Annotated in this window: 56 protein-coding genes (1 of these 56 running past the window's edge); 33 read left to right on the forward strand and 23 right to left on the reverse strand. The window is 40.9% G+C overall.

The annotated features are described in order from the left end of the window. Positions 1 to 192 precede the first annotated feature (192 nt). From prpB to CWB60_RS11130, 5 genes are all read left to right on the forward strand, one after another. On the forward strand, positions 193 to 1,071 hold the full coding sequence (gene prpB / locus CWB60_RS11110) for a methylisocitrate lyase (RefSeq protein ID WP_138578270.1): 879 nt from the start codon (positions 193 to 195) through the stop codon (positions 1,069 to 1,071). Positions 1,072 to 1,118: 47 nt separating this feature from the next. Beyond that, positions 1,119 to 2,246, forward strand: coding sequence for a bifunctional 2-methylcitrate synthase/citrate synthase (prpC, locus tag CWB60_RS11115; protein ID WP_138578268.1), 1,128 nt, complete (start codon positions 1,119 to 1,121; stop codon positions 2,244 to 2,246). A gap of 116 nt (positions 2,247 to 2,362) precedes the next feature. Beyond that, complete coding sequence (gene acnD, locus CWB60_RS11120; RefSeq protein WP_138578266.1) at positions 2,363 to 4,972, forward strand: Fe/S-dependent 2-methylisocitrate dehydratase AcnD; 2,610 nt, start codon at positions 2,363 to 2,365, stop codon at positions 4,970 to 4,972. A 12-nt stretch (positions 4,973 to 4,984) separates the two neighbouring features. Continuing rightward, complete coding sequence (gene prpF, locus CWB60_RS11125; RefSeq protein ID WP_138578264.1) at positions 4,985 to 6,151, forward strand: 2-methylaconitate cis-trans isomerase PrpF; 1,167 nt, start codon at positions 4,985 to 4,987, stop codon at positions 6,149 to 6,151. Between the two features lie 278 nt (positions 6,152 to 6,429). Continuing rightward, positions 6,430 to 6,882: a lysozyme inhibitor LprI family protein gene (locus tag CWB60_RS11130; protein ID WP_138578262.1), complete on the forward strand. Its 453-nt coding sequence runs from the start codon at positions 6,430 to 6,432 to the stop codon at positions 6,880 to 6,882. 54 nt (positions 6,883 to 6,936) lie between these two features. Here the strand turns inward: CWB60_RS11130 and moeA are convergent, their stop codons facing one another. Then, positions 6,937 to 8,151, reverse strand: coding sequence for a molybdopterin molybdotransferase MoeA (gene moeA / locus CWB60_RS11135; RefSeq protein WP_138578260.1), 1,215 nt, complete (start codon positions 8,149 to 8,151; stop codon positions 6,937 to 6,939). 47 nt (positions 8,152 to 8,198) lie between these two features. Between moeA and modA the strand changes: the two genes are divergently transcribed. From modA to CWB60_RS11150, 3 genes are read left to right on the forward strand one after another with little or no spacing between them, the layout of a single operon-like run. Then, positions 8,199 to 8,951 (forward strand): molybdate ABC transporter substrate-binding protein, encoded by a 753-nt coding sequence (gene modA, locus CWB60_RS11140; protein ID WP_138578258.1) that lies wholly within the window; start codon positions 8,199 to 8,201, stop codon positions 8,949 to 8,951. Continuing rightward, positions 8,938 to 9,624 carry a molybdate ABC transporter permease subunit gene (gene modB / locus CWB60_RS11145; protein ID WP_004587743.1) on the forward strand — a complete coding sequence of 229 codons (687 nt, stop codon included), beginning with the start codon at positions 8,938 to 8,940 and terminating at the stop codon, positions 9,622 to 9,624. The genes modA and modB overlap by 14 nt, the downstream gene beginning before the upstream one ends. Next, on the forward strand, positions 9,617 to 10,654 hold the full coding sequence (locus CWB60_RS11150; RefSeq protein WP_138578256.1) for an ATP-binding cassette domain-containing protein: 1,038 nt from the start codon (positions 9,617 to 9,619) through the stop codon (positions 10,652 to 10,654). The genes modB and CWB60_RS11150 overlap by 8 nt, the downstream gene beginning before the upstream one ends. 37 nt (positions 10,655 to 10,691) lie before the next feature. Here CWB60_RS11150 and CWB60_RS11155 read toward each other — a convergent pair whose 3' ends face one another. Further along, positions 10,692 to 11,450, reverse strand: coding sequence for a HesA/MoeB/ThiF family protein (locus CWB60_RS11155; RefSeq protein WP_054982671.1), 759 nt, complete (start codon positions 11,448 to 11,450; stop codon positions 10,692 to 10,694). A 286-nt stretch (positions 11,451 to 11,736) separates the two neighbouring features. On the opposite strand from CWB60_RS11155, the gene CWB60_RS11160 reads away from it, so the two are divergent. From CWB60_RS11160 to CWB60_RS11215, 12 genes are all read left to right on the forward strand, one after another. Further along, positions 11,737 to 13,206 (forward strand): NarK family nitrate/nitrite MFS transporter, encoded by a 1,470-nt coding sequence (locus tag CWB60_RS11160; RefSeq protein ID WP_004587746.1) that lies wholly within the window; start codon positions 11,737 to 11,739, stop codon positions 13,204 to 13,206. A 13-nt stretch (positions 13,207 to 13,219) separates the two neighbouring features. Further along, positions 13,220 to 14,959, forward strand: a complete 1,740-nt coding sequence (locus CWB60_RS11165; protein WP_138578254.1) for a bifunctional protein-serine/threonine kinase/phosphatase — start codon at positions 13,220 to 13,222, stop codon at positions 14,957 to 14,959. Positions 14,960 to 14,968: 9 nt separating this feature from the next. After that, complete coding sequence (locus tag CWB60_RS11170; protein ID WP_138578252.1) at positions 14,969 to 16,162, forward strand: alginate export family protein; 1,194 nt, start codon at positions 14,969 to 14,971, stop codon at positions 16,160 to 16,162. A 228-nt stretch (positions 16,163 to 16,390) separates the two neighbouring features. Then, positions 16,391 to 17,917, forward strand: coding sequence for an FAD-dependent oxidoreductase (locus CWB60_RS11175; protein ID WP_138578250.1), 1,527 nt, complete (start codon positions 16,391 to 16,393; stop codon positions 17,915 to 17,917). Between the two features lie 21 nt (positions 17,918 to 17,938). Continuing rightward, the gene (locus CWB60_RS11180; RefSeq protein ID WP_138578248.1) at positions 17,939 to 20,629 is read left to right on the forward strand and encodes a nitrate reductase; all 2,691 of its coding nucleotides are present in this window, start codon (positions 17,939 to 17,941) and stop codon (positions 20,627 to 20,629) included. A 16-nt stretch (positions 20,630 to 20,645) separates the two neighbouring features. Further along, complete coding sequence (gene moaA / locus CWB60_RS11185; RefSeq protein WP_138578246.1) at positions 20,646 to 21,617, forward strand: GTP 3',8-cyclase MoaA; 972 nt, start codon at positions 20,646 to 20,648, stop codon at positions 21,615 to 21,617. Position 21,618: 1 nt separating this feature from the next. Further along, entirely contained in the window at positions 21,619 to 22,245 is a 627-nt protein-coding gene (locus tag CWB60_RS11190) for a molybdenum cofactor guanylyltransferase (RefSeq protein WP_138578244.1), read from the forward strand. Continuing rightward, positions 22,242 to 22,781 (forward strand): molybdenum cofactor biosynthesis protein B, encoded by a 540-nt coding sequence (moaB, locus tag CWB60_RS11195; RefSeq protein WP_004587753.1) that lies wholly within the window; start codon positions 22,242 to 22,244, stop codon positions 22,779 to 22,781. The genes CWB60_RS11190 and moaB overlap by 4 nt, the downstream gene beginning before the upstream one ends. 1 nt (position 22,782) lies before the next feature. Next, a complete protein-coding gene (moaC, locus tag CWB60_RS11200) occupies positions 22,783 to 23,253 on the forward strand; it encodes a cyclic pyranopterin monophosphate synthase MoaC (protein WP_004587754.1) in 471 nt (156 codons plus the stop codon). Continuing rightward, positions 23,231 to 23,530: a MoaD/ThiS family protein gene (locus tag CWB60_RS11205; protein WP_138578242.1), complete on the forward strand. Its 300-nt coding sequence runs from the start codon at positions 23,231 to 23,233 to the stop codon at positions 23,528 to 23,530. Before moaC ends, CWB60_RS11205 begins: the two co-directional genes overlap by 23 nt. Next, the gene (gene moaE / locus CWB60_RS11210) at positions 23,530 to 24,009 is read left to right on the forward strand and encodes a molybdopterin synthase catalytic subunit MoaE (protein WP_138578240.1); all 480 of its coding nucleotides are present in this window, start codon (positions 23,530 to 23,532) and stop codon (positions 24,007 to 24,009) included. Before CWB60_RS11205 ends, moaE begins: the two co-directional genes overlap by 1 nt. Next, complete coding sequence (locus CWB60_RS11215; RefSeq protein WP_138578238.1) at positions 24,010 to 24,654, forward strand: MOSC domain-containing protein; 645 nt, start codon at positions 24,010 to 24,012, stop codon at positions 24,652 to 24,654. It begins immediately after the preceding gene. Between the two features lie 57 nt (positions 24,655 to 24,711). Here the strand turns inward: CWB60_RS11215 and CWB60_RS11220 are convergent, their stop codons facing one another. Both CWB60_RS11220 and metG read right to left on the reverse strand, forming a co-directional pair. Next, a complete protein-coding gene (locus tag CWB60_RS11220) occupies positions 24,712 to 25,368 on the reverse strand; it encodes a bifunctional 4-hydroxy-2-oxoglutarate aldolase/2-dehydro-3-deoxy-phosphogluconate aldolase (protein ID WP_138578236.1) in 657 nt (218 codons plus the stop codon). A gap of 258 nt (positions 25,369 to 25,626) precedes the next feature. Continuing rightward, positions 25,627 to 27,648, reverse strand: coding sequence for a methionine--tRNA ligase (gene metG, locus CWB60_RS11225; protein ID WP_064385641.1), 2,022 nt, complete (start codon positions 27,646 to 27,648; stop codon positions 25,627 to 25,629). A 187-nt stretch (positions 27,649 to 27,835) separates the two neighbouring features. Here metG and apbC point away from each other — a divergent pair, with 187 nt between their 5' ends. Further along, entirely contained in the window at positions 27,836 to 28,912 is a 1,077-nt protein-coding gene (gene apbC, locus CWB60_RS11230) for an iron-sulfur cluster carrier protein ApbC (protein ID WP_138578234.1), read from the forward strand. A 6-nt stretch (positions 28,913 to 28,918) separates the two neighbouring features. Further along, the gene (dcd, locus tag CWB60_RS11235) at positions 28,919 to 29,506 is read left to right on the forward strand and encodes a dCTP deaminase (protein WP_004587761.1); all 588 of its coding nucleotides are present in this window, start codon (positions 28,919 to 28,921) and stop codon (positions 29,504 to 29,506) included. Positions 29,507 to 29,598: 92 nt separating this feature from the next. On the opposite strand, the gene CWB60_RS11240 is transcribed toward dcd, so the two are convergent. From CWB60_RS11240 to CWB60_RS11250, 3 genes are all read right to left on the reverse strand, one after another. Beyond that, positions 29,599 to 30,258, reverse strand: a complete 660-nt coding sequence (locus CWB60_RS11240) for a type IV pili methyl-accepting chemotaxis transducer N-terminal domain-containing protein (RefSeq protein ID WP_138578232.1) — start codon at positions 30,256 to 30,258, stop codon at positions 29,599 to 29,601. A gap of 98 nt (positions 30,259 to 30,356) precedes the next feature. Next, the gene (locus tag CWB60_RS11245) at positions 30,357 to 31,139 is read right to left on the reverse strand and encodes a CLCA_X family protein (protein ID WP_138578230.1); all 783 of its coding nucleotides are present in this window, start codon (positions 31,137 to 31,139) and stop codon (positions 30,357 to 30,359) included. A gap of 16 nt (positions 31,140 to 31,155) precedes the next feature. Further along, a complete protein-coding gene (locus tag CWB60_RS11250) occupies positions 31,156 to 31,752 on the reverse strand; it encodes a tRNA-uridine aminocarboxypropyltransferase (protein ID WP_138578228.1) in 597 nt (198 codons plus the stop codon). A gap of 137 nt (positions 31,753 to 31,889) precedes the next feature. Between CWB60_RS11250 and CWB60_RS11255 the strand changes: the two genes are divergently transcribed. After that, complete coding sequence (locus CWB60_RS11255; protein WP_029772072.1) at positions 31,890 to 32,234, forward strand: Hpt domain-containing protein; 345 nt, start codon at positions 31,890 to 31,892, stop codon at positions 32,232 to 32,234. Positions 32,235 to 32,497: 263 nt separating this feature from the next. Further along, positions 32,498 to 33,715, forward strand: a complete 1,218-nt coding sequence (locus CWB60_RS11260; RefSeq protein ID WP_004587766.1) for a pyridoxal phosphate-dependent aminotransferase — start codon at positions 32,498 to 32,500, stop codon at positions 33,713 to 33,715. A gap of 84 nt (positions 33,716 to 33,799) precedes the next feature. Here the strand turns inward: CWB60_RS11260 and CWB60_RS11265 are convergent, their stop codons facing one another. From CWB60_RS11265 to CWB60_RS11280, 4 genes are all read right to left on the reverse strand, one after another. Beyond that, positions 33,800 to 34,267, reverse strand: a complete 468-nt coding sequence (locus CWB60_RS11265; protein WP_004587767.1) for an outer membrane lipoprotein — start codon at positions 34,265 to 34,267, stop codon at positions 33,800 to 33,802. A gap of 217 nt (positions 34,268 to 34,484) precedes the next feature. Then, the gene (gene lpoB / locus CWB60_RS11270; RefSeq protein ID WP_024032666.1) at positions 34,485 to 35,102 is read right to left on the reverse strand and encodes a penicillin-binding protein activator LpoB; all 618 of its coding nucleotides are present in this window, start codon (positions 35,100 to 35,102) and stop codon (positions 34,485 to 34,487) included. A gap of 11 nt (positions 35,103 to 35,113) precedes the next feature. Continuing rightward, on the reverse strand, positions 35,114 to 35,539 hold the full coding sequence (locus tag CWB60_RS11275) for a YcfL family putative periplasmic lipoprotein (RefSeq protein ID WP_024032667.1): 426 nt from the start codon (positions 35,537 to 35,539) through the stop codon (positions 35,114 to 35,116). Positions 35,540 to 35,547: 8 nt separating this feature from the next. Further along, positions 35,548 to 36,912: a COG3014 family protein gene (locus tag CWB60_RS11280; RefSeq protein WP_138578226.1), complete on the reverse strand. Its 1,365-nt coding sequence runs from the start codon at positions 36,910 to 36,912 to the stop codon at positions 35,548 to 35,550. 383 nt (positions 36,913 to 37,295) lie between these two features. Between CWB60_RS11280 and CWB60_RS11285 the strand changes: the two genes are divergently transcribed. Continuing rightward, the gene (locus CWB60_RS11285; protein ID WP_054982394.1) at positions 37,296 to 38,168 is read left to right on the forward strand and encodes a DMT family transporter; all 873 of its coding nucleotides are present in this window, start codon (positions 37,296 to 37,298) and stop codon (positions 38,166 to 38,168) included. 19 nt (positions 38,169 to 38,187) lie between these two features. On the opposite strand, the gene CWB60_RS11290 is transcribed toward CWB60_RS11285, so the two are convergent. The 7 genes from CWB60_RS11290 to CWB60_RS11320 all read right to left on the reverse strand — a co-directional run bounded on the left by CWB60_RS11290 (position 38,188) and on the right by CWB60_RS11320 (position 44,843). Next, on the reverse strand, positions 38,188 to 38,874 hold the full coding sequence (locus CWB60_RS11290; RefSeq protein ID WP_138578224.1) for a M15 family metallopeptidase: 687 nt from the start codon (positions 38,872 to 38,874) through the stop codon (positions 38,188 to 38,190). Beyond that, positions 38,874 to 40,004: a succinyl-diaminopimelate desuccinylase gene (dapE, locus tag CWB60_RS11295; protein ID WP_138578222.1), complete on the reverse strand. Its 1,131-nt coding sequence runs from the start codon at positions 40,002 to 40,004 to the stop codon at positions 38,874 to 38,876. The genes CWB60_RS11290 and dapE overlap by 1 nt, the downstream gene beginning before the upstream one ends. Continuing rightward, complete coding sequence (locus CWB60_RS11300) at positions 40,004 to 40,348, reverse strand: ArsC family reductase (protein WP_054982397.1); 345 nt, start codon at positions 40,346 to 40,348, stop codon at positions 40,004 to 40,006. The genes dapE and CWB60_RS11300 overlap by 1 nt, the downstream gene beginning before the upstream one ends. A gap of 4 nt (positions 40,349 to 40,352) precedes the next feature. Continuing rightward, positions 40,353 to 40,850, reverse strand: a complete 498-nt coding sequence (locus CWB60_RS11305; protein WP_138578220.1) for a PTS glucose transporter subunit IIA — start codon at positions 40,848 to 40,850, stop codon at positions 40,353 to 40,355. Then, positions 40,851 to 41,240, reverse strand: coding sequence for an ACT domain-containing protein (locus CWB60_RS11310; RefSeq protein WP_029772079.1), 390 nt, complete (start codon positions 41,238 to 41,240; stop codon positions 40,851 to 40,853). It abuts the gene before it with no gap. Positions 41,241 to 41,466: 226 nt separating this feature from the next. Continuing rightward, positions 41,467 to 43,626, reverse strand: coding sequence for a phosphate acetyltransferase (gene pta / locus CWB60_RS11315; protein ID WP_138578218.1), 2,160 nt, complete (start codon positions 43,624 to 43,626; stop codon positions 41,467 to 41,469). Positions 43,627 to 43,628: 2 nt separating this feature from the next. Further along, positions 43,629 to 44,843: an acetate kinase gene (locus CWB60_RS11320; RefSeq protein ID WP_138578278.1), complete on the reverse strand. Its 1,215-nt coding sequence runs from the start codon at positions 44,841 to 44,843 to the stop codon at positions 43,629 to 43,631. A 300-nt stretch (positions 44,844 to 45,143) separates the two neighbouring features. Between CWB60_RS11320 and yfbV the strand changes: the two genes are divergently transcribed. Further along, entirely contained in the window at positions 45,144 to 45,590 is a 447-nt protein-coding gene (gene yfbV, locus CWB60_RS11325; protein ID WP_054982400.1) for a terminus macrodomain insulation protein YfbV, read from the forward strand. Positions 45,591 to 45,722: 132 nt separating this feature from the next. Here the strand turns inward: yfbV and CWB60_RS11330 are convergent, their stop codons facing one another. The 3 genes from CWB60_RS11330 to xthA are packed head-to-tail and all read right to left on the reverse strand — an operon-like array spanning position 45,723 to position 47,979. Next, positions 45,723 to 46,523 (reverse strand): putative RNA methyltransferase, encoded by an 801-nt coding sequence (locus CWB60_RS11330; RefSeq protein ID WP_029772082.1) that lies wholly within the window; start codon positions 46,521 to 46,523, stop codon positions 45,723 to 45,725. Next, the gene (locus CWB60_RS11335; protein WP_138578216.1) at positions 46,520 to 47,167 is read right to left on the reverse strand and encodes an energy-coupling factor ABC transporter permease; all 648 of its coding nucleotides are present in this window, start codon (positions 47,165 to 47,167) and stop codon (positions 46,520 to 46,522) included. Before CWB60_RS11335 ends, CWB60_RS11330 begins: the two co-directional genes overlap by 4 nt. Before the next feature lie 5 nt (positions 47,168 to 47,172). Further along, on the reverse strand, positions 47,173 to 47,979 hold the full coding sequence (gene xthA, locus CWB60_RS11340; RefSeq protein WP_096041844.1) for an exodeoxyribonuclease III: 807 nt from the start codon (positions 47,977 to 47,979) through the stop codon (positions 47,173 to 47,175). Positions 47,980 to 48,220: 241 nt separating this feature from the next. Between xthA and CWB60_RS11345 the strand changes: the two genes are divergently transcribed. The 4 genes from CWB60_RS11345 (at position 48,221) to rluB (ending at position 51,003) form a co-directional block, all read left to right on the forward strand. Then, positions 48,221 to 48,652, forward strand: a complete 432-nt coding sequence (locus CWB60_RS11345; protein ID WP_004587783.1) for a hypothetical protein — start codon at positions 48,221 to 48,223, stop codon at positions 48,650 to 48,652. A 221-nt stretch (positions 48,653 to 48,873) separates the two neighbouring features. Further along, a complete protein-coding gene (locus CWB60_RS11350; protein ID WP_138578214.1) occupies positions 48,874 to 49,395 on the forward strand; it encodes an EF-hand domain-containing protein in 522 nt (173 codons plus the stop codon). 151 nt (positions 49,396 to 49,546) lie between these two features. After that, entirely contained in the window at positions 49,547 to 50,137 is a 591-nt protein-coding gene (gene scpB / locus CWB60_RS11355) for an SMC-Scp complex subunit ScpB (protein ID WP_024034031.1), read from the forward strand. Then, positions 50,134 to 51,003: a 23S rRNA pseudouridine(2605) synthase RluB gene (gene rluB / locus CWB60_RS11360; RefSeq protein WP_004587786.1), complete on the forward strand. Its 870-nt coding sequence runs from the start codon at positions 50,134 to 50,136 to the stop codon at positions 51,001 to 51,003. Before scpB ends, rluB begins: the two co-directional genes overlap by 4 nt. A 229-nt stretch (positions 51,004 to 51,232) precedes the next feature. Here rluB and CWB60_RS11365 read toward each other — a convergent pair whose 3' ends face one another. Further along, positions 51,233 to 51,979, reverse strand: coding sequence for a YciK family oxidoreductase (locus CWB60_RS11365; protein ID WP_004587787.1), 747 nt, complete (start codon positions 51,977 to 51,979; stop codon positions 51,233 to 51,235). A 227-nt stretch (positions 51,980 to 52,206) separates the two neighbouring features. On the opposite strand from CWB60_RS11365, the gene CWB60_RS11370 reads away from it, so the two are divergent. Beyond that, complete coding sequence (locus CWB60_RS11370; RefSeq protein WP_138578212.1) at positions 52,207 to 54,636, forward strand: VolA/Pla-1 family phospholipase; 2,430 nt, start codon at positions 52,207 to 52,209, stop codon at positions 54,634 to 54,636. Positions 54,637 to 54,736: 100 nt separating this feature from the next. Then, positions 54,737 to 55,753: a protease SohB gene (sohB, locus tag CWB60_RS11375; RefSeq protein ID WP_064385519.1), complete on the forward strand. Its 1,017-nt coding sequence runs from the start codon at positions 54,737 to 54,739 to the stop codon at positions 55,751 to 55,753. A gap of 61 nt (positions 55,754 to 55,814) precedes the next feature. Here the strand turns inward: sohB and CWB60_RS11380 are convergent, their stop codons facing one another. After that, on the reverse strand, positions 55,815 to 57,146 hold the full coding sequence (locus tag CWB60_RS11380; RefSeq protein WP_004587790.1) for a dicarboxylate/amino acid:cation symporter: 1,332 nt from the start codon (positions 57,144 to 57,146) through the stop codon (positions 55,815 to 55,817). A gap of 188 nt (positions 57,147 to 57,334) precedes the next feature. On the opposite strand from CWB60_RS11380, the gene CWB60_RS11385 reads away from it, so the two are divergent. Then, on the forward strand, positions 57,335 to 57,671 hold the 5' portion of the coding sequence (locus CWB60_RS11385; protein ID WP_138578210.1) for an Ig-like domain-containing protein. It continues 2,969 nt past the right edge of the window; only the first 337 of its 3,306 coding nucleotides appear in the window; the start codon lies at positions 57,335 to 57,337; its stop codon lies off the right edge, out of view.

Consider the following 57,671-nt stretch of genomic DNA (forward strand, 5'->3'; position numbering starts at 1 on the left):
ATATAAACAAAATTTTATTTTTTTAATAAAAAAACAACAATTTCATCTAAAAGCTAAAAGCTAAAAGCTAAAAGCTAAAAGCTAAAAGCTAAAAGCTAAAAGCTAAAAGCTAATAACAGTTAAACAGTCACAATGTCAGATTAAAAATATAAGTTACTCCATGTAGCAACCGTTCAAAGTGAGGAGAAAATAATGTCAGCAGGATTAAAATTTAAACAGGCCATTGCGAATAACCGCCCATTACAAGTAGTGGGTACTATTAATGCCTACACAGCCATGATGGCTGAAAAAATGGGCCACCAAGCTATTTATCTCTCAGGTGCCGGTGTTGCGAACGCCTCTTACGGTATGCCCGATTTAGGCATGACCAGCCTTGATAATGTACTTGAAGATATTCGCCGTATTACCGGTGCCAGCGATTTGCCACTACTGGTAGATGCCGATACAGGCTGGGGCGGGGCGTTTAATATTGCGCGTACCGTTAAAGAAATGACCAAAGCAGGGGCAGCGGGTTTTCATATTGAAGACCAAGTAGCGCAAAAGCGTTGCGGCCATCGTCCTAATAAAGAAATTGTTAGCCAAGGTGAAATGGTTGACCGTATTAAAGCCGCAGTTGATGCAAAAACCGATAGTGATTTTTACATTATGGCGCGTACCGATGCGTTTCAAAAAGAAGGTTTAAGCGCCGCGATTCACCGCGCAGCTGCGTGTGTAGAAGCGGGCGCTGATGCTATTTTTGCAGAAGCCGTGCATGACCTTGCCGATTATCAAGCATTTGCAAAGGCGATCAATGTACCAATTTTAGCTAATATTACAGAGTTTGGCCAAACGCCTATTTACACCAAAGAGCAGTTAAGTGAGGTAGGTGTTGAAATGGTGCTTTATCCACTTAGTGCGTTTAGAGCTATGAATAAAGCCGCGCTTAATGTGTACTCTGCCATTTTAAATGAAGGCTCGCAGCAAAGCGAAATTGAGAACATGCAAACACGCGCCGAGCTTTACGATTTTTTAGATTACCACACATACGAAAACACACTCGATAACCTTTTTTCATCAAAATCTGACAAATAATAACTATTAAAATAGATAACACACACAAATTTAGATAGGAGAAGATCATGGTAGATAAAGCATTAGGCGGAGCAGGTTTACGCGGGCAAGTAGCAGGGCAAACAGCATTATGTACAGTGGGGCAAACAGGCTCAGGTTTAACGTATTGTGGGTACGATATTAGCGAACTTGCCGAAAAAGCACAGTTTGAGGAAGTGTCTTTTTTACTTTCACGCGGCGAACTACCAACAGCCAATGAACTAGCCGAGTATAAAGCTAAATTAAAAAGCTTACGCGGCCTGCCAGATGCACTAAAAACCGTGCTTGAAAATATTCCTAAAGACGCGCATCCAATGGATGTTATGCGTACCGGTTGCTCAATGCTGGGTAACCTAGAAATGGAACTTGATTTTAGCCAAGCAAACGATGCGATTGACCGCATGGTTGCAGTGTTCCCAAGTATTATTTGTTACTGGTACCGATTTACTCACGATGGCGTACGCATTGAAACACAAACTGATGACGACTCAGTGGGCGCGCACTTTTTAACTCTATTACACGACAAAGCACCGAGCGAGCTTTTTGCGCAAGTAATGAATGTGTCGCTAATTTTATACGCAGAGCATGAATTTAATGCCTCTACATTTACTGGGAGAGTGTGTGCATCAACGCTTTCTGATATTCATTCTTGTGTAACGGGTGCTATTGGTACGCTACGTGGGCCGCTGCATGGTGGTGCAAACGAAGCCGCTATGGATATGATTCAGGGTTTTACAAGTGCAGAGCACGCCGAGCAAGAAATTATGGGTATGCTAGAGCGCAAAGATAAAATAATGGGCTTTGGACACGCTATTTACCGTGAGTCAGACCCACGTAACGTTATTATTAAAAAGTTCTCTGAAAAACTAGCTAAAGAGGTGGGCGATGATGTGCTTTACCCAGTGTCGGTTAGGTGTGAAGAAGTAATGTGGCGCGAGAAAAAACTGTTTTGTAATGCTGATTTTTTCCATGCATCGGCGTATCACTTTATGGGTATTCCAACTAAGTTATTTACGCCAATATTTGTGATGAGCCGTGTTACAGGCTGGACGGCACATGTTAAAGAGCAGCGTGCTAATAACCGTATTATTCGCCCAAGTGCAGATTACACAGGACCAGAGGCGCGCAGCTACACGCCAATTGAATCAAGAGGCTAATTAGTTACACATAATACCAATCCGTAACAATACTTAATTAAGCGGATTGGTATAGGGTGAGCAATACGCTCACCTCTTGCCTTTTATCTCCCGTCACCTATTAGCGAATAGATATTATGACCATAATTAATAACACCCAATACCGAAAACCATTGCCCGGCTCAAATGTGGATTACTACGACACGCAAGCTGCGGTAGATGCAATAAAGCCTGGTGCTTATGCCACATTGCCTTACACATCACGCGTACTTGCCGAAAACTTAGTGCGCCGCTGTGAGCCAGATATGCTAACCGATGCGCTTAATCAGCTTATTGAGCGTAAGCAAGATTTAGACTTTCCGTGGTATCCGGCGCGCGTGGTGTGCCACGATATTTTAGGCCAAACTGCATTAGTTGATTTAGCAGGCCTGCGCGACGCAATAGCTGCAAAAGGTGGTGATCCAGCAAAAGTAAACCCGGTTGTGCCAACACAGCTAATTGTTGATCACTCATTAGCGGTAGAGCACGCAGGCTTTGACCCTGAAGCGTTTGAAAAAAACCGTGCAATAGAAGATAGACGCAACGACGACCGTTTTCATTTTATAAACTGGACTAAAACCGCCTTTAAAAATATTGATGTTATTCCGCCTGGTAACGGCATTATGCATCAAATTAACCTTGAAAAAATGTCGCCTGTTATTCAAAACCGCGATGGCATTGCATTCCCCGATACCTTAGTTGGTACCGACAGCCACACCCCACATGTGGATGCACTTGGTGTAATTGCTGTAGGTGTTGGTGGGCTTGAAGCCGAAAGCGTAATGCTTGGCCGTGCCTCGTACATGCGCCTGCCTGATATAGTAGGAGTTGAGCTTACAGGTACTCGTCAGCCTGGCATTACCGCAACCGACATAGTGCTGGCCATTACCGAATTTTTACGCGCTCAGCGTGTGGTTTCAACCTATTTAGAATTTTACGGCGAAGGCGCTGATGCACTAACCCTTGGCGACAGAGCAACTATTTCAAACATGACACCAGAATTTGGTGCCACTGCAGCCATGTTTTATATAGACGATAAAACAATCGATTATTTGCGTTTAACAGGTCGTGATGAAGAGCAAATAGCCCTTGTAGAAAACTACGCTAAAACGGCTGGCCTTTGGAGCGATAGTTTAAAAACCGCAAAATATGAGCGGGTGCTTAAATTTGATTTATCGAGTGTTGGACGTAATATTGCTGGGCCTTCAAACCCACACCGCCGTGTATCCACCAGCGATTTAGCCAAAGAAGGTATATCTGGCGTTGTTGAAAACGAAGAAGGCTTAATGCCAGATGGCGCCTGTATTATTGCTGCTATTACCAGTTGTACTAACACCAGTAATCCGCGCAACGTAATTGCTGCCGGCTTACTTGCGCGTAATGCAAATGCCAAAGGTTTAATGCGTAAACCCTGGGTTAAAACGTCATTAGCACCGGGTTCAAAAGCGGTGCAATCATACCTTGAAGAGGCAAACTTACTCCCTGAACTTGAAAAACTTGGCTTTGGTATTGTGGGTTTTGCTTGTACTACCTGTAACGGCATGAGTGGCGCGCTTGACCCTGTAATTCAACAAGAAGTGATAGATCGCGACTTATACGCAACAGCGGTACTCTCGGGCAACCGTAACTTTGATGGGCGTATACATCCGTATGCTAAGCAAGCGTTTTTAGCGTCACCGCCATTAGTGGTAGCTTACGCTATTGCCGGTACTATTCGTTTTGATATAGAAAAAGGTGTACTAGGGAAAGATCAAAATGGTAACGATATAACGCTAAAAGATTTATGGCCAAGCGATGAAGAAATAGATGAAGTAATAAAACAAAGCGTAAAGCCAGAGCAATTTAAAAAAGTGTACGAACCTATGTTTGATTTAACCGTAGATTACGGTGAAGACAACGACCCGCTATACAATTGGCGCGAGCAAAGCACCTATATTCGCCGCCCGCCATACTGGGAAGGCGCCCTTGCAGGTGAGCGAACCATGACCGGCATGCGCGCCCTTGCTGTACTTGGCGATAACATTACAACGGATCATTTATCGCCTTCAAACGCTATTATGGCAAGTAGTGCCGCGGGTGAATACTTAACTAAAATGAACGTCCCTGAAGAGGACTTTAACTCGTACGCAACGCACCGAGGGGATCACTTAACAGCGCAGCGCGCTACATTTGCAAACCCTAAATTGTTAAACGAAATGGTGCGTGATGAAAACGGCGAAGTTAAACAAGGTTCATACGCACGAATAGAGCCACAAGGTTCTAACACACGTATGTGGGAAGCAATCGAAGCTTATATGCAGCGTAAACAACCACTCATTATTGTAGCCGGCGCCGATTATGGGCAAGGCTCATCGCGTGATTGGGCTGCAAAAGGGGTAAGGCTTGCAGGCGTTGAGGTTATAGCCGCAGAGGGCTTTGAGCGTATTCACCGTACTAACTTAATTGGTATGGGTGTATTACCGCTTGAGTTTAAACCTGGCACTACCCGCAAAACGCTTAACATTGATGGCAGCGAAAGCTTTGATGTAAAAGGCGAGCCAACACCAGGTGCAACGCTTGATTTAGTGATTACACGTAAAAACGGTGAGGTACTAACAGTACCTATGAAATGCAGATTGGATACCCAAGAAGAACTTTCTATTTATGCCGCTGGTGGTGTATTACAGCGCTTTGCGCAAGACTTTTTAGAAGCAACGCAATCAGCATAAGGGGCGTGCATTATGTTTAAACCACAAATTAAAGTGCCAGCAACTTATATGCGCGGCGGAACCAGTAAAGGTGTATTTTTTAAGTTAACCGACTTACCCAAACCTGCCCAAGTGGCAGGTGAGGCGCGCGACAATTTACTGTTACGCATAATTGGTAGCCCCGACCCATATGGCAAACAAACCGATGGAATGGGCGGTGCAACATCAAGTACTAGTAAAACGGTTATTTTAAGTAAAAGCGAGCAACCTAACCACGATGTGGATTATTTATTTGGCCAAGTGGCCATTGATAAACCATTTATAGATTGGAGCGGCAATTGCGGTAATTTAACCAGCGCAGTAGGTGCGTTTGCTATAACGAACGGCTTAGTTGATAAAAGCACAGTACCCGATAACGGTGTAGCCGTGGTGCGAGTATGGCAGGCTAATATTAAAAAAAGCATTTTAGTTCACGTACCTATTACTAATGGCGAAGTGCAAGAAACTGGGGATTTTGAACTTGATGGCGTGACCTTTGCTGCTGCCGAGGTAAAGCTAGAGTTTTTAAACCCCGCCGATGGTGAAGGGGCGTTATTCCCAACAGGCAATGTAGTAGATGACTTAGAAGTACCAGGTGTTGGTACTTTAAAAGCCACCATGATAAACGCGGGTATTCCTACTGTATTTATTAATGCCGAGGATATTGGCTATAGTGGCACTGAGCTGCAAAGCGATATTAATAACGATACTGACGCACTTAAAAAACTTGAAACTATTCGTGCCTATGGCGCAGTCAAAATGGGGTTAATAGCTAATATTAATGAAGCGCAAACACGCCAACACACACCAAAAGTAGCCTTTGTGGCAGCGCCATTAGATTATAACGCGTCAAGTGGTAAGTTTATTGAAGCTACAACAATTGATTTATTAGTACGTGCTATGTCTATGGGCAAGCTTCATCACGCTATGATGGGCACAGCCGCAGTCGCTATTGGCGCAGCCGCGGCTATTGAAGGTACGCTTGTTAATTTGGCCGCAGGTGGCGGGACATTGAACGAAGTTAACTTTGGCCACCCCTCTGGCACGCTAAAAGTAGGCGCAGAAGCTAAAAAAATAGCTGGAGATTGGCAAGTTACCAAAGCAAGTATGAGCCGCAGTGCTCGTGTGCTTATGGAGGGCGTTGTAAGAGTACCTCAATAGTATTTAACAAAATTAACCTGAATTCTGGATAATAAACCTATCTCTATCAGCCATTTTAAGCGCTAACTGCGTTGGATTTACTTAAAATTTCTGGTTAGAGAAAATAAATTTAAATATCACCATGATTCAATATGTTAGTAAATATCTTAGCCAGAGTTCAGATTAATTAACAAAGCTAAAACATAATGTTTTTAATCTATTTATTATTTTTGTAAAATATGAATAAGCTCTTATTTTTAATTTAAGGACTTAGTTTCAAAAAAATAAAGGGATTTAAAATGAATAAAATGGTTATTGGGTTAGCTTTTACAGTTTCATCGTTTGGTGCACTTGGAGAAAGCGCAGATGGCTGGCCAGAAGGCGGTGCAATGCACACAGGCAATATTTATAATTTAGAGGGCAACAGATACAAAATTAAAATCAGTAAAATGATGAATGAAATATACCCGCAACTAAATGACGACTACCAAATAGATGCAGTTAAAGCGCAAATAAAAGCATGGGAGCACTATATAGATGCAACATGTAATGTTGTTGGCATAGCAACTGGTGCAGGTGGGAGTTGGCCTTCAACGTATAGCGTAAAATGCGAGCGAAGCCTCAGTTATGATAGATACTTTGCGACTAAAAATGCGCTAAAGTGTGTTAAAAAACTTAGCGAAGCAGATTTTGTAGGACGTAGCGAAAAGCTAAATTGTTTAATTCAAACACTCAATATTAAAATATTTTAAGAGTAACAGCAGTGCTACAGCTATATTATAAAGTTAGCTGTAGCATTTTTAGCTTTACAAAAACTCTATTTCTACGGTTTCGTCTTTTGCAATATTGCCACTTTCGGCGGGCACCACAATAAGGCAGTTAGCGTGGCTAAGCGATGAGAGTACCCCCGAACCTTGCTTATTTATAGGCGTTACCAGTAGGTTATTGTTTTCGTCGGTACTGGCAATACCACGTTGAAAGTCGGTACGGCCGGGGCGCTTTTTAATCAGCGCTGTGGTGGTTGCTTTTAAACGTAACTTAGCAGTATGTTCATTTCCTGAAAGCTTTGTAAGGGCTGGCTTTACAAGTCGCTCAAGCGTAACGGCTGCCGATACGGGGTTACCTGGTAAACCAAAAAAGTAGCTGTTAGGTAATTTACCAAAAGCAAAGGGTTTGCCCGGCTTCATGGCAATTTTCCAAAAATGGATATCGCCAATTTCATTTAATACTTCTTTAGTAAAATCGGCTTCGCCAACCGATACACCACCAGAGCTTATTACGGCATCTGCTTGCTCGTTTGCTTTTAAAAATGTGTTTTTAATGAGCGTTTTATCATCGGCAATTATGCCAAAATCAATCACTTCTATATTGTTATCATTAAGCTCGCTTAATATAACAGCGCGATTACTTTCATAAATAGCACCTGCAGGAAGGGCATTGCCAGGCTCTATAAGTTCATCCCCTGTAGAAAATACCGCGACCTTTAGTGTTTCATATACACTTACTTGGTTAATACCAATAGAGGCAAGTAAGCCTACATCTACCGCTTTTAGTTTTCTGCCCGCTTTAAAAACAACACTATTTTTTGCAATGTCTTCACCTGCAAAGCGCACATTATTATTGAGCTCAAAATGACCTGTAAATGTTATTTTATCGTTATCTACACTGGCGTTTTCTTGCATAACTACCGCATTAGCGCCAGGGGGCAGGGCAGCGCCGGTCATAATTCTAACGCATTGCCCAGGTGTTAAGGTGTTTTTAAAGGTTTGCCCAGCAAATACACTGCCTACTTGCTGATAAGTTGTTAGCCCTTCGCTTAGGCAAAGTGCATAGCCATCCATTGCCGAATTATCGTGAGCAGGCACATTTATATTGGATTTAATATCGCTTGCTAAAACACGGCCAACACTGTGCATTATTGAAATGGTTTCTGCGGCTTTATTAAAGTTAATAGCGCTTAGCATGTTACTAATTGCGGTTTCTACTGGTAATAAACCAGGTGCATTGCATACATCGTTCATATATATTGTTTTTTATAATGTGTCTGATTTTTAAAACAATACTTATAATGTTAAAGCTTTACAATACATGGTGTGGTTATTTGTTATTACTGTTAGTGGTATTTAGCAATCCTCTTAACGCAAAAGAAACGCTGCACATAGCCGTTGCGAGCAATTTTAAACCTGTGCTGCAAACGCTGGTGACTAACCCAGCCCTAAAAAATATTAATATTAAAATATCAGCTGCTTCTAGCGGCGTATTGCACTCTCAAATTATGCACGGTGCACCGTACGATATTTTTTTATCAGCCGACGCTGCACGCCCACACGCACTGATCAAAGACGGCTTTGCACTAAATAATAGCTTAACCACCTATGCGATAGGTTTATTAGCCCTGTGGCAGCCAAGCAACTCAGTTATTAATAATAAATTAGCCATTGCTAATCCGCGGTTTTCGCCATATGGGCAATCATCGGCGCATTATGCTAAAAACTATATAAAAACACCGTATGAATTTGTGTATGCAAATAATATTACCCATGCGTTTCAATTTGTAGAAACAGGCAATGCCGCTAAAGGCTTGGTCGCGCTATCCACGTTAAAGTCGGCGTATCGCAAAACTAAAAATAAAAAATATTTAAATTACACGCTTATCGAATCTGAAAAATACCCTGAAATAACGCAGCAAGGCGTTATCATAAGCGCGACTAAGCATTTAACGACAGCTAAAAAGTTTATGGCTTTTTTAAATGACCCCTCAACCGCAAAAACATTATTAGAGCTTGGTTATAAAGCAAAGGAAAGTGATGTTAGCAAGTGATGTAACAGCGCTGTGGCTTACAATTAAACTTGCCTTTATAACGGCTGCTATTTTGTTGATTATATGCATTCCGCTTGCATGGCAGCTAGCCAGTTATAAAGGTAAGTTAAAGCCTATATTAGAAGCACTTATAGCAATGCCTTTGGTGCTGCCGCCTACGCTAATGGGCTTTTATTTATTGGTATTGTTTTCACCTACTCATGCATTTGGCCAGTTTTGGTTTTGGCTCACGGGTACGCAGCTCGCGTTTAGTTTTCAAGGGGTGGTTATTGGTTCGTTATTTTACTCTCTCCCTTTTGTGATGCAGCCGTTACTGGCGGGCTTTAAACAAATAAATACTACTTACAATCAAGCTGCTATTGCCTTAGGGATCAGTCCATTTAAGCGTTTTATGTATTTAACGTTACCGCTATTAAAGCCAAGCATAGGCAGTGCCTTTGCACTGGGCTTTGCCCATACATTGGGAGAATTTGGTTTAGTACTAATGATTGGTGGCAATATACAAGGCGAAACACAAGTGGTGTCTATTGCGTTGTACGACCATGTAGAGTCGCTTAATTATGGGGCAGCGCACCAATTGTCGTTGGTATTGCTAGCAATCTCGTTTGCGTGTTTAGTGTTGTTGTTTAAATTTAATAAAACCGTGATAAACGGAGCTGCTAATCGTGCTTAAAATACAATGTCATCAACGTTTGGACGATTTTGAATTACATGTTGATTTAGCTATAAATCAATTTGATATTTTAGGGGTGTTTGGCCCTTCGGGCTCGGGCAAATCGAGCTTATTACAGGCGATAGCAGGGCTTACGACGGCGCAAAATGTGTGTATAAATAATCATAATATTACCCATTTAAAGCCCGATAAACGCCTACTTACTTTACAGCTGCAGTCGTGCCCGTTATTTCCACATTTAAATGTGATGGGTAATTTACTGTTTACTCACAAGCATTGTAAAAATAAAAGTAATAACCTAACGCCTGATCAGGTAATTGATTTATTAGCACTAAACCCATTACTAAATCGTGATGTGTCGGGGCTTTCGGGCGGGGAGAGTCAGCGCGTAATTTTTGCAAGAACACTACTAAGTGGGCAATCTGTTGTTTTACTTGATGAGCCATTTAGCGCCTTAGATTGGTCAACGCGTTTTACTATGTTGGGGGCTATTCAGCAACTTAATAAATCCCATGGTATTAAATTTATTATTGTCAGCCACTCTTTAAAAGAGCTACTTTATTGCAGCGATACATTACTTCATATAGCGAAAGGCAACGTGCTCCAGTGCGGTGCAACACAAGAAGTGGTGCAAAGTATTTATACAAATAAGAGCCAAACGCCACTTAGTATACTTAGTTATAGTAAGCCTGAATTTAATGAGGCTTTTGGTCTTTACCAGCTTACTCTTAGTAATAGCCAACAGCATTTATATGCAGTGCCTTCGCTGGTAAAACAAAACCATAAGTTAATTATAGAAAGCAGCCAAATAGCCTACAGCAAAGTAAAACCAATTAACGAGAGCAATTCAAACGTGCTAATAGGTATGCTTGAAAATGCCCAGCAGCTTGATGAGCAATGGCTGCTAACTGTTAACGTAGATACGCAATTACTGTATTGCGCGGTGTCTAAAAGGCAATGGCAGCAAAGTGCTGCAAGCCTAGGCGAGCAGATTTATTTGACAATAAATAACCTAGAAACGCTAAATTAGGCTCTAAAGAGCAGTCATGCATTTACAATGTACTAAATTAAGCACTGCAAACAGGGCAGTGCTTATTTTTAACAATATTAAAACGGTTAAACTCCATACTCAAACCATCTACAAGTAATAGCTGCTCGGTGAGTTTACTAGGCAGTCCTGCAATAATTTTAAGTGCTTCAGTCGCTTGAATACTACCAATAAGCCCTACAATAGGCGAGAGCACGCCTGACTCTGAACAGCTTTGAGTTTGTTCGCCAAAGAGCTGTGACACACACCCGTAGCAATGGCTATTAGGCGCCATTGTAAAGCAAGCTACTTGTCCCTCTAACCTTATGGCAGAGCCCGAAACCAAGGGCGTACGGGTGTTATAGCAGGCGCTGTTGAGCAAATTACGTGTTGCTAAGTTATCAGTGCAGTCAATAACTACATCTACTTTGCTAAGTAGTTGTTCAAGGTGCGAATTTTCATTTAAAAATTCATCAATAGTGTGGATCTCTATTTCATCATTTAACTGAGTTAACTGTTTTTTTGCACTGTGGGTTTTTAAGCACCCAACATCACTTTGTTTATAGAGCACCTGCCTTTGCAAGTTAGTTGCATCAACCACATCGTTATCTACAAGCGTTAAAGTACCTACGCCCGAGGCCGCTAAGTACTGCGCAACTGGGCAGCCTAATCCACCTAACCCCACAATAAGAGCATGACTTTGCCATATTTTTTCTTGTCCATCTATATCTAGCTGAGGAAGCATAATATGGCGAGAATAGCGCAATTGCTGCTGATACGTTAAAGGGGGTTTTTGCATTAATGAGTTCTCATAATTTTTTTTAACAATACCAATTAGTTAAAACCTAGAGCAAGTAAAGCTTAAAAATTCTTTGCACTGTTTACGCCCAACAAAGCTGCTTAAATAGTGCAAAGCGAAATAAACATTAATTCCCAAAAATATAAGTGACTGAAAAACCTACCTATTAATTGTTGGCTTAGTAATTGCTGAAAGCGGTTAACGTTAATTTAACAATCGTCGCAGTGTTATTACTACCAAAGTCGTACTCACTGCTTAAAATAATAATCGTTACAAGGAAAAAAACATGCAACCGAGTTCTGGGTTTAATCTCATATCGTTTAGCGGAAAAATGAAAATACTACATTTAAGCTGGATGGTGTTTTTTATCTCTTTTTTTGTATGGTTTAACCATGCTCCATTATTAGGGGCAATAGCGGGCTCGCTAGGTATAACTATGGCACAGGTAAAAACGCTTCTCATTTTAAATGTGGCCTTAACCATTCCCGCGCGTGTTGTTGTTGGCATGCTGACAGATAAATTTGGCCCGCGTATTGTTTATGCCGCTTTACTTATTTTATGTAGCATACCGTGTTTTATGTTTGCTATGGCCACCACATTTGAGCAAGCCGCTATCGCGCGTTTTGCACTAGGCTTTATTGGAGCAGGCTTTGTAGTGGGCATTCGTATGGTGAGCGAGTGGTTCCCGGCTAATGAGCTTGGTACAGCAGAAGGTATTTATGGTGGCTGGGGTAATTTTGGCTCGGCTGCCGCTGCCATGTTACTACCTGTATTAGCGCTTATGTTTGGCGGGGACGATGGCTGGCGCTATGCCGTTGGTTTAACGGGCGTACTTAGCGTTATTTTTGGTGTTATTTGGTACATAAACGTAACCGATACACCAAAAGGGGGGACGTACTTTAAGCCTAAAAAAGTAGGCGCAATGGAAGTAACCAGTAAAGGTGACTTTGTATTATTGCTTATTATGAAATTACCTATGTATGGCGCACTGGCTTTACTTACTTGGAAGTTGTCTCCTACAGGCGCTAATTTAATTTCTGCCAATTTTGTTTTAGCCGTTTATGCATTTTTAGTGCTGTTATACGCTTACGAGGTATATAAAACCTTTGATATAAACGGACATATATTTAAACAACCCGTGCCAGAATCACACCGCTACGAATTTAAACAAGTAGCTGTACTTAATATTTTATATTTTACCACCTTTGGCTCAGAGCTGGCCGTTGTATCTATGCTGCCATTATTTTTCATGGAAGTGTTTGGCCTAGATATGGTGTACGCAGGTTTACTGGCCTCTGCTTATGCATTTATGAATTTAGCCTCGCGCCCGGGTGGTGGTTGGATCTCAGATAGAATGGGTCGTCGTAAAACACTTATTGTTCTTACCTCAGGGTTAGCTGTTGGCTACTTTGTTATGGGATTAGTTGACGCTAGCTGGCCACTTTGGCTTGCTGTAGCTGCTGCCATGGCGTGTTCGTTCTTTGTGCAAGCTGGTGAGGGAGCGGTTTTTGCTGCTGTGCCACTTATTAAACGCCGCTTAACAGGGCAAATTGCAGGTATGACAGGCGCTTACGGTAACGTTGGCGCGGTGGTGTATTTAACGGCGCTCTCATTAGTGGATTACCAAACTTTCTTTATGATTATTGCTGCCAGTGCATTGTTAGGTTTAGGGGCGTTATTTTTCATGAAAGAGCCAGATGGGCACATGACAGAAGTAAACGAAGATGGCTCTGTTGAACTTATTTCAGTGACTTAAGGCAGCGTTAACCATGTTTGATGAAACCCAACACGCTCAAGTTCGTAATAATACGCTAGATGTTTCTTTTGGTGGGCACAGTGCCGCGGGCATAAAAGATGAAAATCAAGATGCGTTTGCTGCTTTAAATACTGAGCACGAACAACAAGAAACAAAAGGCGCTATTGCGTGCTTAGCAGATGGGTGTTCATCGGCTAAAAATGCCAAACAAGCATCGCAGCTCAGTGTTACTCATTTTATAAATGAGTATTTAAATACACCCGACAGCTGGGCGGTCAAAAAATCGGTTTCTAAGGTTTTAGCTAGCTTAAATCAGTGGTTATATTCGCAATCAGTTAACTATAACCACTTAGGGCAACGCCAAGCTGATTGGATGACCACCTTTACGGCGCTTATATTAAAATCAGCTACGGGGTATATATTTCATTTAGGCGATACTCGCATTACGCGTTTACGAGATAATCAAATGGAAGCGATAACGCGGGATCATAAAGTAAATGATACGCTCACTCGTGCTTTAGGCGCGCAGTCACATCAAGAAATTGATGTTTACGAAGTTGACCTAAAAGCCGGTGATATTTACATACTGACTTGCGATGGTGTGCATGATGTATTGCCCTATAGTGAAATTGCCAACGAAATAAACGCCCATAACAACTTAGAGCAGGCAGCAAAGGCTATTACCTCACGTGCTATAGCACAAGGCAGTGATGATAATGTGAGTTGTTTATTAGTGAAGGTAAATAGCATTGCGCAGCAAAATCTAGATGAGCTTTATCAATCGTTAACGCAGCGCAAAATACCACCCGCATTAGAGGTTGGCCAAATAATTGATGGATATACGGTTATTCGTAAAATCAACGAAAGCAGCCGATCGCACATTTATTTGGTACAACAAGCACCTGATGTACCGCCCGTTGTATTAAAGGCACCCTCGGTTAATTTTGAAGACGATATACACTACCTTCAAGGCTTTATACGCGAAGGGTGGGTAGGGCAACGTATTAATCATCCTAATGTAATGAAGGTTTTAAATACACAATCGCAAAGCCGGTTTTTATATCATATTTGCGAGTACATGGACGGACAAACCCTCAGTGACTATAAGCACGACGTCCCTTATTTAGAAATAGCGCAAGTGCGCAGTATTGTAGAGCAAATAGTGCATGCGCTAAGGGCTTTTCAGCGATTAGATATGGTACATCGTGATTTAAAACTCGATAACGTGATGATAGATGCTCACGGTAAAGTTACGTTAATTGATTACGGTACTGTAAGTGTTGCGGCTATGGATGAGTCGGTTAAGCAAATAGCCGATGACTGCCCGCAAGGGACTATAGATTATACGGCTCCTGAAACACTTATTTCGCTGCATGTCGATTTTAAAAGCGATATGTTTTCGCTTGGGGTGATTGCTTATGAGTTATTGTGCTCGAAGCTGCCTTATAAAACATTACCGGCAAGTCATACCCCTATTGATTACAGCCACTGGCAATACACAAGTATTCGCAAGTACCGAGCCGATATACCCTTTTGGTTAGATCAGGCTTTAATGAAAGCACTTGCGCCAAAACCAGCGCTCAGATACCACGCATTTTCTGAGTTTTTAACAGATATTAGTAAACCTAATCCACATTTACAGAGCTCAGCCAACAAAATTTCAATAATGAAACGCGATCCAGTATTACTCTGGAAGAGCATTTCGCTGTGTTTATTTATCATTTTATTGTGCGTGCTCATAATTAAAAACTAAGAGACCAACATGTTAAATTATAAAAATAACTTACCTATTATTTTAATGATAGGGTGCATTGCTGCGCCTTCTATTAGTGTTGCAGCGCAAACCGACCTTAATTTTAGGCTGCGTTATGAAAGTGCAGAGCAAGATAACGTACTAAAAGATGCCAGTAGCTTAACGCTGCGTACACGCCTTACTCATAAAACCGATGAAGTGAATGGCTTTTCTGCTTTATTAGAGGTCGAAGATAGCCGAAGCCTATTAGGTGTAGACGATTACAATAATACGCTGGGTAAAAATACTAATTACTCAGTAATAGCCGACCCTGAAACCACAGAGGTAGATCAGGCTTTTGTTAAATACGCAAAAGATGCGTTATCAATTAAAGTAGGTAGGCAAGTAATAGCGCTTGATGGACAGCGCTTTGTAGGCCACGTTGGCTTTAGGCAAGACAGGCAAACCTTTGATGCTGCAACAGTAAATTACACCTTTAATGATATTAACTTGCACTATAGCTACATAAGTAAGCGCAACCGAATATTTGCCGATAGCAAAGATATTGATGCATCCGATCACCTTATCAATGCAAGCTTTAAAACAAGCCTAGGTAAGGTGGTTTTATACAGCTATTTATTAAGTGACGACGCAATAGATAATGACAGCTTAGATACTTATGGCGTGTCTTTTAATGGTAATAAAACGCTCAGCGATATTAAATTTTACTATAAAGCACAGTACGCCACGCAATCTGCATCAACGAGCATGAGTGATTTTGACGCTGATTATTATGCATTTGAAGGGGGGATAGATTTAGGCGGTTTAGGCATTGAAACCGTTACATTAAAAGCTGGTATTGAGTCACTGGGCTCTGATAACGGCGATTATGGTTTTGCCACGCCGCTTGCCACAATGCATAAATTTAATGGCTGGGCCGATACGTTTTTAGCAACCCCAGCACAAGGGCTTGATGACACTTATGTAAGTTTAAATGGTAAAGCATACGGCGGTAAATGGCTGTTTGCGTATCACAGCTTTGATGCCAACGATAGCGCCAATGGCGTTGATGATTTAGGCACAGAGCTAAACGTACAATACGTAAAGCCTATTAATAAAACCTATGCCGTAGGCGCTAAATATGCCGATTATTCAGCAGGCGATAGCGCTGCAGGCAAAGTCGATACCCAAAAACTGTGGGTATGGGTAAGCGCTAAATTTTAAGTATTTAACCTAAACCCTCGTTATTTAATTTAAAGCGTTACAAGTTGGTGCAATAGCGCCAGCTTGTGGTGCTTTCACTTCTTTTTCACCGTATTAACTTAGTTAAGCTATTGAAATATAATGTTTATATATCTGGCTTGCATATTGCTATAACCAACACATAATAAATTATACATTTAAAGTACCCATTTAAAGTTAAGTGTATTTTAAATCAAACAGGTGATTTTAATGCCAAGCAAGCAGCGTGTTGTAGTTGTCGGAAATGGAATGGTTGGCCATCATTTTGTACAACAGCTAGTATCACAACAAGGTGATACTCAAAATATGGAGATTACCGTACTCAGCGGTGAAGACCGACTCGCTTATGACCGCGTACAGCTTTCGTCTTTTTTTAAAGGTAAAACCGAAGACGATTTAGCACTTACCTGCAGTAAAACCTATCAAGATTGGCAAGTGTGCTTTCATACTCATTCTAAAGTGGTTGATATAAACCGGGATGCAAAAACAGTCACTACTGCAAAAGGCAAAACATTTGAATACGACAAGTTAATATTGGCTACTGGTTCATTTGCATTTGTACCCCCCATTCCAGGTAAAGACCGTGAGCACTGCCTAGTTTACAGGACCATTAACGATTTACACGCCATAAAAAAATCTGCACATGCCAGCAAAGTTGGCGTAGTAATTGGCGGCGGTTTATTAGGGCTTGAAGCAGCCAACGCGTTAAAGCAGCTTGGCTTGCAAACCCATGTAATAGAATTTGCACCACAACTTATGGGCGTACAAATAGATGGTGTTGGTGGTCGATTGCTTAAAAATAAAATTACCGAACTGGGCGTTACAGTGCATACATCAGTGGCGACAGAGCAAATTATAGAGGGTGAAAACAGCCGTTATAAAATGTGCTTTAAAGGGGGGCAAACCCTAGAAACCGACATGATTGTATTTTCGGCTGGTATTCGCCCATACGATAACCTAGCTCGTGAGTTTAATTTAGAAATAGGTGAGCGCGGCGGCATCGTAATAAACAACCATTGCCAAACGAGTGATAAAAACATATACGCCATAGGCGAATGCGCCCTTTGGAATAACTTTATTTTTGGCCTTGTAGCACCGGGCTACGCGATGGCAAAAGTAGCGGCGGGGCATGTTTTACAACAGCTATCTTCAAACAAAGCTTTACACACTACCTCAAACAATTCCTCAAATAGTGCTGATGAATTTAGCGGTGCCGATATGAGCACCAAGCTTAAATTAATGGGTGTTGAAGTAGGCTCAATTGGTGATGCCCATGCAGGCAGTGAAGGCGCAATTAGCTATTACTTTGAAGATCAGCCAAACGGTATTTACAAAAAAGTAGTCACTAATGAGCAAGGCAATAAGATCATAGGTGCTGTACTGGTTGGCGATACCAGTGATTACGATAATTTATTGCAGTATCACTTAAATGGCATTGAGCTTAGTGTGCCGGCAGAGTCATTAATAATGCCGCTTGCAGGTGACGCGGGCGAGCTAAGCGCTGATGATTTGCCACGTGATGCCATTATTTGTGCGTGCCACAAAGTGACAAAACACACTATTGAACAAGCGGTTATACAAGGTTGTAGCGATTTAAATAAAGTGCAGCAAGCTACTAAAGCAAGTACGGGTTGTGGAGGCTGTGAAAAACTAGTGCAAAGCGTTATTAGCAGTGCACTTAATAATAAAATAGCCACGCTAACCCCAGTAGATGAGCCTGTATCCCAGAGCGCTTAACGCAAATAATAAGAGAGCAGTATGGAAACATTAAACACATGTTCAAACACACCTTTGCTTAAACAAACCACTTGCGCTTATTGTGGTGTAGGCTGTGGGGTTGATATTTCATTATTAAATAATACCCCAACAAAACTTGAAGGCACGCGCGAGCACCCCGCTAATTTTGGCCGTTTGTGTGTTAAAGGCACCCATCTGCTTGACACCATTGGCACTGATAATCGCTTAACATCGCCTCTTATTGATAACGAACCCGCCAGCTGGGATACGGCAACTGATTACGTTGCCAACAAATTTAACGCCATTATTAAAGAGCATGGGCCGGAGTCGGTTGCGTTTTATGTATCGGGGCAGTTACTGACTGAAGATTACTACGTTGCCAATAAATTAATGAAAGGCTACATAGGCTCAGGCAATATAGATACAAACTCAAGGCTGTGTATGTCATCGGCGGTTGCCGGTTATAAACGTGCGTTTGGTGAGGACGTAGTACCATGTACCTACGACGATTTAGAGCAAACGGAGCTACTTATTTTAATTGGCTCAAATGCAGCGTGGACTCACCCGGTGCTTTACCAGCGTATGGAGCGCGCAAAAAAGCTTAATCCAAACATGAAAGTAGTGGTTATCGACCCGCGAAAAACCGATACAGCCGAACTTGCCGATACCTTTTTAAATATAAAACCAGGCAGCGACGGCGCACTTTATAACGGCTTACTTACTTATTTAAGTGAACATAACTATTTAGATACGCAATTTATTAACGCGCATACATATGGCTTTGAAACAGCGCTTGCAGAGGCTAAAAAGTGGAGTGTTAAAGCGGTCAGTGATTTTTGTGATATCGACGCGCAGCTAGTCAGTGACTTTTACGCCTTATTTGCAAAAAGTCCAACTGCTATTAGTTTTTATTCAATGGGTATTAACCAATCAAGCTCAGGGGTTGATAAGTGTAATGCCATTATAAATGCGCATTTAGCATCGGGTAAATTGCTAAAACCTGGTTGTGGCCCGTTTTCTATAACTGGGCAGCCTAATGCTATGGGTGGGCGTGAAGTAGGGGGCTTGGCGAATCAATTAGCAGCACATTTAGACATTGAAAACGACGCGCACCAACAGTTAGTGCAGCGTTTTTGGCAATCGCCAACAATAGCTAAAAAAGCAGGGTGTAATGCGATTGATATGTTTGATGAAATCGCCAAAGGGAAAATAAAAGCTATTTGGGTAATGGCAACCAACCCGATGGTGAGCCTACCTAATAACGCAGCAATACAACATGCACTTGAGCAATGTGAGCTGGTGGTTGTGTCTGACTGTATTGCTAAAAGTGATACGCTAAAATTTGCTGATGTGGCGTTCCCATCAACCGGATGGGGCGAAAAAAACGGCACAGTGACTAATTCAGAGCGCAGAATATCGAGGCAGCGCCCGCTAGTTGAGCCATTTTCGGGGGCTAAAAACGATTGGCAAATAATGTGTTTAGTTGCCCAAAAAATGGGTTTTGAAGGATTTGACTTTACAGACCCCAGTGGCATTTTTGAAGAATGGGCGCAACTGACTGATTTTGAAAATAACGGAGATAGGCTATTAAATTTATCAGCCTTAGTGGGGCTTTCCCAACAGCAATACGATAACTTAAAACCGGTTATGTGGCCGGTACTAAAAAATGAGCCATATAAAAACGGGCAGGTTTTTGTTAATAATCAATTTAGCACCGCAGATAAAAAGGCCCGCTTTATACCTATAACGCCCAAACTTCCTGTGCAACAAACCTCAAGCGATTACCCGTTTGTAATGAACTCAGGGCGAATACGCGACCAATGGCATACAATGAGTCGCACCGGAAAAAGTACAGCCCTTTCTACTCATATAACGCGCCCATATATTGAAATAAACCCCATAGATGCCAGCAAATTAAACATAAAAGCAAACGATTTAATAACTGCCAATGCTAAAACAGGGCAAGTGACGGCTCATGCAAAAGTGACAGAGGCCGTGCGAAAAGGCGAATGTTTTATGCCTATTCACTGGAACAAGCAATTTGCCTCATCCGCTACGGTAAGTGGGCTTTATCAATCGGTTGTTGACCCTATTTCGGGCCAGGCTGAGTGTAAGCATGGTGCTGTTGATTTAGTTAAAGCGCAATTTGCTCAATACATGCAAATTTTTAGCAAAACAGAGCTTAAAATAACCAGTGATTTTTGGCTTAAAGTTAACGCAAGCAAATGTATTAACTACCAGTTAGCGTTCAATGAGCCGCAAAATGATTTGCTTTATTATTGTCAAACACTGACAGGGTTACAAGGGCAGTGGTCGGCAATGGGCAGTGCAAAAGCGATGCATGTTCAATGTATTCAAAACCAGCAGTTAGTGTTTGTTGCAGTTATTTCGCCAGCTCAAAAAGACATATCACTTGAGTGGATAAATCATTTATTTGCAGAGCCTTTAATAACCTTTAGCCAATTACAGTCATTGCTGTATGCCACGCCCGATGAAGAATTTACCCAAGGCGCGCAAGTATGTAGTTGCTTTAAAGTACGTGAGCAACCCATTATAAACGCCATTAAAAGTGGTGAAAATACAGTAGAACAATTGGGGTCTAAACTAAAATGCGGCACTAACTGTGGGTCGTGTAAAACCCAGTTAAGCCAATTAATAAAGCAGCATACTACGCAAAACGCTAACAGTATTGATGTTGCAGTTGAAATGTAAATAAACAAGGAAGCATATGCTTAATGATCAATTTGGTCGGCAGTTTAACTATTTGCGCCTCTCAATTACCGATGTGTGTAACTTTAGTTGCACCTATTGTTTACCAAACGGGTATCAGTGCGATACCCCGCGTAACTTTTTAAATAAAAACGAAATAAACACCTTAGTTAATGCATTTGCTTCACTTGGCACAAAAAAAGTGCGCATTACGGGCGGTGAGCCGTGTTTACGCAGTGACGTAACCGAGATTATAAAGCAATGTAAAAACACCCCAGGCATAGAAAAAGTCGCCATAACAACCAATGGTTTTAACTTATTTAATAAAATTGATGAGTTTTACAGCGCTGGCCTAGATGCCCTAAACATTAGTATAGATAGCTTAAACCCGAGCATGTTTAAATTAATTACAGGACACGACAAGCTAACTCATATTTTAAAAGGGATAGACCGGGCAATTGAGCTGGGCATAAAAGATATAAAAATAAATGCAGTGCTGGCTAAGCAATTTAATAAAAACCAATTAAATGATTTTTTAGACTGGGTAAAACATAAAAAAGTAACGGTACGCTTTATTGAATTAATGGAAACAGGTAATGGTGTCACCTTTTTTGAACAAAATCATTTAAGCGGGCTAAGTGTTAAAACGCAGCTTTTAGCACAAGGTTGGTTACAGGTAGTAAGAGGTAAATTAAACGGCCCTGCAGAGGAGTTTTGTCACCCCGATTTTGAGGGGCGCATTGGCTTAATTATGCCCTACAGTAAAGATTTTTGTAAAAGCTGTAACCGATTAAGAGTATCGTCATTAGGCAAATTACATTTGTGCTTGTTTGCCGAGCAGGGAATAGATTTACGCCCGCATTTAAATGCCCAAGATATGCCAGCCACTGTAAATGCGATTCAAGCGGCAATGGGCAATAAAACCATTAGCCATGAGCTTGATAAGCGCTTAACGGGCGCCACAACCCATTTAGCTATGTTGGGCGGCTAAAATGAGTAATAAAGCCGTGTTTACAGGGGTTGTACTCGCTGGTGGGCAATCATCCAGAATGGGCAGCGATAAAGCAAACCTCATTTTAAAAAATAAAACCTTACTGCAAAATGCATGTGAGTTATTAACAGCAGCAGGAGCAAGTGATGTACTTATAAGCCGTAATGTACAAAGTGTAACTGCTCAATACATAGCTGATATATACCCAGGTTCTGGCCCGCTTGGCGGGATTTATTCAACCTTAATGGCAACAGAGCAGGATATACTTGTAACCGCTGTTGATATGCCATTGCTTACTTGCACGTTATTATCGCAAATTGTATCTGCAGCAAGCGATAATTCCCACTTTCAAACAAATCAGCCACAAATACATGCGTGGCACTTTGAAAATGAACCGTTACCCCTGTATATTCGTAACACCCAAAGCGTTAAACGTCATTTAAAACAATTACTCATAAACGTAAATAGTCATAAATCAATTAAACAGTTTACCCGTAGTATTGGGGTGCAAACGTTAAAATGTAATAAAGCGCATGCACTTGTTAATACCAACACACCGGCGCAATTTAAAGCTGTTAACGAGCAATTTGACCAACACAAACCTAATTTATTGAGAAGAACCCTATGAGCCACACAACTGAGTCACAAATCGCATTAAACATTGCCGTAATGACAGTAAGCGATACACGCGATGAAATTACGGATACTTCAGGCCATTATTTAATTAAAGCCCTTACTGAAGCAGGCCATCACTTAGCGGATAAAGACATAGTTAAAGATGATGTTTACCAAATGCGAGCAGTTGCATCGCAGTGGATTGCCGATGACACCATTCACGCCATTTTAGTAACCGGAGGTACAGGCTTTACCGAGCGCGACTCAACACCAGAGGCATTTGCACCGCTGTTTGATAAAAGCGTAGATGGATTTGGCGAGCTATTTAGGCATATTTCTTACGGTGAAATTGGTAACTCAACTATTCAATCGCGTGCGTTGGCGGGTCTTGCCAATAACACCGTTATTTTTTGTATGCCTGGCTCTACGGGCGCATGTAAAACAGCCTGGACAGGTATTATAAAAGATCAGTTAGACTCAATGCACAAGCCATGTAACTTTGCACCGCATATTACTATTGGTAAAAAATGCGAATCGCGAGAGCAATAATATGCTGAGCCACGTAGATGAAAACGGCCAAGCAAACATGGTTGATGTATCGCTAAAAGAGGTCACTCTGCGCGATGCATCTGCCGAGGCCTACATTAAAATGAGCAAACAGGCTTTTGAGCAAGTGTTGCTTAATCAAAATAAAAAAGGTGACGTGCTAGGCGTTGCCCGAATTGCGGGTATTCAGGGCGCTAAAAAGTGCGCTGATTTAATTCCGCTTTGTCACCCGCTGGCACTGAGTAAAGTAGCCGTTGATTTTGAACTTGATGAAGCAAATAGCCAAATTAAAGTCACCAGCTACTGTAAATTGGCGGGTAAAACGGGCGTTGAAATGGAAGCGCTCACCGCTGTATCTGTGGCGACCCTTACATTATTTGATATGTGTAAAGCCGCCGATCCGCTTATGGAAATACACGGTATGCGTGTAACGCAAAAAGCAGGAGGCAAGCATGGTAGCTGGCAGCGTGACTAATTTAAATGATACTGATGCAGCTGCAGGGCATGTAAACGTACTGTTTTTTGGCCAACTAAAAGAGCGCCTAAAGTGCGATAAGTTAACCGTTGATATAGCGCATACCCTTAGCATTAAAGCGTTTAAACACATGCTGGTTGAGCAAAACCCGCATTGGCAAGCATGGCTTGAAGAGCGTGATGTATTGTGTGCGCTTAATCAAACTATGTCATCAAGCGATGAGCTAGTAAAAGCAGGGGATGAACTTGCTTTTTTCCCACCAGTGACAGGTGGCTAATGAGTATAAGTATTAACGTACAAACGCACGATTTTTCAGTAGGCGAGCAACATGGCGCACTTTGCAGTAATAACAAAAGTGATGGTGCCGTAGTGACGTTTACAGGGCTGGTGCGAGAATTTAGCAGCGGCGATAACGTAATTGCACTTGAGCTTGAACACTACCCAGGGATGACTGAGCAACTACTGCAATCTATAGCCGAACAAGCGCAAACACGCTGGCAACTTGCCCGCATAAGCATTATTCATCGAGTCGGTTATTTAGCCCTTGGTGAGCAAATTGTATTTGTTGGCGTAACTAGCCGCCACCGCCAAGCCGCGTTTGAAGGCGCACAGTTTATTATGGATTACTTAAAAAACCACGCCACGTTTTGGAAAAAAGAGCATTTTAAAGATTCCTCAAACTGGGTTGAGTTTAAACAAAGCGACAAGGAAGCACTGGATAAATGGCAAAGTATCGAACAGGATGCAATTAAGTAAATGCATATAATCTCTACCAACATCTCTAAAATAAAAACGGTTGAGCATAACGGCAAGAAGGTTAAAACGGGCATATTTAAAGCGCCAACCAATGAGCCGGTTGTTATTGAAAAGCTAAATATAATAGGTGATGAACAAGCCGATTTAGTCAATCATGGCGGGGTGGATAAAGCGGTTTATGCGTTTTCGCACAATCATTACGATTATTGGAAGCGCACCCTAAAAAATGATGATTTAGCTGTTGGTGCCTTTGGCGAAAACTTCACAATTTCAGAGCTTGATGAGCAAAATATTCATATAGGCGATCGTATTCGTATAGGTACTGCACTGCTTGAAGTAAGCCAGCCCCGTGTACCGTGCTTTAAATTGGCTATTGCACTTAATAATAAACAAAGCCTAAGATTGTTTACTCAGTATTACCACACGGGTGTTTATTTTAGAGTGCTTGAGCAAGGTGTTGCTAAAACGGGCGATGTCGTGACTATTGAACATAAAGCTGAGCATAACATTTCGGTTAAAACGTTGTTTCAGGCCTTTTTTGATAAACAATACCCAGATTATGAAAACGTATTATTAGCAGCACTTGAACTACCTGAGCTTGCACTTGAGTGGCAAACTAAAATCAAAAAGAAATTGGGGAGTTAAAAGAACGCTATTAAAGCTGTATTACCCTTAATAAAAGCTCACTTTTAGCTGTATTATTTAGTTTGTTAAGTGAGCGACCGCTGATATGTATTTACACACCAATTGGCTTAATGTGTCGTATTGCTGTTTGTTATTTACCGGCCTACTAAAATCGCTACTTACCGCCACTGCGCATGCCCCCGCTGCAAACCAATGTGTTAAGTTGTCTAAATTAATGCCGCCTACGGGCATTAATGGCACATCAGAAAAAGGCCCCGTTAGCGCTTTAAAGTAATTAATCCCCATACTGCCTGCAGGAAAAACCTTAATAATATCGGCGTTATACTCTATGGCATTAGCAACATCGGTAGGGGTGAGTGCGCCCATTAATACAGGTAAACCATGGCGGTGGGCAAGCTCTACCACGGCTTGATTAGTATTTGGTGTAACTATAAATTGCGCACCGGCATCAATGGCTTGTTGCGCAAGGGCGGTGTTAATTATTGTGCCTGCGCCAATGAGTGTACTTTTATAAGCAGCCCGTGCTTTTGCTATTTCTTGCTCAAAGCCAGGTGTATTTGAGGTGATTTCTAGTGCGTTAATGCCTGCATTAACTAAGCAATTAATTAATGGGGCTACATCGCTTTGTTGCTTTAAGCGAAGTATAGCAACTAACTTATGTTGCTTAATTTGGTTGCTTATTTTTATTCTGTTGGCATTTAAAATTTGGCTCATAATGTCACTTCACTTTATTTAACCCAGACTCACACGTGTAATAGCAATCGGCAATAATACTTAATTATTTTGGGGCTAAACGCGTTAAAAAGCTCTCACTTTTATCATTTTGAATAATTAAATAGCGAGTTTTTGTCTAGTTATCAACACGCTTTTGCACCCTCAAAATAGCACACTTAATTAAGCGAATTGGTATTAACGTTTCTTTTCTCATAAAAAAAACCGCTGAAATATCAGCGGTTTTTTATAAGTAATAAATTACATTACACGCATGCCTGGCTCTGAGCCATCGTCTGGGTTAAGAATGTAAATTTCTTTACCGCCAGGGCCTGCAGCTAATACCATACCCTCTGACATACCAAAGCGCATTTTACGAGGTTTAAGGTTTGCAACCATTACAGTCAGTTTGCCTTCAATGTCTTCTGGTGCGTAAGCCGATTTAATACCAGCAAACACTTGGCGTGTTTCGCCGCCTAAATCCAGCGTAAGTTTAAGTAGCTTGTCGGCGCCTTCTACATGCTCTGCTTTAGCAATTTTAGCAACGCGTAAGTCAACTTTTGCAAAGTCATCAAATTCAATTTCATCCGCAATTGGCTCTTTTGCCAGTGGGCTATTAGGGTCAATTGTTACTTTTGATTCTAGGCTTTCTTTTGATTCTTCAACCATTTTGTTCACTTTATCCATTTCTACACGTTGCATGAGCGGCTTAAATTTATTGATAGGGTGTGCAACAAGAGCGTTTTGAACGCCATCCCATGCTAAGTCGTCATTTAAAAAGGCTTCTACGTTTGCAGCCATACCTGGTAATACAGGTTTTAAATAGGTAATTAAAACACGGAACAAGTTAAGGCCAAGCGAGCACACTTCGTGCGCTTCTTGCTGTTTTGCTTCATCTTTAATGAGTACCCATGGCGCTGCGGCATCAATAAATTGGTTTGCTTTGTCGGCTAGGGCCATAATTTCACGAATCGCGCGGCTGTATTCACGGTTTTCATAGTGGGCAGTAATGCTCGGTGCAGCAGCTTGAAATTCTTCAAGTAGTTCTGGCTGCATAATTGTGCTACTTAATTTACCGTCAAACTTTTTAGTAATAAAGCCTGCACAGCGGCTTGCTATGTTTACTACTTTACCTACTAGGTCTGAATTTACACGTTGTGCAAAGTCTTCTAGGTTTAAATCAAGGTCAATAATACCGCTGTTTAATTTAGCTGCGTAGTAATAACGTAAGTACTCTGGGTCTAGGTTATCAAGGTAAGTACGTGCTTTTATAAACGTACCCTTTGATTTAGACATTTTTTCGCCATTGACGGTTACAAAGCCATGTGCAAACACGTTAGTTGGCTTTCTAAAATTAGCGCCCTCTAGCATGGCTGGCCAAAATAAGCTGTGGAAGTAAATAATGTCTTTACCAATAAAGTGATAAAGCTCAGCATCAGAACCTTCAGCCCAAAATGCATCAAAGTCGAGGCCTTTTTCGTCACATAGATTTTTAAAGCTTGCCATGTAGCCAATTGGCGCATCTAGCCATACGTAAAAGTATTTGCCCGGTGCATTTGGAATTTCAAAACCAAAGTAAGGCGCATCGCGGCTAATATCCCACTGTTGCAGGCCATCGGTAAACCACTCATCTAACTTATTCGCCATTTCTTGCTGAATAGAGCCCGAGTGTAGCCACTCTTTAAGCATGCCTTCAAATGCTGGCAGGTCAAAAAAGTAATGCTCTGAATCTTTTAAAATTGGCTCTGCACCTGACATTACCGAGCGCGGGTTTATTAATTCGGTTGGGCTGTAAGTTGCGCCACACGAGTCACAGCTATCGCCATTTTGGTTTTCAGACTTACACGTTGGGCAAGTGCCTGTTACAAAGCGATCTGGTAAAAATATGCCTTTTTCAGGGTCGAATAACTGTGAAATAGTGTGCTTTTTAATATGGCCCGCATCATTAAGGCGGTTATAAATAAGCTCACTCAGCTCTTTATTTTCTGAGCTGTGGGTGCTGTGGTATTTATCAAACTTGATGTTAAAGTCGGCAAAGTCGCGCTGGCGTTCAATGCTTACATTTTTAACCATTTCTTCAGGCGTGATCCCTTGCTTTTGCGCATTAAGCATAATTGGCGTGCCGTGAGCATCGTCGGCGCAAACATAATAAGCTTCGTGGCCTTGTAGCTTTTGAAAACGTGACCAAATATCAGTTTGAATATATTCCAATAAATGGCCTAAGTGAGTAGGGCCATTTGCATAAGGTAATGCGCTGGTAATGAGGATCTTTCGCTGCGTCATAATCATTCCGAATTGAGGATAAACCACCATTTTTACTACAAAAAAGGCGGTTATCATTAATTTATCCATAAGCTTTGGACTAACGGTACGCGCAGCTTATGGATTTTTGTTAATTGACTGGTGTTAATGCCCTGAATGTTACATAATTCTGTGGCACTTTTCATCAAAGAAACGCTATTTAATTGCTATGTTTGGACTGTCGAAACTATTCTCCTCTAAATCGGTGCAAAAACAACCGATTATTACTGCCTTAGCGGCGTATCGAAGCGCGGCATTTGCCGTAGGTATTGATGAAAGTTTTATTGATACCATTTCGCAAAATGACGATAAATCAATACACATTAAAATAACGCTGCCATTTGCGGCTCAATCAGAAATGCCGTTAGTTGAGCAGCACGTAAGTGAAAGTATAAATACACCGGTTACCATAGACTCTGTGGTGACTATAAAAGAGCCTGCAAAGTTTAAAGCCATTAAACACATTGTGCTGATTGCCTCAGGTAAAGGGGGGGTAGGAAAATCCACTACCGCTGTAAATTTAGCTGGGGCGCTTAAAAGCGAAGGCGCAAAAGTAGGGATTTTAGATGCTGATATTTATGGGCCATCTATTCCTATGTTATTGGGGCTTGTAGGCGCAGAGCCGCAAACCAAAGATAACAAACTGCTTCAGCCATTTGATGCCAACGGCATTAAAGCGCAATCAATCGGCTTTTTAGTGCCAAGTGATGACGCAACGGTATGGCGAGGGCCAATGGCATCGGGAGCGCTCAACCAATTATTAAACGAAACTGATTGGGGCGAACTTGATTATTTAATTGTTGATATGCCACCGGGTACGGGCGATATACAGCTAACAATGAGCCAAAAAGTGCCTGCCAGCGGCACTGTTATTGTGACTACGCCACAAGATTTAGCCCTTGCCGATGCGCAAAAAGGCATTGCAATGTTTAATAAAGTTAACGTACCTGTGCTTGGGCTTATAGAAAATATGAGTCACTACATTTGTAGCCACTGCGGTGAAGCCAACCATGTATTTGGCAAAGATGGCGCAGAAAAACTTGCCCATAAACACGGCGTACCGGTGTTAAGCCATATTCCACTTGCCATAAATATTCGTGAATACTCAGAGCAAGGTAAATTAATCGCCAGCGATACCAGCGCGGCTATTAGCAACACATACAGCGCAGCGGCAAGACTGATTGCCAGCACGCTTTTTTATCAGCAGCACCAACACAGTGTTGAGATAGTGATAACGCAGGACTAAGAAAAAATGAGACTCTCAGATACCCATATTAAAGAATATTTAAGCGATGGCCGCATAGTGATTGAGCCTGCGCCGACTAATGAAATGATTTCGGGTGTGACAGCCGATTTGCGTTTAGGGAACAAATTTAGAACCTTTAACGCACATAACGCAGCGTACGTAGATTTAAGTGGCCCTAAAGATCAGTTAAATAAGGCTATGGAATCAATAATGAGTGAAGAGATTGAGCTTGCCGACGGCGAAGCTTTCTTTTTACACCCAGGTGAGCTGGCATTGGCCATTACGCATGAAAAAGTAACACTTCCTGCCGACATAGTAGGCTGGTTAGATGGTCGTTCATCACTTGCCCGCTTAGGTTTGATGGTGCATGTAACAGCGCACAGAATCGACCCAGGTTGGAGCGGCAATATTGTTTTAGAATTTTATAACTCAGGTAAGTTACCACTAGCGCTGCGCCCAATGATGAAAATTGGTGCAATGAGCTTTGAAATGCTTTCAGGACCCTGCGAAAACCCTTATAACATTCGTAAAGATGCAAAATATAAAGATCAAAGTAGTGCGGTAGCAAGCCGCATTAGCGACGATAACCTATAACAATATAAAACTATTAAGCGTTTAAAGGGCTTTTTTTGCTAGCTTAAACGCTTAATAATTTATGCCAATGTGCATTATTGCTTACACTGATATTAAATGTGTTTTTTATTTCTGGCTTTATAAACGAGTAAAAACTCGACTAATATAGATAATAAAATAACTATAATTACAATGCCTTGAATAGTGTGCAGCCTTTTAACCCTGTCAACACTCTCTTTTTCGTACTGCATAACTACCGTATTAAACGCTTTTAAAAGCGGCTCTTTTGCTAAAGAAAAAAAGCTTTCTTGCACTGTATCTAAATTAAGTGTTTGTGTTTTTAACTTTAGTACTTCTTCAACTCTATCTGAAAACATACTTAATTTTTTATCGACATTAACAGGCTCTTTAAAATACATTGCTAACAACTCGTTAGATAGCGGGCTTTCATCGCCTAATACTTGCGCCCCATAATGCTCACTTAATAAGTATTTATGATTATTTTTTAAAGAGTTTAAAGCATTAATGGCCAGTAATTTAGAATCCTGCGAGCCATACATTAAGTACTCTAAAGTAAACATGATCACCCGTTGCGAAAGCATTCTTTGTTGACCACTTACATTTACGAGTTTTCCAGTATCGGTTTGCGCTTCAATGACTTCATCAAGCATAAAGTGAATACAGATAGATAAAATTGCAATTACAGTTAAGGGAACAATATAAACAAAAGAGATAGCGCCATGCTTTTTATTTGTAAAATCAGTATTTACCATTTAATTGCTACTTAATTTAAAATTATTAATGCTTTAGGATAGGATAGATTAAATATAAGATTTTTCACGTAATTAAAGTTTACAAGGTAGTTTGTGGCTTATTGAGATTTATGAAGTGCATAACCCAGTAGTTCAAAATACTTATTAAGCGCTTCATTTGCCTTATTAACATGTTGAGCACTTGGGTATATCAAGTTACTGCTTTTTAAGCCACTAACCAAAAAGCTATTTTGAATAGTGCTGTGAGCATCTATACAGGCTTCAAAGCAGCGTGCTGCAAGCTCCTCAGGCATACTCATATAATGCATGTTTTGCGCTTTATCGAACGTAATGCAGCGTTGTACGTAATTATTGGCGTTTGCGCCGCTTTCATCTAAAAACACGCTTTGGTAAAACTTATCGAGTGCACTATTTAGCGGATGGGCTAAATTAGGCGTGTTAGCAAGCCACAGCTTTGAAGCAAAACCAAAGCGAGGTTTTGCATTAAATAAATGCTCGCTTATATGATGATCAAACGCATGAAACCATTCGTGAGCCAATGCGCCACCGCCGGCGTTTTTTGCTAAAGCAAGGGTTTGTGAAGCTGCGTTATAATGCGCTTGGACGCCTTTTTGACCGCCATGCCCAAAGGCAAAATTTAGTTTGCCGCGCAGGCCAATAGCTTTGGGCGGTAAATGTAATATTTGAGCAAGGTCGGCGAGGGCATCGTAAATTAAGTTTGCACTAATAAAATGCTCTTCTTTGGTCACCCATTTTCCTACAACCATAGATCTAAAGCCAAAGGTGTCTCTAATATCACTAAAGTCAACTTGGTCGTCAAAGCGGTAGTCTGGCCCTTTACGAATGAATCCGCGTTTTAATCTGTTTGGGTAATTACGCATTTACATTTAATGGTGGCTAATTTAAGTAACGTGCTTTTACGTGTTCGGGCATGTGTTGGGTTTGTTTTTGTATTAATTCGTCTAATAAATTGTAAAGCGGGGCAGGGTTTAGCTGCTCTATTAACAACAAACTATGTGCAACGGCCTCAAGCGTAGAAAGACTGTCGGCTCTGGGGGCTTTTCTAATAGCGTAACGGCTTTGCGGTAACTGCTTAAAGCTCACTGTTTTAAATTTAGTGAGTAGCGGGGTCAGCTGCAAAATTTTATAGGCTTTTTTCCAGGTGCCATCAATCACGATTAAATGCGTAATGTTACTTAAGGCTTGCTTTGGGTTTGTATCATCTAAGTTGGTGGCGTGCTCATTAGGGTAGAGCAGTACCGTGGACTTAACAGGTAAAGAGTTGAGCATGGCAAAGTCGGTGTTATTTTCCCCTTTGATTATTTTGCAGTCAGTTAGGCTTAAATTAAGCAATTTTGCCGTGTTTTTCGCTATTTTTTCTTCACTGGGGTGTTGTAGAATAACCACGCTAACTTTATTTGTTAAACGTTTAATGGCCCCGCATATACAGGTAGAGGGCGTAAACAAACAGCGTTCACAAACTTGGCGAGTCATTAATTAAACTTTTTATTGCGAGTGTATTTTGATAATTATACATTTATAAAGTAATAAAGTTGGATTTTTTTACGCATAGATATACAGTAATACTATTAATTATAAAATGACACGGAATGTTTAGAAGGGCTTAAAATATGACAGAAGTACAAATAGATGAGGCTGCTCTAGAAAGTATGCATTCGTTACTTGGTGAGCAGTTTAAAGATACACTTGAATTTTGCTGCAGTGAATTTGAGCGCCTTGGTAATGAAGTAATTGCAACCATTGGTAACGATAAAGAAGCGGCGATTCGTCATGCCCATAGTTTAAAGTCGAACGCGGCTCAGTTTGGTGCCACGAGTTTATCTGATGTAGCCCGTGATATTGAGCTTAATCTAAATCAAGATAACTTAGCGCAAGCTGTTACTGCATCTACAGATTTATTGGCGCAAGTAAGTGGTTCGCAGGCCCAATTAAGAGCGTGGGTAGAGTCTAATTAACTTTATTTGTTAACGTGAATTTATTTCAGTATTAAGCAACTAATTACGCTGGCATTTTACGCCTTTACTAGGGTAGTCTTAGACTTTACTAGGGCGTGTTTGGCCTCTCGATAATAAATTTGATCACGCATTGCCCAAGGGCCACCCTTGGGCTAGTAACACAATTTTACCGAGCCCATTAGGTTATAACCCTCACATTGAACAAACCCACTCCTAGTTAATTATTTTTTTCCATAAAGCCAGTTCGCCCCAAAGAGGTAAAAATGTCAGATATTAAAAAGAGTCACAAATTAGAAGGTGTATGTTATGACATTCGTGGACCGGTTTTAGCGCAAGCCAAAAAAATGGAAGACGAAGGTCAAAAGGTACTAAAGCTTAATATTGGTAACCCTGCGGCGTTTGGTTTTGATATGCCAGAGGACATGCACCGCGATATTATTCGTAATTTGTATTCGGCCCAAGGCTACTGCGACTCTAAGGGGTTATATTCAGCCCGTGTAGCGGTTTATCAGCATTACCAGCAACGAGGTTTACATAACTTAGATGTAGATAATATTTATATTGGTAATGGGGTGAGCGAGCTTATTCAAATGATCACCCAAGCGTTATTAAATAACGATGATGAAGTGCTTATTCCTGCGCCTGATTACCCTCTGTGGACCGCGTCAGTTAAATTAGCAGGCGGCAACCCTGTTCATTATTTATGTGATGAAGAGCAAGACTGGTTTCCGGATATTGCTGATATAAAAAGTAAAATTACGTCTAAAACAAAAGCGCTTGTACTAATTAACCCTAATAACCCAACCGGGGCGGTTTATAGTGACGATTTACTTTTAGAGTTAATTAATGTGGCGCGCGAGCATAAGCTGTTACTGCTTAGCGATGAAATTTACGAAAAGATTTTATACGATGGCATCACTCACACCTCAATTGGTGCGCTATGCGACGATGTGCCCATTATTACCTTTAATGGCTTAGCTAAAACTTACCGTGCAGCGGGTATTCGTATGGGCTGGATGGTACTAAGCGGGCGCACTTCTGCAATGGAAGATTTACGTAAAGGGCTAGATATTTTATCGTCTATGCGTTTGTGTGCCAATGTACCCGCGCAATATGCGATACAACAAGCGCTAGGGGGCGTGCAATCAATAGATAGCTTAATCGACCCAGGCGGGCGATTATATGTTCAGCGCGATATTGCTTGGCGTGGGCTTAATGCTATTGAAGGGATAAGCTGTAAAAAGCCAAAAGGGGCGCTTTACGCGTTTGCTAAGGTAGATACGGCTCATTTTAATGTCACTGATGATGAAAAAATGATGTTTGATTTACTAAAAGCAGAAAAAATATTATTAGTGCATGGGCGTGCATTTAATTGGCCAGAGCCTGATCACTTTAGGTTAGTGTTTTTACCTAACAAAGACGATTTATCGAGTGCGATGCTTAAAATGCAGCGCTTTTTTAAAGACTATCGCCAAGTTTAGTTAATCCCAACTAATGCGCTGTAAAATAAAAAACGAGCTTAATTAGCTCGTTTTTTATTTACGCGATAATGCTGATAGGGCTTATTAGTACGCGCGGTCAACTCTTACGGTATTATCACTTAAATAGACCAACCGTACGTTATCACCTTTACTAAAGCGCATTGACTGGTCTTGGTCTTGTACCACCATGTATTGATCGCCGTTTTCTACCTGAATCAATAACTCTACTAGGTGTGTTTGCTTATAATAGCTTTTTTGCTGATTATTATGCGCCACGCTTCCGCCAATGACTGAGCCTAAAATAGTGGCGACGGTACGACCGCTCCCACCACCAAATTGATTACCGACAACACCCCCGAGTAGGGCGCCGCCAAAGGTTTTCCAGCCATTGTTTTTGTCTTGCACAAGCTCTTGTTCGGTAATTTTACGTACAGATTTTACATCGCCAAATAAAACCTGTTGTACAGGCACGGCTTTGTTTCGCTCATAGTTAGCAAAACTTGGTGCACTGAGTGTAAGCAATGCACACATTGCTATGGTTAAGGCTTTCATAGGTCTCTCCTGTTGGTGTTACGCAAAGGCGATATTTTGCCTTTGCGTGGATATGTATACCAATGCGCAAAAATACTTAATCATTTTGCGGCTAAACGTGTCGCTACCTGCGTTAAAAAATTCTCATTTAAAACAACTAAACAGTCATTTTTTTCCTAGTTATCAACGCGTTTAACTAGCCTCAAAATAGATCAGTTAATTAAGCGAATTGGTATTATTACCAACCAAATGTCGATTTTTCTTTCGTTTTACGAATTTCAGTTTCGTCTGCCCACTCTACTAGGCCGCTTTGCATATCCATTAAGCGCATTGTAAATTTGTAATACACATCTGATTTATCAGCATTTGATTTAACAATGCTCGATAAGTTGCCGTACAACATGTATTGCGCACCAATTTGTTTACCAAAGGCAACTGCGGTGGCAGGGTTTACAAGGGCATCTTCGTTTTGAAAGTTAAGCTGCTCACGTACTGATTCAACACGGGTCATGTCAACAAAACGAAACTTACCGCTGCGCAACAGTTGCGTAGAGATTGAGTCGGTAATAGATTCAGTGTCTATGTGTTCACTGGTTTTATTTTTAATGCGCTCAACAAATACCACAGGGCGTTTGTTTTGGGTCATTGTACCAATAACCGGCGAGCTGAGTAGTGAGTCGGTCATTTGGCTGGCTACTTTTTGTAAATCGGTAGAGCCAAAGTTTATATCGGTGGTTTCTACTGCTTGCGCGTCGCCATAACTAACTACGGCTTTATTGGCACAACCGCTTAAAATGAGGGCGCTGAGGCCAATAACTGCATAACTCGATAACGTTTTAAATTGTGTAGTGATCATTTTTATAACCCTTATTCTTTAAATTCTTGTGCGTCGGTAGACACTTCTCTTACAGCGAGCGAAAATGTAACCGCATCCGGTGTTGGCGCTAAGCCGGGTAATTGTGTTTTAGAAAAACCAAACAGTGTTAAGGCTTGCCAAGGTGAGTGGTTTCCTTTAATTACAAACCCGTCTTTGTCGTACCAATTAAACTGATACTGTAAATATTGCGACTTTTTATATTGGCTGCTTAGTGTTACTACCACGTCGGTTAACTGGTTTGTTTGGCGTGTTTTAACATCGGTAATGGCAAGCTTTTCACCTAGAGCAGGATTATCAACATGTAACTGCTCGTTAAATGTATTTTTGCTTTGCTCAACCGAAATGCCTGATGTATCAGGTTGGCTTGCACATGCCCCAAGCATTAATGCAGCCACTAATGGCAAAGTATATTTCATGATGACTCCTAGAGTTGAACCACATGGTAGTTAAAATAGTTATTAATAGAGGTTAGGTAAATTAAGGTTAACCCTTGCTTACTAACGGTAAAATTAATAGGCGCATGGTTGCCTATTAAAAGTGTATGCGACCCTGCATTTAAACTGCTACGTGCCATGCTTATTTGATTAGGTAAAGTAAGCCAGCTACGTGTATCAGCCTGCTCAGACGCCAAATTATAAATATTAGCAATAATATTGCCTACATCGCCTGTGCTACGTGCCAGCTCTGCGCGCACTTTTTCTTTGGCTACTAAGCGTAGTACTTGCCTAGATACGCGAGCCGGTATTTGTTGCTCTAATGTTTTAGCCGCTAATGCTTCTATATGCACTAATGGGTTGAGCTCTAAATTTTGCGAACCTATATTTACGCCATTAATATTAGTTATAAACGCATTATCTTTATAAACCGGCATTGCTAAACTGTAAAAACGCGCATCGCCACCTGAGGTATAAATAGGCAAGCGTAATTTAAATTCATCTTGTTTAGGCACTAAGCCTTGTTCAACCAATATAACCACTTCACCGTGATTAGCATGAAGGGGCTTTAATGGGCTAAAGCAGCGCTCAAACTCTTCTAAATCTTGATTAAAACCTTGCTTTTTAGCTAATCGCATTACATCTTGCTGTAAGTAGTGATTGTCAGGTTGAATCTCTAATGCTTTTTTATAATCAATGTAGGCATCATCGTATTGTTTATCACTTTGGTACAACAGCGCAGATAAATAAAACGTAAAGGCATTTTGAAAACCATTTTTAATACCGCGTGTCACATTACTCATACTTGGGTAATGCTGTTGTGCTTGCTCTATTGTGTCGTTTATTTGTGTTTGATTATCTGCAAGTGCATCGACTTGTACTTTGTTAGCGCGACGTATTTCAACCAAGGCGCCTTCTAAATCACTGTTGTATACATAATTAAGTGCTTTGTAGCTATGTAGCATGCTCATTTCATATGCCGGTGGTACATAGGTAATAGCAGAGTCGTTAGTGAATAAGGCGTTACTTTGTTCAAGCCCTGCACTTAATTGAATTTTTGCTGCTTCTCGTTTTGTTTGTACCTGGGCGTATACGTTTTCAAATTGTTGTTGTGAAAGACTTTGCTCGTTAGCAAGGTCTTTTAAACGGGCTTGCTCTAATTGGTTAAGTAAATAGCTACTGTGTAACTTACTATTGTTGGCAATAAGTGATTGAGCCTGTTCAATATTGTTATTTTGAATTGCGTTTCTTACAGGCGTCATTTGGCTTGCATAGTCGTTAAATAAATCATTAAAGCCTATGGTGCTGCATCCACTTAATATAAAACAAACACTTAAAATTATACTTTGGCGCACTGAGCACTCCTATATAGTTAGGTTTTAAAGATTAACATACTCTGGTTTTGGATTTGTGTGAAATAGTGTAAAAAAGCGTAGCCTACTTTAGGGCATATAGACCTGTGAGGATTTAAAAATCATTCTCCCTAAGGTCAGCGCGCGTTAGTTAAATTACGTGTATTTAAGGTAGGCAAATCATCATGAATAGCTTGTGAATACCAGAGGGTAGACGCGTAATTACAGCAATTTAGCAGTATATAAAGTTATAATGCTGCGAATAAGATTAGAGTAATTACAACAATACCGCTTTACAGCTAAATGGCTCAGCTGTTTAAATACAGCGCTGGCTGAGCAAGCCAATTTAAAGCATCTCATTATAAGGTTTTAGTTAAGGAGCGATTTTGAAAGCCACTTTATACACCCTCGTTGCATTAATAGCCTTTGCGGCAAATTCTTTACTTTGCCGTATGGCGTTAGCGCAAGGTTATATTGATGCGTGGAATTTTACAATTATCAGGCTCGTAAGTGGTGCCGTGTGTTTAGGCTTAATTATGGCTGTATATACGTATAACCTTAAGCGTAAGGGGGCGCTTAATGACGCTATTTTAAGTGATACCGGAAGTTGGCGAAGCAGTATTAGTTTATTGGTATATGCACTTTGTTTTTCTATTGCTTATATAGAGCTAGATACAGGCACCGGTGCGCTTATTTTATTTTCAGCGGTGCAACTTACCATGATTGGTTGGGGCATATATAAAAAAGAGCAGCTAAGTAAATTGCAGTGGGGGGCTTTTTTTGTCGCGTTAGCTGGGTTTGTGTATTTAATGTTGCCCTCTGCCGCTGTGCCTTCTTTGTTAGGGGCCTCGCTTATGGCGTTAAGTGGCGTTGCATGGGGCGTTTACAGTATACGCGGTAAAGCGTGTGTATCGCCGCTGCGGACCACCGCCTTTAACTTTATTAGAAGCTTAGTGGCTATTCCTGTTTTATTACTTGTAGCAATAGGCTATTTAAAAACAGTAAGTATGCAAGGGGTGTTACTAGCGTGCGCCTCGGGTGCCATTGCATCAGGCATTGGTTACAGTATTTGGTATGTGGCCATGCCGCTACTAAAAAGCACGCAAGCGGCGGTCGTACAGTTATGTGTGCCTGTACTGGCTGCTATCGCTGGTATGTTGTTTTTATCTGAGCAGGTAACAGTGGAGTTTATTATTGCAAGCTCACTAATACTCGGCTCGGTATTGGTGTTTATATTAAATAAGCATACAGCGCGGTAATGCCAAGAAAAGCCCGCTATTAAGGCGGGCTTACATTTGTTATAAAACGTTTATATACCGCTGGTAAATTATCTAAAATAGCTGACTTACCCTCTAAATCGCTGTTGCTTATACATTCGTAAAGCATCGCTTCGCTCAATGTGTTTACTAACCGCTGAGATTGCTTAATATGGCTAATATGCCAAAGTTCAGGTGCTACGCCGCCTAAATCCTGTTTGTAGGGGCGATAAAAACCATATTTAGCTAGATTTTTATCAAGCCACTGGCTGAGTGGCGCAAATGGCCCACCATGTTGGTATTCATCAGGGGTAAGTTGCAGCTTATAATCATCGCTAATTGCGGCGGTATCATACACATCAAGGTCGGTTCCTAAATGATGCCGACTAGCCCCTGGCATGGCAGAGTAAAGCATAATAGCCGTGCATTTTTCCAGTTCATTTAGCTTGCTTAAATCCACTATCTGTTGCTGTTTATTAAAAACAGGGCGTATACCTAAAAACTTGTTATTCCAAATCATAGCTTGGCGATTAAAATCGCGAAAACTTGAGGCAATAGTCAGCTCAAAACCAGCGTTTTTAGCGCCATTTTGCAGGGCTAAAAAGTCATCAATAATATCAGTATGTAACCGATGCGATTGAATCTCAGTGAGATGTGTATCACTTTGTCCAGTGATACACATTGCTAATGTATTGGTATCGAGTGCCATTAGGTTAACAATTGCTCTAAAATTTGCTCGTAAATATCAGCTAAAGCGATTAAATCATCGGTGCTTACACATTCATCTACTTTATGAATAGTGGCGTTGCGCGGGCCTAGTTCAATCACTTTTGCGCCTGTTTGCGCTATAAAGCGCCCATCTGATGTACCCCCGGTGGTTTCGAGGTTAGTGGTTAAGCCCGTGACAGATTTAATCGCATTTACGGTGGCATCAACTAACGGGCCATGCTCGGTAATAAACGGCAAGCCATTTACTATCCAGCTTAATTCGTAGTTTAAGTCATACGTTTGTAAAATAGCATTAACCCGTTCTTGTAGTTGCTGATGAGTTACTTCGGTACTAAATCTAAAATTAAATTGCACCTCAAGCTCGCCCGGTATGACATTCCCGGCCCCCGTGCCACCATTTATATTTGATACCTGGAAGCTGGTTGCAGGGAAAAATTCATTGCCGTTGTCCCACACGGTTTGGCTAAGTTCAGTAATAGCGGGGGCAGCCAAATGAATTGGGTTTTGCGCTAAGTGGGGGTAGGCTACATGGCCTTGCACACCTTTTACTTTTAAAAAGCCAGTAAGGGAGCCACGACGGCCATTTTTTACTACATCACCGAGTACATCTCGCGATGAAGGCTCACCCACTAAGCACATATCAATTTTTTCACCACGTGCTTCAAGCGTGTCTATTACTTTGGTTGTGCCGTTGATAAAGGGGCCTTCTTCATCGGAGGTAATTAAAAATGAGATAGAGCCTTTATGATCAGGGTTTTTAGCCACAAAGCGCTCAGTAGCAACAAGCATTGCTGCCAGAGAGCCCTTCATATCCGCTGCGCCTCGGCCATGCAGCAAACCATCTTCAATTAAGCCTGAAAATGGCGGGTGCTGCCAGTTTTGTGCAGGTCCTGTAGGGACTACATCAGTATGGCCTGCAAAACAAAAGTGTGGCGACTGGTTTCCTTTTCGGGCCCATGTATTGAGTGTATCGGTAAAAAATAATGACTCAATATTAAAGCCTAGGGCTTTTAAACGCTCGTTCATCATTGATTGGCAACCCGCATCTTCAGGGGTTACCGACTCGCGCTGAATAAGCGCTTGTGCAAGTGCAATTACTTCATGTGTCATTATTTAAATATCTCATCGTATTGCGCTGCTTTAAAGCCTAAGTGGTAGCTGTTGTTATTAACAAGTACTGGGCGCTTGATCATAGCTGGTTGCTCTACAAGTAATGTTATAGCAGTGTCTTTGCTTAGGTTTTGCTTTTGCTCATCACAGAGTGCACGATAGGTTGTACCACGCTTATTAACTAATTGCTCCCAGTCAATATGCTCAGCAAATTCGCTTACAAGCTGCTCGTTTACACCGTCTTTTCGGTAATCGTGAAAGGTAAAATCTATGTTGTTGTCGGCGAGGTATTTTTTGGCTTTTTTAATGGTATCGCAATTACTAATGCCGTAAAGAGTGATCATAGGTTTAGTTCTTCTTAATAATAGTTAAAAGGGGGTCTACACCCGCATTTACGTGCGTGTGTGAATAATGAAAAGTGCCTAAGTTATGGCCATTTAATAGCACTAAGCTGGCCAGTAAGGGCGATTTAAGTTCGCGTAAATCAAAGTAAGCTAAGCGCTGCCCTTTGCTTATTTTGCTGCCATTTAGCTGTGCAATATGTGTGTGTGTAATAGGCTGCTGCGCCGGTAGTGACAAGTTAATGAGAACCTTTAAACCGTTATTTGCTTGGAAAATAAATTCACATCCTGCATTTTTAACCTGCATTAAAGTGCCATCAAAGGGCGCTAAAATTTTGTGGTTACTTAATGCAACCAACATAGTTGGCCCAAGGGTAGAAAATTTAAAAAAGGGCTCAGGGTGCAGGTTCAAATCAATGACTTTGCCGCTAAAGGGGCTGGTAATTTTTAATGCGCTGGCGGGGAGCTTATTTTGCGCTAAAAACTCGATAGAGGCTGCTCTCATTTATTGATCTACTACTAAATTGTAGCCATCTTTTTTAAGTGCAGTGATGGCTTGCTGCGCAGTGTGTTTTTTTACCAAAATATAATCTGTGTCGTAGGTTGAGATAGAAAAGATAGAAATATTAGCCTTTGCAAGCACGCCAGATATATTGGCCATAATCCCCGTTAAAGAAAACCCCAACGGGCCAACCACTTCAAGTGCTTGCCAATCAGGCTCTGTATCTAAACACTCAATAGCAAAATGACTAGGGCAAACAATAGAAAGCTCATCATGAGTTTTAGAAATAAAAAATAGGGGTAATTTTAATAGCGCTACAGGAATGTCTGCATCCACTTCTAAACTATGAATTGACAACAGCGTGCTGTGTAATTGTAATGTTTGTTTTGACATTAATAACCTGCAAACAGCGTATAGAGTCAGTTAATAGTATAGATTATTGGCTTTAAATTAAAGGTGTAACAGCCACTAAAATAAAGGCTGTGTGACTGTGGGTAATAAGGATTTAAAACTTACCCACAATTTCTGTGGATAAGTATGGGAATTGGTAGGTATAAATAGCCTAACTAACTAATTAATAAGTAAATATTAGCTAGGCTATAAAAAGCACTAGTTTGATTTAGGCGTTTTCGAGCGCTTCAACTTGAGCTGCTTGAATAGCCGTAAGTGCAATGGTGTACACTATGTCATCGACTAATGCGCCACGGCTTAAATCGTTAACGGGCTTTCGCATACCTTGTAGCATAGGCCCTATGCTGATTAGATCGGCACTACGTTGTACGGCTTTGTAGGTTGTGTTACCGGTATTAAGGTCTGGGAAAATAAATACCGTAGCTTTACCGGCTACTGGGCTATTTGGTGCTTTTTTAAGAGCAACATTTTCCATAATCGCAGCGTCGTATTGCAATGGCCCATCAATAATTAAATCAGGACGTTTTTGTTGAGCAATTTGCGTGGCTTCACGCACTTTTTCAACATCGGCGCCAGAGCCAGAAGTACCTGTGCTGTAGCTTATCATGGCAACACGTGGCTCTATGCCAAACGCAGCTGCAGAATCAGCTGACTGGATAGCGATATCTGCTAATTGTTCTGCATTAGGGTCGGGGTTAATTGCACAGTCGCCATATACCAGTACTTGGTCAGGCAGCAGCATAAAAAACACAGACGATACAAGTGATGACCCTGGAGCGGTTTTAATTAACTGCAGCGGTGGGCGAATTGTATTAGCTGTTGTGTTAACAGCGCCAGATACTAAGCCATCGACTTTACCTTGCTCAAGCATCATAGTGCCCAGTACAACATTATCTTGTAATTGCTCTTGTGCTACGACTTCTGTTAAGCCTTTGCTTTTACGAATTTCGACCATAGGTGCAACATAGTCGTTAATCACCGATTTTGGCTCAACAATACTTACATGTTCGTTAAGCTCAATACCTTGTTGCTCGGCAATACGCATTATTTCATCGCGATCGCCAAGTAATACTGTTTTGGCAATACCACGTTGTCCACAAATAGCCGCGGCTTTAATAGTACGCGGCTCATTTCCTTCAGGAAGTACCACTGTTTTAGCTGCTTTACGGGCTTTATCTGTAAGTAAATAACGAAACGCAGGAGGAGAGAGCTTACGTGTTCTACCAACATTTTTTGCAAGCGTATCGAGCCAATCAGAATCGATATATTCTGCGTTGTGATCTTTTACTTTTTCAATACGTTGGTCATCATCGCTTGGTACTTCCATATTAAAATTATGCAGTAGTAATGATGTACGCCAAGTATCGGCCTCTGTGGCTAAAATAGGCAAGCCTGTTTGCATTGCTTGTTCACACAGCGCCATTATACGCGGCTCTGGTTCAAAACCACCGGTAAGTAAAATAGCACCAATTTTAGTGCCGTTCATGGCCGACAAACACGCAGCGACTAAAATATCTGAACGATCGCCCGGGGTGACTAATAATGCGCCCGGTGTAAAGTGGTTCAAAATGTTTGATACGGTACGCGCACAAAATGTAATACGGCGTAAGCGACGGTGTAGCATGTCGCCTTCGTTAATTATGGTGGCTTTTAAATACGCGCTTAAATCTTTAACGCGCGGCGCAACTAAATCAAAGTCCCACGGGATGGCGCCTAACAGCATAAATGGGTTTTTTCTAAAAATAGGTAAAGAAGCTAAACGGTTTAATTCGTTATCGAGCTCTTCTGCTTTGTATGAATCGACCAAATCAGCGCGGGCGCGGCCTTCTTCATCAAGCGGGGCATTCACTTTGTTAAAAATACAGCCTAAAACCCGCGGGTGATCAATGCCACCATAATACCCAGCAGCAATTTCTAAACGGTCTTCAATTTGCGTAATGGTGTAATTACCAGGGGTTAATACAAATACAATATCGGCACCCAGAGTTTGGGCTATTTCGCGGTTTACACGCCCAGCATAAGGTTGGCGGCGAGTAGGCACCATACCTTCAATAATAGCCACTTCATCATCGTTAATTTTACTTTCAAAGCGCTCTACTATTTCTTCAAGTAAATCATCGCCCTTACCATCGCCAATCATTTGCTCTGCATAGCTTAATGCAAAGGGAGTTGGTGGGGTAATTGATGAGCCTTGCATAATAATTTGAGTTGATTTTTCAGGGCCTGTTTCACCCGTACGTGGCTGGGCAATTGGCTTGAAAAAGTTAACTTTCACGGCTTTTTGCTCAAGCGCACGCACTAACCCGACAGAAACAGATGTTAAACCAACACCCGTAGAAACCGGAATTAACATAATACGACGTGCCATAATTAAAGCTCCTTCACAATGTTAGCGGCATCAAGGGCTATTACCCATTCTTCATTAGTTGGCATTACAACCGCTTTAGTGATCGCGTTGTCAGAGCTAATAATGCCTTCATTACCAAATCGCGCATCTAAGTTGGCTTGTTTATCGCAATCTAGGCCTAAAAACGCCAGTTGTGTGATTACTTTTTCGCGGATAATATCTGAGTTTTCGCCTATACCACCGGTAAAAATAAGCGCATCTAACTGCTGTAATGGCACCATGTAGGCGGCAATTTGCTTAGCAAGGCGGTAGCAAAAAATATCAAGTGCAAGGGCGGCTTTTTCATGGCCAGCTACAGCGGCTTCTTCTATGGTTCTGCAGTCGTTAGACAGTTCACTAATACCTAACAAACCACTTTCTTTATTCAGTAAGTTGTCGATTTGTTTTGCATCATAATTAAGTTGTGTTGTTAAAAAGTTAAATAAACCAGGGTCGATATCACCGCTGCGGGTGCCCATTACTAACCCAGCAAGCGGGGTTAAGCCCATGCTAGTATCTACACTTTTACCGCCTTTAATTGCACACACAGAACAACCATTACCTAAATGCGCACTAATAAAATTGCTTTGCTCAACAGGCTTATTAATTAATTTAGCGGTTTGGCCTGCTACATAATAGTGGCTTGTGCCGTGCATACCGTAACGGCGAACACCGTGCTCTGTGTATAGCTTGTAAGGGAGTGCATATAAGTAGGCTACTTTATCCATGGTTTGATGAAATGCAGTGTCAAAAACAGCAACCTGGGGCAAACCAGCAAACGAAGCCTGCGCTGATGAAATACCCAGTAAGTTTGCATGGCCATGTAAAGGGGCAAGGCTTGAAGCATCTGAAATACCCGCAATGACTTTTTCATCCACTAATGCAGATTGAGTAAAGTGCTCACCACCGTGTACAACACGATGGCCTACGGCAATTAAATGCTCATCTAAGTGGTGATCTTTAATTAGGCTCACAAGCGTATTAATTGCTTCACCATGCGCTTGATTAGCAGCTAAGGTGATAACGGTTTTATCACCTTGGTATTTATATTTAATAGATGGATTTTCTGAACCTAGGCGTTCAGCTAAGCCCGAAATAATTTCATGCCCGTTATCAGCATCAATAATGGCAAATTTTAAACTCGAACTACCACAGTTTAATACTAAAACGTGTTGTGATTTAGAGGGCGCAGTTGGCATAGATACAGTTTCCATAAACAATAAATTTAGTAAGTGTACGTTAAGATATGAACAATACACTTAAGGTGCAAATTAAAGGTAAACTTAGCCACCATATAGGTGATAAAAAAGCGACTAAAGTCTAATTTATAAGATGCGTATTTTAACCCAGTTAATAAATTTAGTTTAGTGTTTAGTTGCTTATATATACAAAAACAATAACTTTTACTGCTAAAGTGTGAAGCTATTTATTTGTGTTACACTTACAGGCAGTGGCAAGCAGGCGCTACGGGTTTAAAAGTTTAGATGTGAGGAGTCATGATGCAAAAAAGTGTGATGTCACAATTACAAACGGGTAGGTTATATGCAAAAAAATGGCCTATGCGTAAAGAGTTAGCACCGTTGTTTAACGAATTTAAAGTAATTAAGGCAACCGAGCTGGCAATTACTGTAATGCCAATATTAGCCATGCTTACGTTATTTTTTCAGCTTAACTATTTAGGCCCCGATTTTTTACCGCAAGCGATTGCCAGTGCATTGTTTTTTTTATCGTTGCCGTTGCAAGGCTTGTTTTGGTTAGGTAAGCGAGCCGAAACACCATTAGAACCGAGCATGCAAAAATGGTACAACGAGTTATATACCAAAATGGTGGCAAATGGCTACCAAGCCCAAATAAGCGAAAACAAGCCCCGTTATATGGAACTTGCACACTTATTAAAAGACATGTTTGATAAAATGGATAAAGCGTTTACTAAAGAGCAATTTTAGAGCGCGTTTATCTATAAGTGTATGAGCAGAGCGCACGCTTTGCTCTATTTATTTATAACACTCCCTCTGGCATATGAGCTGACTCAATATAGCCGGGCAGTAACTTCCTCACTAACACTCGTTATTAAAACATCAATCGGCTTTACTAAACTCGGTAATGTAAAACGATAGGGTGACGCTTTGGGCGCCTTTTTCTTCAAGAGTTTGCCAATGTTCAGGTCTAAATTTCCACGCAAATGGTGTCATCATTATTAAATTTTTAATATCTGAAAAATTAAGCGTAACCTGCTCTGTAATGAGCTTTTGATCTGCTTTTATAAAGCCGCTTGGCGTGTCAATTTCAGTGTGTTTTGCTACATCTGCATAAATATATTCTTTAAGCTCTTTTAAATGCCACGGCCCTGGGCTTGCAACTACTAATGTGGCATTTGGCGCTGCTAAACGCGCCAGCTCTTGTTCAAACAAAGGCGCAAAAACACTCAGCAATACGTCAGCAGTGCCTGACTTAAAAGGCGCCTGGCTAATTGATGCAACGCTAAAATGACATTGTGGGTATCGCTTTGCTGCATATTTTACGGCTGATTTAGAAATATCGACGCCGTATACCTGCGCCTCTATTTTATCGGCAATGGCATGAGTATAAAATCCTTCGCCACAGCCTAAATCTATTAGCACGTTTGGTTTGCGCTCACTAATTATATTACTTAATGCGCGCTGTAAAAATGCGTAAAAGCCTTGCTCTAAAAAAGCACGCCTTGCTTGTACCATTTCGAGCGAATCACCCGGTTGCTTTGAGTTTTTGTGTTGCACCGGTAATAAATTTACATAGCCTTCTTTGGCGAAGTCGAAGGTGTGATTGTTGTCACATCGAAGTGATGAATTATGTTTTAAAAGTGCGTGGTTACATAAAGGGCATTGGTATTGCAGACTCATGAGTCTAGGTAGTCCTTATCATAAAAAGTTTTGACCCAGTGTGGCCGATAAGTGATCAAAAGCGTAATGGCCATACCGTTGAGCATTGCCTCAGGAAACCAAATGATAGCACTTAGGTATACGTAATTATCTGCCAATTCCTGCCAATTATATTGCCCTATAAGCAAATAAAACAAAGCCCCAAAGCTTATTTTTAGACATGCAATAAAGCCTGCCAATATAAAAGAGCATACAAAAATATAAACAAAAAAGTGACGCGGTAAATACTGATAACTCATTATAAAGCCAAGGTAGCTTAATAATGTAGGAATAAATGCACCAAACAGTATTTGCATGGGCAAAAGATTAAGATCAATGTTTGCAAAAGCTGCCAATAGGGCACTGGCCAGTAGGCTACTTAAAATAGCAAGGCGCCACCCTAAAATTAGCGTTGCGGCAGTTACACCTAAAATGTGTAAATCAAGACCGCTTAAAATACCCGCTTTAATTTGCCATAACATGGCAAACACTAACGCACACGCAAGTACCCCTATTTGCCGTGCAGGCGTTTTATAAAGTGCTTTATAGGTATTTTTTTCTACGCTTATAAAGGTAATAATTAAAACAAGGGCCCAAAGTAGCCCTTGCATTTTAAGCGTTAACATAGCAATTATTTAAAGGTTGACCAAATTGGCGCATGGTCAGAGGGCTTTTCTATGCCGCGTAATTCGTAATCTATGCCGGTATCAATACATCGCTCGGCAAGGGCATGGGTAGCAAGTACAACATCAATGCGTAGGCCACGATTATCTACAAACCCTTTAGAGCGATAATCAAACCACGAGTATTTGTCGCTTGTATCAGGGTTTTGCTCTCTGAAGGTATCTTTAAAGCCCCAATTTAATAATTTAGCAAGCCATTCGCGCTCCTCTGGTTGAAACGAGCACTTACCTGTTTTAAGCCAGCGTTTAGCGTTTACTTCACCAATACCAATATCTAAATCGGTAGGCGAAATATTGATATCGCCCATAACGATAACGTCTTCATCGGGCGTGTGGTTTGTTTCTAAATGGGTCATTAAATCTTTGTAAAACTGGCGCTTATAAGGGAATTTTGTTTCGTGATTTATATTATCGCCTTGTGGGAAATAACCATTCATTACCGTTAGGTCGCGGCCATTTTCTTGCTCAACTGTCACACTTATCATGCGTTTTTGTGCTTCTTCAGTGTCGCTGGCAAAACCTTTTAAGACCGATTTAGGCTCATTTTTGCATAACATTGCCACACCGTAGTGCGCTTTTTGACCATGAAAATAAACGTGGTAACCCATTTTTTGTACGTCCTCGAGAGGGAACGCCTCATCATGAACTTTAATTTCTTGCAAACCAATAATGTCTGGCTGGTGTTTATCTATAATTGCTTGTAACTGGTGTAAGCGAGCTCGCAGACCATTGATATTGAAAGAAATAACCTTCATAAAATTTACCTTTAATTAGACTCTGTTTTTATAACTAAATTGTATCAGTAAATAAGCCTACATAACATGATCGAAATGAGAAAATAGCTGCGCAAATGTTGATCAATTGGTGCGTAAAGTTTAAACATTGTAAATGCTTTATTAATTATTTAAATAAATAAAAAATTCAATTGATCTCGTAATTATTGAATATATAATGCGCAAAAATTACTTGTTTAGTCGTTCAAATAGGATCTCTCTCATGAAAACACAATTACTTTTAGCTACTGCTTTATTAGCCTCTGCGTCTGTATCAGCAAAAAGCAACACTTACTTTAGCCAAGATAATAAACTTGAATCTAAATTATGTGTATTAAGTGCAAATGAAGGCTTTAGCGCAGCGCGTAAAGAAGCAGCACAACACGGTGTATACTTATCGCGTTTTTCTAAAAGTGTTTTATGTAATGGTCAAGATATTCGCGACATTGCTAAAAAAGTAACGTCTAACCAAGCTGCTGAATCAAAAGTTGAAGTGTTTGCAAAAGATGCACACCAAGAAACACAGTTATGTATCACAGCGTTAAAGCAAGGCCTTGCGCCTGTTCGCCAAAAAATCGGTAACTTAAACTCATTAAAGTGTAACGGACAAAACGTAACTGAATTTGTAAAGCGTTACCAAAACGCAGCAATCTAATTGCGCGGTAACATGTAGATTAAAATAATACCCAGTTTGTACTGGGTATTTTTTTGCAAAAATTACAAGGTATGCAGCAATCATTGCAAAGCTAAGTAGTTGATTAATGTATATAAAATAAGCTAAATACACGTAACCTATTGATTGTTGGCGGCTTGTGCACTTTGGCATTGGACTTGTATTAGTTAAAGTGACATTTACTAACTACAAGGATACGTCTTATGAAAAAGTTAACACTCGCAACAACTATTTTAGCTTCGTTAAGTTTAGCCGCATGTGCCTCAAACCAAGGCCTTGAAAAAATCGATAGCGATTTTGCAAGTTTAGATAACGACAGTGATGGTTATATTTCAAAAGTAGAAGCAGATGACGATAGCATCTGGGGCCACTTTTCAAATATTGATACCAATATGGATAACGAGATCAGTCGTAAAGAATTTAACACTTACATGCAGTTAAATACCGGTAAGGTAGCGACTGACAGCGAAGTAAGTGAGTCGGCGTTTAAAGCTAAAATAGCTAAATTTGATAAAATCGAAAATGATTTTGGAAGTTTAGATAACGACAAAAATGGTTACATCTCAGTAGAAGAAGCTGACGATGATGATATTTCAAACCATTTTGGTTACATGGATGGCAACAATGATAAACGCATCAGTAAAGGTGAGTTTAAAGGCTACATTAGCAAATACGGTAAAGCCGTTGCTGAAGATGATGCACTAAAGCATTATAAAAACAGCTAATATTAGCTAAATACGCTACACATAAGAGCCAGCATTAATTGCTGGCTTTTTTGTGCATTTAATTTGTTTTAAAAGCAGATATATTTTCCCCCTTTTGCGATGTTCTGTCATAATAGATGGCTACGTATTTTAAAGGGCAAAGCAAAATATTATGGCGGGTCGTCGAATTAGTGATGAACAATTAATTGAGATCATTGAAGCGGCTATATTTGTCGCAGACAAACCTGTTAGCAAACGCCACTTAAAAGATACTGTACTTGCTGATTTAGCTATTTCTATGTCACGAATTAACACTGCAATAGACGCTATACATACCCACTACCAAACACGTGGCATCAAGCTAGTTGAAGTAGGCAGTGGCTATCGCTTTCAAGCGTGTAGTAGTTTAAGCCCTTGGCTTAGTAATTTATGGCAAGAACGGGCACCTAAGTACTCTCGCGCACTACTAGAAACTTTGTCGTTAATTGCCTACAGGCAACCAATAACGCGTGGTGAAATAGAGCAAGTACGAGGCGTAACAACCGGATCAGCAATTATTAAAACCCTTCTTGAGCGAGAGTGGGTTAAAGTAGTAGGGCATAAAGAAGTACCTGGTAAACCAGCGCTTTATGCAACAACAAAATTATTTTTAGATTATTTTTCGTTAACCGGTTTAGATGAACTCCCTGCATTGCCAGCGCAACAGGAAAGTAAAATAAACCAGTTATTAAGTGATCCTTCTGTGAGAGAACCATCCGAATGAGTATTCAAGGTGAAAAGTTACAAAAAGTCCTAGCCCGCGCAGGGGTAGGCTCACGACGTGAAATGGAAAAATACATTGATGCAAACCGCGTTAGTGTTAATGGTAAAGTGGCTAAATTAGGTGACCGTGTTGAGGAAACAGACTTAATACGTGTTGATGGCCACAGCGTAAAGATTGAAGAAAAAGCCGATCGTATTTGTCGTGTAATTATGTACAACAAGCCAGAAGGGGAATTAAGTACACGTAAAGACCCAGAAGGACGTCGTACTGTTTTTGACCGTTTACCACGCATAGACGGTGAGCGTTGGATTGCTGTTGGTCGACTAGATATTAACACAGCTGGTTTAATGTTATTTACCAACGATGGTGAGTTAGCTAACCGCTTAATGCACCCAAGTTATGAAGTTGAGCGTGAATATTCAGCCCGTGTATTCGGTGAAGTGACCAATGAAACCATTAAAAACCTAACGCGTGGCGTAGAGCTTGAAGATGGTCCGGCTAAATTTTTAACGGTTAAATCACTGGGTGGCGAAGGCATTAACCGTTGGTACAATGTAACGCTAAACGAAGGGCGTAATCGCGAAGTTCGCCGCTTATGGCAATCGCAGGATGTAGAAGTATCGCGACTTATTCGTATTCGTTACGGAAAATTAGAGCTAGATAAGCGCCTTCCTCAAGGTGGCTGGGCTGAACTTGATTTAGAAACCGTTAACTATTTACGCAAAACCGTTAAATTAGGCCGCGAAACACAAACTAAACTGTCGGTTATGCCTGAAAAACGCAAAGACAAGCGTGCTAAAATTAACCAAATTCGTAAAGCGGTTAAAAAGCATAACCAACGTGTTAAGCAAACTAAGCGTAAGTAATACCAATCCGTAATAATACTTAATCATTTTGCGGGGCTAAACGTGTCGCTACCGAGGTAAAAAAATGCTCATTTAGCACAGCTAAATAGCGAATTTTTTGCCAAGCGAACAACACGTTTTTCTAGCCTTAAAAGAGCTCGCTTAATTAAGTGAATAGCTATAATTACAAAAAGATTACCGACAAAAAAGCCGCAATATATGCGGCTTTTTTTATAATTAAAAATGTAGTTTACTTTTTTTGTTGCGCATCGAGAGACTCACCGTTTACATCACTCGAGTCATCACTCATTAAATATAAATACGTTGGCATTAAATCTTCTGGGGTAGCAAGCTTATCGCGATCCTCCCCTGGGTACGCTGATGCACGCATAGAGGTACGCGTTGCGCCAGGGTTTATACAATTTACACGGATATTGGTTTTACCTACTTCGCAGGCCCATGTTTGCATCATGCCTTCAACTGCAAATTTAGATATTGCATAAGGCCCCCAAAATTCGCGCCCTTTACGGCCAACGCTTGATGAAGTGAAAACAATAGAGGCATTTTCTGATTTACGCAGCACAGGGAATAGCGCTTTGGTGATCATTGCTTGCGCAGTAACATTCACTTTCATGATGTTTTCAAACGTAGAAGAGCAAAAGTGCTCAAGTGGCCCTAGCGACCCTAAAATACCGGCATTATTTAATAAGCCGTCTAATCGGCCAAATTGACTTTCGATTGTAGCTGCTAAATCACGGTAGTTTTGTTTTGTCGCGCCTTTTAAGTCCATTGGCACAATAGCAGGCTGAGGGTAACCAGCATTGACAATCTCATCGTAAACGCATTCGAGCTTATTTGTTGTTTTACCAAGTAAAATAACTGTCGCGCCATGCTTTGCGTAGGTAATTGCTGCTACGCGGCCAATACCATCGCCGGCACCTGTAATTAAAATTACTTTATTTTGAAGTGCATTTGGAGTTGCTTGATAAGTTTGCATATAAATACCAATTTATAAAATTTTTTTGATTTTAACATAGCAAATCGTCAAGTAATCGAATTTATTGAAAATTTAGGTGGCGGAATTATAAACTTTACGTTAAGTTTAACTGGTCTAATGTCTCATTAATAAACTGATTACATTGTTTTAACTTTACTACACTGATTAAACACACTTACTTTGAACGAACACACTATAAAAATAAAGATATGTGCGGAGCCAACAATATGAAAAAAATGCTACTCTCACTCTCGGTTACAGCTGCGTTAGCAGGTTGTGGCGGCGGAGAAACATTAGAAGATGTTAAAAACGATACTGCAACCATAATACCTAATGCCACGGTGACCTTTGACCCTGCGAATGGGGTTTTATCTGTCCCTAACGATTTATTAATGAGCGGCACTCAAGACGGCACAATTAATATTCCAGGTGAATTAGACGATGATAACGTCTCTGTGCCTCGCACTGCTTATGCAGATCCGCAATTAGCGCTAGGTGCGTTAGATGGCTGGTCATCGCAAGTGCCTTACAAAATTGATTTAACTTTCCCTACAGGTGTATCGCTTGATGAAACCTCTGCAGCGTCGCCTGGTACAGTAAGAATTTTTGAAGTGGTTATGGGCGCAAGCTTAACTGATGCAGAATGTGCTGTTGTTACAGCTGGTTCAGCGTGTAAATTGGTAGGTGAATTAACCTACGGCGTAGACTTTATTTCTCAAGCCTCAGGCGACGCAGTTGCTATTATCCCATTAAAACCTTTCACACCAGGAAGTTCATACATAAATGTATTAACCACTGGATTAAAAGACTCTCAAGGGCGTTCTATTCAGCCTTCTTCTACTTACGCTTCTGTAAGTGAAGAAGCGCCATTAATTACTGATGCTCAGCTTGGTCTTCAAGCGGCAGTAAATAGCTATGAGAATGTGGTTGTAAGCTCAGGTGATATTACTAAAGATGATATTATATTTTCTGCTGCTATGACCATTCAATCAGCGGGTCCTGTGCTTGGCACAATTAAAAACTTACTGGCAGCTAGCTTACAAAATGATGCTTTGCCAACACCAATGGTAAGTGTACCTGAACAAGCAATGGTAAATGTGCAGCAAGTATTTGCAGCTGCGGGTGTTAGCGTATCGGATGCGTTCTCTGGTGTGCAATATTTAAAAGGTAGCGTTATGTTACCTATGTATTTAGGCACCCCAACAGGCACTGAAATAAGTGATTTAAATGATACATATTGGCAAGGTATGTGTGACAACGCGGTAGCTGTTTTAGGTTACAAAGCTGCAGCAGGCGAAGCTTTCCCTGCAGAGCCAATTAGCGATAATGATGGGCTTTGTGCTGCGTTAAGTGACGGACAGTTGCGTGATTTAGGTTTAGACACTACGCGTCATTTAACTAAGTATAACTCTATTCCTAAAGTGCAAAGCATGGCGAATGTGCCAGTGCAAATAACCAAACCTATTTTACCGGTTATTAATTTTATTCGTGATTCACAAGGTCTTGATCCAATTGAAATGCCAGAAACTGGTTGGCCAGTTGTTATTATGCAACACGGTATAACAACAGACAAAGAAAGCATGTTGGCACTCACTGCACAACTTTCAATTCAAGGTTTTGCCACAGCGGCGATTGACCATCCTCGCCATGGTGAGCGTGGTGTAGATGTTGATGCTGATGGGACAGATGACTTTAATGCGACGACGGGCTCAGTACTAAGTTACATGAACTTAAACTCGTTGTTAGTGGCTCGTGATAGCTTGCGTCAATCATCAGCAGATTTATTAGGCTTACGCTTAGGTTTAAACTTTATTAATGATGCGACGATTAACGCACAAGATGTAACCTATGTAGGGCATTCTTTAGGCTCTATTGTTGCACCTGCATTTATAGCTCAGGCTAATACTCCGCTTGCAGATACAGTTGACCCATTATTTAAGGTAAACACGGTAGCACTTGCCAGTGGCGGTGGCGGTATAGCAAGCTTTTTACTTGAATCGGCTGCGTTTGGGCCATTTATTCAAGGCTCTGTATTATCGCAAGCTGGTACAGCAGAATCGCAAGAGTTCAACGAGTTTTTACAAGCAGATGCTATTTCAAACTGTGGTACATTATTACCAGATATGGAAGCGTTTTTAACTTGTGGCTACCAGGCGTATGTAACCTCACTTACTACGGCAGGGGAAACTACAAAACTTGCTAACATTCAAGCGGTAATGACCGAGTTTGCTTTTGCAGCGCAAACCGCACTTGATAGCGGAGACCCAACAAATTACGCAGCAGCGATAAATGCATTAGGTACCCCTGTATACACTAATGTAGTTGTAGGCGATGGCGCAGATAACAAACCAGACCAAGTAATTCCGCCAGCGGCAGCAAATAACCCTATATCGGGCACAATTCCGTTAGCAACATTAATGGGGCTTGAAACAGTAAGCACTTCACAAGCACTAAGTGAAACCCCGGCGAGTTATTTGGTGAAATTTACAAAAGGGCACCATGGCTCAATTTTAACGCCAGCACAAGACGACGCCCAAGCGGCAACTGTTGAGGGCAGTGCAGCAGCAAACGCTGAAATGCAGCTCCAAGTAGCTACTTATTTAGCTGCACGCGGGCGTATGTTATTAGTCAGTAACCCAGAGGTTGTGACTGATTAATCAGCAAATACCTTATTAACCTTGAAAAGCCACTGTTTAGTGGCTTTTTTTTGTTATAAAGCATGATAAATTAGCTTAAATTTATAAATGGAGAGACCAGTTGGAATTTTTATACGAATACGGTTTGTTTTTTGCTAAAACGGTTACCTTTGTTATTGCTATTGCAATTATTTTAACCCTTATTGTGGGTTCAGCAGTAAAGCCTAAAGCTAAAAAAGGAGCCATAGAAATAGACGATTTGTCTGAGCAACTAGATGACTTAAAACACAGCTTTTTAGAAAATACTTTAACTAAAAAAGAGTTAAAAGCGCATCATAAAGCGCAAAAAGTCGAGTCTAAAAAAGCGGCAAATGATGAGCCGAAGCCACGCCTATATGTTATTGACTTTATAGGTAGTATGGACGCTCATGAAGTTGAAAGCCTACGCGAAGAAGTGACCGCAATTATTGCCATCGCTAATCCTGAGAAAGATAAAGTATTAGTTCGCTTAGAAAGTGGGGGCGGCGTGGTGCATGGCTATGGTTTAGCTGCATCGCAATTACAGCGTTTTAAAACTGCAGGAATTAAGCTTTCGGTTTCTATTGATAAAGTAGCAGCGAGTGGCGGTTACATGATGGCCTGTGTGGCCGATGAAATATTAGCGGCTCCTTTTGCTATAGTTGGCTCTATTGGTGTAATTGCACAAATACCTAACTTTAATAAAATTTTAAAGAAAAACGATGTAGAGTTTGAGCAAATTACAGCAGGCGAATTTAAACGTACGTTAACCTTGTTCGGCGAAAACACAGATAAAGCCCGCGAAAAGTTTCGTGATGAAATAGAGCAAACACATGGTTTGTTTAAAGAGTTTGTAAGCAGTCAAAGGCCAACACTTAATATTGATAATGTGGCAACGGGCGAGCACTGGTTTGCAACACAAGCAATTGAAAAGGGCTTAGTTGATGTAATTAAAACCAGTGATGATGCGTTATTAGAACAGCAATCTGAGCGTCAAATATACAAAGTAAAATACAAAATTAAGAAAGGATTAAGTGATAAGTTAGCAATTGGGCTTAGTAGCTCTGTAAATAAAGCAGGCGTTAATTTAATGTCGCGTTTTAAAGCAATGAACCCATAAAACGTTATTAAAAGTAATAAAAAACCCTTGCTTAGCAAGGGTTTTTTATGGGCTTAAATAATTACTCAGTAGATTTGTGGTAATCTTCTAAGTCTTTAGCTGCGTTCGGGTCGTTAAATATTGTTTCATCTAATTGACCTTCTGACTTAGCAACCACACAAGTTACCATACAGTCACCCGTTATATTAACGGCTGTGCGCGTCATATCGAGCAATCTGTCAACACCAATAATAATTGCAATCCCTTCTACTGGTAAACCTACTTGGTTAAGTACCATTGCAAGCATGATTAAACCCACACCAGGCACGCCCGCAGTGCCTACCGAGGCAAGCGTTGCGGTTAGAATAACCATTAAGTAATCAGAAATCGTTAAATCAACAGCAAACACTTGTGCAATAAATACTGTTGCCACGCCTTGCATAATAGCTGTGCCATCCATGTTAATGGTAGCGCCTAGCGGAATAGTAAAAGAGGCAACCGAGTTATTAGCGCCGAGTTTTTTGGTCGCAGTTTCAAGTGTAATAGGCATAGTCGCGCTTGAGCTTGAAGTGCTAAAACCAAATAAACACGCGTGTTTCATTTTAGCTAAAAAGGTAAGCGGGTTAAGACCTGTTAATACTTTTAAAATAATACTGTAATTAATAAATGCGTGAATTAATAAGGCCGCCACTACTACAAGGAAGTACTTAGCTAGGCTGAGTATTAATCCCATTTCGATAGTGGTAAAAAGTTTAGCCATTAAAAAGAACACACCGTAAGGTGCAATGTTCATTAGTAGCGTTACTAGTTTTAAAATAACCGTGTTTAAATCTTCAAATACTGCGGCTACACGTTTACCTGCTTTGCCACTTAGCGCCATTGATACACCAAATAAAAGCGCAAACACAATAACTTGCAGCATGTTCCCTTTAGCCATCGCTTCGAATGGGTTAGTAGGGAACATATCGATAATCACTCGCGCTAAGGTTGGGGCTTCTTTAGCATTGAAGCTTGCATCTGATGGCAGTGCAATGCCTTGACCTGGGTTAAATAATAACGCCAGTGAAATAGCTACGGTAATTGCCACGGCAGTTGTAACTAAATATAAGCCAATCGATTTACCACCTAAACGGCCTAATTTTTTAGGATCGCTCAAGCTACACGTACCACATACAAGCGATACAAATACCAGCGGCACAACCAACATTTTTAAGCTGGCAATAAAAATTTGTCCGCCAACATGGAAAAGGCCATCTACAAAAAAAGCTTTAATTGGCAAAGAGAATAACCCAAGAGGAATTAGATAATCGTCTTCACCAGCTAATATAGCCTGAAATAAAAAGCCTACAGCAATACCCAGTGCCATGCCAATCATGATACGGGTAGTTAAACTCATTGAACGTATTTTAGACATATTCCCTAATCTATTTTTTCAAATTTGCCATAGACTACCAGCAAGGAAATATTTACTACAGAAAAAAATAGCCTTTGCGGAATTATTTACATAAAAAAGTGACAAAAAACTGTGATATTAGACTAAGTTATAGGTTAATATTAGGTAAACAACTATTAGTAAATAATAACAACGCTAGGGAGAGGTCCATGCCTTTAACGCGACTACTCAGCATTACACTATTTAGCATTTTGCTTTGCGCTTGTGGTGGTGGTGGAACAATCGAAAAAGACGGCACCATCGGAGATGATGACGATTCTACTACAGAAACATCCACTTACACGGTAACTTTAAAAGGTTACTTACAATCTAGTGACACTGAGTCAAACACGGTCACAGCGGCTGCTCCTTTAGAGCTTAGAGCTACTTTAGAAGATGAAGATGGCGATGCAGTCTCAGGTGAGCGTATTACTTTTACCCTTGCTGACTCAATCGGTGAACTAAACCCTACAGCAGGTACAGCGTTAACCCAATCAGATGGTATAG

Origin of the sequence: Pseudoalteromonas sp. S327, from assembly GCF_005886415.1 — a bacterium.
Lineage (GTDB): Bacteria > Pseudomonadota > Gammaproteobacteria > Enterobacterales > Alteromonadaceae > Pseudoalteromonas > Pseudoalteromonas atlantica.

Coding starts and splice junctions, on each gene's coding strand:
- prpB (WP_138578270.1), top strand. CDS start 193: ATGTCAGCAGGATTAAAATTTAAACAGGCCATTGCGAATAACCGCCCA.
- prpC (WP_138578268.1), top strand. CDS start 1,119: ATGGTAGATAAAGCATTAGGCGGAGCAGGTTTACGCGGGCAAGTAGCA.
- acnD (WP_138578266.1), top strand. CDS start 2,363: ATGACCATAATTAATAACACCCAATACCGAAAACCATTGCCCGGCTCA.
- prpF (WP_138578264.1), top strand. CDS start 4,985: ATGTTTAAACCACAAATTAAAGTGCCAGCAACTTATATGCGCGGCGGA.
- CWB60_RS11130 (WP_138578262.1), top strand. CDS start 6,430: ATGAATAAAATGGTTATTGGGTTAGCTTTTACAGTTTCATCGTTTGGT.
- moeA (WP_138578260.1), bottom strand. CDS start 8,151: ATGAACGATGTATGCAATGCACCTGGTTTATTACCAGTAGAAACCGCA.
- modA (WP_138578258.1), top strand. CDS start 8,199: ATGTTAAAGCTTTACAATACATGGTGTGGTTATTTGTTATTACTGTTA.
- modB (WP_004587743.1), top strand. CDS start 8,938: ATGTTAGCAAGTGATGTAACAGCGCTGTGGCTTACAATTAAACTTGCC.
- CWB60_RS11155 (WP_054982671.1), bottom strand. CDS start 11,450: ATGCAAAAACCCCCTTTAACGTATCAGCAGCAATTGCGCTATTCTCGC.
- CWB60_RS11160 (WP_004587746.1), top strand. CDS start 11,737: ATGCAACCGAGTTCTGGGTTTAATCTCATATCGTTTAGCGGAAAAATG.
- CWB60_RS11165 (WP_138578254.1), top strand. CDS start 13,220: ATGTTTGATGAAACCCAACACGCTCAAGTTCGTAATAATACGCTAGAT.
- CWB60_RS11170 (WP_138578252.1), top strand. CDS start 14,969: ATGTTAAATTATAAAAATAACTTACCTATTATTTTAATGATAGGGTGC.
- CWB60_RS11175 (WP_138578250.1), top strand. CDS start 16,391: ATGCCAAGCAAGCAGCGTGTTGTAGTTGTCGGAAATGGAATGGTTGGC.
- CWB60_RS11180 (WP_138578248.1), top strand. CDS start 17,939: ATGGAAACATTAAACACATGTTCAAACACACCTTTGCTTAAACAAACC.
- moaA (WP_138578246.1), top strand. CDS start 20,646: ATGCTTAATGATCAATTTGGTCGGCAGTTTAACTATTTGCGCCTCTCA.
- CWB60_RS11190 (WP_138578244.1), top strand. CDS start 21,619: ATGAGTAATAAAGCCGTGTTTACAGGGGTTGTACTCGCTGGTGGGCAA.
- moaB (WP_004587753.1), top strand. CDS start 22,242: ATGAGCCACACAACTGAGTCACAAATCGCATTAAACATTGCCGTAATG.
- moaC (WP_004587754.1), top strand. CDS start 22,783: ATGCTGAGCCACGTAGATGAAAACGGCCAAGCAAACATGGTTGATGTA.
- CWB60_RS11205 (WP_138578242.1), top strand. CDS start 23,231: ATGGTAGCTGGCAGCGTGACTAATTTAAATGATACTGATGCAGCTGCA.
- moaE (WP_138578240.1), top strand. CDS start 23,530: ATGAGTATAAGTATTAACGTACAAACGCACGATTTTTCAGTAGGCGAG.
- CWB60_RS11215 (WP_138578238.1), top strand. CDS start 24,010: ATGCATATAATCTCTACCAACATCTCTAAAATAAAAACGGTTGAGCAT.
- CWB60_RS11220 (WP_138578236.1), bottom strand. CDS start 25,368: ATGAGCCAAATTTTAAATGCCAACAGAATAAAAATAAGCAACCAAATT.
- metG (WP_064385641.1), bottom strand. CDS start 27,648: ATGACGCAGCGAAAGATCCTCATTACCAGCGCATTACCTTATGCAAAT.
- apbC (WP_138578234.1), top strand. CDS start 27,836: ATGTTTGGACTGTCGAAACTATTCTCCTCTAAATCGGTGCAAAAACAA.
- dcd (WP_004587761.1), top strand. CDS start 28,919: ATGAGACTCTCAGATACCCATATTAAAGAATATTTAAGCGATGGCCGC.
- CWB60_RS11240 (WP_138578232.1), bottom strand. CDS start 30,258: ATGGTAAATACTGATTTTACAAATAAAAAGCATGGCGCTATCTCTTTT.
- CWB60_RS11245 (WP_138578230.1), bottom strand. CDS start 31,139: ATGCGTAATTACCCAAACAGATTAAAACGCGGATTCATTCGTAAAGGG.
- CWB60_RS11250 (WP_138578228.1), bottom strand. CDS start 31,752: ATGACTCGCCAAGTTTGTGAACGCTGTTTGTTTACGCCCTCTACCTGT.
- CWB60_RS11255 (WP_029772072.1), top strand. CDS start 31,890: ATGACAGAAGTACAAATAGATGAGGCTGCTCTAGAAAGTATGCATTCG.
- CWB60_RS11260 (WP_004587766.1), top strand. CDS start 32,498: ATGTCAGATATTAAAAAGAGTCACAAATTAGAAGGTGTATGTTATGAC.
- CWB60_RS11265 (WP_004587767.1), bottom strand. CDS start 34,267: ATGAAAGCCTTAACCATAGCAATGTGTGCATTGCTTACACTCAGTGCA.
- lpoB (WP_024032666.1), bottom strand. CDS start 35,102: ATGATCACTACACAATTTAAAACGTTATCGAGTTATGCAGTTATTGGC.
- CWB60_RS11275 (WP_024032667.1), bottom strand. CDS start 35,539: ATGAAATATACTTTGCCATTAGTGGCTGCATTAATGCTTGGGGCATGT.
- CWB60_RS11290 (WP_138578224.1), bottom strand. CDS start 38,874: ATGGCACTCGATACCAATACATTAGCAATGTGTATCACTGGACAAAGT.
- dapE (WP_138578222.1), bottom strand. CDS start 40,004: ATGACACATGAAGTAATTGCACTTGCACAAGCGCTTATTCAGCGCGAG.
- CWB60_RS11300 (WP_054982397.1), bottom strand. CDS start 40,348: ATGATCACTCTTTACGGCATTAGTAATTGCGATACCATTAAAAAAGCC.
- CWB60_RS11305 (WP_138578220.1), bottom strand. CDS start 40,850: ATGAGAGCAGCCTCTATCGAGTTTTTAGCGCAAAATAAGCTCCCCGCC.
- CWB60_RS11310 (WP_029772079.1), bottom strand. CDS start 41,240: ATGTCAAAACAAACATTACAATTACACAGCACGCTGTTGTCAATTCAT.
- pta (WP_138578218.1), bottom strand. CDS start 43,626: ATGGCACGTCGTATTATGTTAATTCCGGTTTCTACGGGTGTTGGTTTA.
- CWB60_RS11320 (WP_138578278.1), bottom strand. CDS start 44,843: ATGCCAACTGCGCCCTCTAAATCACAACACGTTTTAGTATTAAACTGT.
- yfbV (WP_054982400.1), top strand. CDS start 45,144: ATGCAAAAAAGTGTGATGTCACAATTACAAACGGGTAGGTTATATGCA.
- CWB60_RS11330 (WP_029772082.1), bottom strand. CDS start 46,523: ATGAGTCTGCAATACCAATGCCCTTTATGTAACCACGCACTTTTAAAA.
- CWB60_RS11335 (WP_138578216.1), bottom strand. CDS start 47,167: ATGTTAACGCTTAAAATGCAAGGGCTACTTTGGGCCCTTGTTTTAATT.
- xthA (WP_096041844.1), bottom strand. CDS start 47,979: ATGAAGGTTATTTCTTTCAATATCAATGGTCTGCGAGCTCGCTTACAC.
- CWB60_RS11345 (WP_004587783.1), top strand. CDS start 48,221: ATGAAAACACAATTACTTTTAGCTACTGCTTTATTAGCCTCTGCGTCT.
- CWB60_RS11350 (WP_138578214.1), top strand. CDS start 48,874: ATGAAAAAGTTAACACTCGCAACAACTATTTTAGCTTCGTTAAGTTTA.
- scpB (WP_024034031.1), top strand. CDS start 49,547: ATGGCGGGTCGTCGAATTAGTGATGAACAATTAATTGAGATCATTGAA.
- rluB (WP_004587786.1), top strand. CDS start 50,134: ATGAGTATTCAAGGTGAAAAGTTACAAAAAGTCCTAGCCCGCGCAGGG.
- CWB60_RS11365 (WP_004587787.1), bottom strand. CDS start 51,979: ATGCAAACTTATCAAGCAACTCCAAATGCACTTCAAAATAAAGTAATT.
- CWB60_RS11370 (WP_138578212.1), top strand. CDS start 52,207: ATGAAAAAAATGCTACTCTCACTCTCGGTTACAGCTGCGTTAGCAGGT.
- CWB60_RS11380 (WP_004587790.1), bottom strand. CDS start 57,146: ATGTCTAAAATACGTTCAATGAGTTTAACTACCCGTATCATGATTGGC.